The organism is Haemophilus sputorum HK 2154, assembly GCF_000287615.1.
GTDB lineage: Bacteria > Pseudomonadota > Gammaproteobacteria > Enterobacterales > Pasteurellaceae > Haemophilus_A > Haemophilus_A sputorum.
This window is the reverse complement of the sequence record NZ_ALJP01000015.1, coordinates 1-52,888: the sequence shown is the minus strand read 5'-3', so window position 1 is coordinate 52,888 and position 52,888 is coordinate 1. Positions and strand designations below refer to the sequence as shown.

At 39.8% G+C, this 52,888-nt stretch carries 50 protein-coding genes, 2 tRNA genes and 1 pseudogene; 37 read left to right on the top strand and 16 right to left on the bottom strand.

The window, feature by feature from the left end:
• Window positions 1–4: 4 nt before the first annotated feature.
• Window positions 5–379: pseudogene (locus tag HMPREF1128_RS10425) on the bottom strand (transposase).
• Between the two features lie 93 nt (window positions 380–472).
• Window positions 473–1,453, bottom strand: a complete 981-nt coding sequence (gene epmA, locus HMPREF1128_RS07785) for an elongation factor P--(R)-beta-lysine ligase (RefSeq protein WP_035530405.1) — start codon at window positions 1,451–1,453, stop codon at window positions 473–475.
• A gap of 148 nt (window positions 1,454–1,601) precedes the next feature.
• Between epmA and HMPREF1128_RS07780 the strand changes: the two genes are divergently transcribed.
• A complete protein-coding gene (locus HMPREF1128_RS07780) occupies window positions 1,602–2,552 on the top strand; it encodes a hypothetical protein (protein WP_007526024.1) in 951 nt (316 codons plus the stop codon).
• A 38-nt stretch (window positions 2,553–2,590) separates the two neighbouring features.
• Here the strand turns inward: HMPREF1128_RS07780 and selA are convergent, their stop codons facing one another.
• Window positions 2,591–3,985 carry an L-seryl-tRNA(Sec) selenium transferase gene (selA, locus tag HMPREF1128_RS07775; protein ID WP_007526062.1) on the bottom strand — a complete coding sequence of 465 codons (1,395 nt, stop codon included), beginning with the start codon at window positions 3,983–3,985 and terminating at the stop codon, window positions 2,591–2,593.
• A 67-nt stretch (window positions 3,986–4,052) separates the two neighbouring features.
• On the opposite strand from selA, the gene HMPREF1128_RS07770 reads away from it, so the two are divergent.
• Window positions 4,053–4,147: transfer RNA gene (locus tag HMPREF1128_RS07770), tRNA-Sec, on the top strand.
• Between the two features lie 63 nt (window positions 4,148–4,210).
• Window positions 4,211–4,657 carry an FMN-binding protein MioC gene (gene mioC, locus HMPREF1128_RS07765; protein ID WP_007526080.1) on the top strand — a complete coding sequence of 149 codons (447 nt, stop codon included), beginning with the start codon at window positions 4,211–4,213 and terminating at the stop codon, window positions 4,655–4,657.
• 34 nt (window positions 4,658–4,691) lie between these two features.
• Here the strand turns inward: mioC and HMPREF1128_RS07760 are convergent, their stop codons facing one another.
• Window positions 4,692–6,557, bottom strand: coding sequence for an SLC13 family permease (locus HMPREF1128_RS07760; protein ID WP_007526050.1), 1,866 nt, complete (start codon window positions 6,555–6,557; stop codon window positions 4,692–4,694).
• A gap of 116 nt (window positions 6,558–6,673) precedes the next feature.
• On the opposite strand from HMPREF1128_RS07760, the gene selB reads away from it, so the two are divergent.
• Genes selB through trkA form a run of 3 tightly spaced genes read left to right on the top strand, consistent with a single transcriptional unit; the run spans window position 6,674 to window position 11,223 of the window.
• A complete protein-coding gene (selB, locus tag HMPREF1128_RS07755) occupies window positions 6,674–8,533 on the top strand; it encodes a selenocysteine-specific translation elongation factor (RefSeq protein ID WP_007526084.1) in 1,860 nt (619 codons plus the stop codon).
• A 1-nt stretch (window position 8,534) separates the two neighbouring features.
• Window positions 8,535–9,836: a 16S rRNA (cytosine(967)-C(5))-methyltransferase RsmB gene (gene rsmB / locus HMPREF1128_RS07750; protein WP_007525998.1), complete on the top strand. Its 1,302-nt coding sequence runs from the start codon at window positions 8,535–8,537 to the stop codon at window positions 9,834–9,836.
• Window positions 9,837–9,846: 10 nt separating this feature from the next.
• Window positions 9,847–11,223 carry a Trk system potassium transporter TrkA gene (gene trkA, locus HMPREF1128_RS07745; RefSeq protein ID WP_007526011.1) on the top strand — a complete coding sequence of 459 codons (1,377 nt, stop codon included), beginning with the start codon at window positions 9,847–9,849 and terminating at the stop codon, window positions 11,221–11,223.
• Between the two features lie 73 nt (window positions 11,224–11,296).
• Here the strand turns inward: trkA and HMPREF1128_RS07740 are convergent, their stop codons facing one another.
• Window positions 11,297–12,790 carry a PTS transporter subunit EIIC gene (locus tag HMPREF1128_RS07740; RefSeq protein WP_007526077.1) on the bottom strand — a complete coding sequence of 498 codons (1,494 nt, stop codon included), beginning with the start codon at window positions 12,788–12,790 and terminating at the stop codon, window positions 11,297–11,299.
• A gap of 188 nt (window positions 12,791–12,978) precedes the next feature.
• Here HMPREF1128_RS07740 and hslV point away from each other — a divergent pair, with 188 nt between their 5' ends.
• The 3 genes from hslV to HMPREF1128_RS07725 all read left to right on the top strand — a co-directional run bounded on the left by hslV (window position 12,979) and on the right by HMPREF1128_RS07725 (window position 15,575).
• Complete coding sequence (gene hslV, locus HMPREF1128_RS07735) at window positions 12,979–13,500, top strand: ATP-dependent protease subunit HslV (protein WP_007526054.1); 522 nt, start codon at window positions 12,979–12,981, stop codon at window positions 13,498–13,500.
• Between the two features lie 142 nt (window positions 13,501–13,642).
• Complete coding sequence (gene hslU / locus HMPREF1128_RS07730) at window positions 13,643–14,968, top strand: HslU--HslV peptidase ATPase subunit (RefSeq protein WP_196794392.1); 1,326 nt, start codon at window positions 13,643–13,645, stop codon at window positions 14,966–14,968.
• Window positions 14,969–15,020: 52 nt separating this feature from the next.
• Window positions 15,021–15,575 carry a hypothetical protein gene (locus tag HMPREF1128_RS07725; protein ID WP_007526018.1) on the top strand — a complete coding sequence of 185 codons (555 nt, stop codon included), beginning with the start codon at window positions 15,021–15,023 and terminating at the stop codon, window positions 15,573–15,575.
• A 52-nt stretch (window positions 15,576–15,627) separates the two neighbouring features.
• On the opposite strand, the gene HMPREF1128_RS07720 is transcribed toward HMPREF1128_RS07725, so the two are convergent.
• Window positions 15,628–16,926, bottom strand: a complete 1,299-nt coding sequence (locus HMPREF1128_RS07720; RefSeq protein WP_007526066.1) for an L-cysteine desulfidase family protein — start codon at window positions 16,924–16,926, stop codon at window positions 15,628–15,630.
• 263 nt (window positions 16,927–17,189) lie between these two features.
• On the opposite strand from HMPREF1128_RS07720, the gene fumC reads away from it, so the two are divergent.
• Complete coding sequence (gene fumC / locus HMPREF1128_RS07715; protein WP_007526035.1) at window positions 17,190–18,584, top strand: class II fumarate hydratase; 1,395 nt, start codon at window positions 17,190–17,192, stop codon at window positions 18,582–18,584.
• A gap of 103 nt (window positions 18,585–18,687) precedes the next feature.
• On the opposite strand, the gene HMPREF1128_RS07710 is transcribed toward fumC, so the two are convergent.
• The 5 genes from HMPREF1128_RS07710 to HMPREF1128_RS07690 form a co-directional block, all read right to left on the bottom strand.
• Entirely contained in the window at window positions 18,688–19,908 is a 1,221-nt protein-coding gene (locus HMPREF1128_RS07710; protein WP_035530402.1) for a capsule biosynthesis protein, read from the bottom strand.
• A 50-nt stretch (window positions 19,909–19,958) separates the two neighbouring features.
• Complete coding sequence (locus HMPREF1128_RS07705; RefSeq protein WP_007526086.1) at window positions 19,959–22,001, bottom strand: capsular polysaccharide biosynthesis protein; 2,043 nt, start codon at window positions 21,999–22,001, stop codon at window positions 19,959–19,961.
• A gap of 84 nt (window positions 22,002–22,085) precedes the next feature.
• Window positions 22,086–22,706 carry an acyltransferase gene (locus HMPREF1128_RS07700; RefSeq protein ID WP_007526031.1) on the bottom strand — a complete coding sequence of 207 codons (621 nt, stop codon included), beginning with the start codon at window positions 22,704–22,706 and terminating at the stop codon, window positions 22,086–22,088.
• Window positions 22,696–25,323, bottom strand: a complete 2,628-nt coding sequence (locus HMPREF1128_RS07695; protein WP_007526022.1) for a CDP-glycerol glycerophosphotransferase family protein — start codon at window positions 25,321–25,323, stop codon at window positions 22,696–22,698. Before HMPREF1128_RS07695 ends, HMPREF1128_RS07700 begins: the two co-directional genes overlap by 11 nt.
• A gap of 8 nt (window positions 25,324–25,331) precedes the next feature.
• Window positions 25,332–26,432 (bottom strand): Stealth CR1 domain-containing protein, encoded by a 1,101-nt coding sequence (locus HMPREF1128_RS07690; RefSeq protein ID WP_007526087.1) that lies wholly within the window; start codon window positions 26,430–26,432, stop codon window positions 25,332–25,334.
• 311 nt (window positions 26,433–26,743) lie between these two features.
• Here HMPREF1128_RS07690 and HMPREF1128_RS07685 point away from each other — a divergent pair, with 311 nt between their 5' ends.
• From HMPREF1128_RS07685 to bexA, 4 genes are read left to right on the top strand one after another with little or no spacing between them, the layout of a single operon-like run.
• Complete coding sequence (locus tag HMPREF1128_RS07685) at window positions 26,744–27,928, top strand: polysaccharide biosynthesis/export family protein (protein ID WP_007526004.1); 1,185 nt, start codon at window positions 26,744–26,746, stop codon at window positions 27,926–27,928.
• A 13-nt stretch (window positions 27,929–27,941) separates the two neighbouring features.
• Window positions 27,942–29,075, top strand: a complete 1,134-nt coding sequence (locus tag HMPREF1128_RS07680; protein WP_007526014.1) for a capsule polysaccharide transporter — start codon at window positions 27,942–27,944, stop codon at window positions 29,073–29,075.
• Window positions 29,075–29,872: a capsule polysaccharide exporter permease BexB gene (gene bexB / locus HMPREF1128_RS07675; protein ID WP_007526026.1), complete on the top strand. Its 798-nt coding sequence runs from the start codon at window positions 29,075–29,077 to the stop codon at window positions 29,870–29,872. The genes HMPREF1128_RS07680 and bexB overlap by 1 nt, the downstream gene beginning before the upstream one ends.
• Window positions 29,869–30,522, top strand: coding sequence for a capsule polysaccharide exporter ATP-binding protein BexA (gene bexA, locus HMPREF1128_RS07670; RefSeq protein ID WP_007526058.1), 654 nt, complete (start codon window positions 29,869–29,871; stop codon window positions 30,520–30,522). The genes bexB and bexA overlap by 4 nt, the downstream gene beginning before the upstream one ends.
• An 86-nt stretch (window positions 30,523–30,608) precedes the next feature.
• Here the strand turns inward: bexA and HMPREF1128_RS07665 are convergent, their stop codons facing one another.
• A complete protein-coding gene (locus HMPREF1128_RS07665; protein ID WP_007526033.1) occupies window positions 30,609–30,839 on the bottom strand; it encodes a zinc ribbon domain-containing protein in 231 nt (76 codons plus the stop codon).
• A gap of 259 nt (window positions 30,840–31,098) precedes the next feature.
• Here HMPREF1128_RS07665 and dnaK point away from each other — a divergent pair, with 259 nt between their 5' ends.
• The 4 genes from dnaK (at window position 31,099) to mpl (ending at window position 36,438) form a co-directional block, all read left to right on the top strand.
• Window positions 31,099–33,000, top strand: coding sequence for a molecular chaperone DnaK (dnaK, locus tag HMPREF1128_RS07660; protein ID WP_007526092.1), 1,902 nt, complete (start codon window positions 31,099–31,101; stop codon window positions 32,998–33,000).
• Between the two features lie 233 nt (window positions 33,001–33,233).
• Complete coding sequence (locus HMPREF1128_RS07655) at window positions 33,234–33,638, top strand: GyrI-like domain-containing protein (RefSeq protein WP_007526046.1); 405 nt, start codon at window positions 33,234–33,236, stop codon at window positions 33,636–33,638.
• 62 nt (window positions 33,639–33,700) lie between these two features.
• On the top strand, window positions 33,701–34,843 hold the full coding sequence (gene dnaJ, locus HMPREF1128_RS07650; RefSeq protein ID WP_007526088.1) for a molecular chaperone DnaJ: 1,143 nt from the start codon (window positions 33,701–33,703) through the stop codon (window positions 34,841–34,843).
• A gap of 230 nt (window positions 34,844–35,073) precedes the next feature.
• Entirely contained in the window at window positions 35,074–36,438 is a 1,365-nt protein-coding gene (gene mpl / locus HMPREF1128_RS07645) for a UDP-N-acetylmuramate:L-alanyl-gamma-D-glutamyl-meso-diaminopimelate ligase (protein WP_007526006.1), read from the top strand.
• Window positions 36,439–36,493: 55 nt separating this feature from the next.
• On the opposite strand, the gene HMPREF1128_RS07640 is transcribed toward mpl, so the two are convergent.
• The 3 genes from HMPREF1128_RS07640 to HMPREF1128_RS07630 are packed head-to-tail and all read right to left on the bottom strand — an operon-like array spanning window position 36,494 to window position 37,701.
• Window positions 36,494–37,285, bottom strand: coding sequence for a DUF4198 domain-containing protein (locus tag HMPREF1128_RS07640; RefSeq protein ID WP_007526020.1), 792 nt, complete (start codon window positions 37,283–37,285; stop codon window positions 36,494–36,496).
• Window positions 37,286–37,297: 12 nt separating this feature from the next.
• Window positions 37,298–37,423, bottom strand: coding sequence for a type B 50S ribosomal protein L36 (gene ykgO, locus HMPREF1128_RS07635; RefSeq protein WP_007526060.1), 126 nt, complete (start codon window positions 37,421–37,423; stop codon window positions 37,298–37,300).
• A gap of 5 nt (window positions 37,424–37,428) precedes the next feature.
• Window positions 37,429–37,701, bottom strand: a complete 273-nt coding sequence (locus HMPREF1128_RS07630; protein ID WP_007526037.1) for a type B 50S ribosomal protein L31 — start codon at window positions 37,699–37,701, stop codon at window positions 37,429–37,431.
• Window positions 37,702–37,883: 182 nt separating this feature from the next.
• On the opposite strand from HMPREF1128_RS07630, the gene rpe reads away from it, so the two are divergent.
• The 14 genes from rpe (at window position 37,884) to valS (ending at window position 49,010) form a co-directional block, all read left to right on the top strand.
• Entirely contained in the window at window positions 37,884–38,558 is a 675-nt protein-coding gene (gene rpe, locus HMPREF1128_RS07625) for a ribulose-phosphate 3-epimerase (protein ID WP_007526083.1), read from the top strand.
• A gap of 246 nt (window positions 38,559–38,804) precedes the next feature.
• The gene (gene acpP, locus HMPREF1128_RS07620) at window positions 38,805–39,038 is read left to right on the top strand and encodes an acyl carrier protein (protein ID WP_007526009.1); all 234 of its coding nucleotides are present in this window, start codon (window positions 38,805–38,807) and stop codon (window positions 39,036–39,038) included.
• Between the two features lie 156 nt (window positions 39,039–39,194).
• Window positions 39,195–39,270 (top strand) — tRNA-Lys (locus HMPREF1128_RS07615).
• A gap of 114 nt (window positions 39,271–39,384) precedes the next feature.
• The gene (gene mltG / locus HMPREF1128_RS07610) at window positions 39,385–40,419 is read left to right on the top strand and encodes an endolytic transglycosylase MltG (RefSeq protein ID WP_007526068.1); all 1,035 of its coding nucleotides are present in this window, start codon (window positions 39,385–39,387) and stop codon (window positions 40,417–40,419) included.
• A gap of 10 nt (window positions 40,420–40,429) precedes the next feature.
• A complete protein-coding gene (tmk, locus tag HMPREF1128_RS07605) occupies window positions 40,430–41,059 on the top strand; it encodes a dTMP kinase (RefSeq protein ID WP_007526082.1) in 630 nt (209 codons plus the stop codon).
• 20 nt (window positions 41,060–41,079) lie between these two features.
• The gene (locus tag HMPREF1128_RS07600) at window positions 41,080–42,060 is read left to right on the top strand and encodes a DNA polymerase III subunit delta' (RefSeq protein ID WP_007526000.1); all 981 of its coding nucleotides are present in this window, start codon (window positions 41,080–41,082) and stop codon (window positions 42,058–42,060) included.
• Between the two features lie 14 nt (window positions 42,061–42,074).
• Window positions 42,075–42,866 (top strand): TatD family hydrolase, encoded by a 792-nt coding sequence (locus HMPREF1128_RS07595; protein WP_007526081.1) that lies wholly within the window; start codon window positions 42,075–42,077, stop codon window positions 42,864–42,866.
• Between the two features lie 9 nt (window positions 42,867–42,875).
• Window positions 42,876–43,397 (top strand): DUF1523 family protein, encoded by a 522-nt coding sequence (locus HMPREF1128_RS07590; protein ID WP_007526052.1) that lies wholly within the window; start codon window positions 42,876–42,878, stop codon window positions 43,395–43,397.
• Window positions 43,398–43,671: 274 nt separating this feature from the next.
• Entirely contained in the window at window positions 43,672–44,019 is a 348-nt protein-coding gene (locus tag HMPREF1128_RS07585) for a hypothetical protein (RefSeq protein ID WP_007526002.1), read from the top strand.
• A gap of 272 nt (window positions 44,020–44,291) precedes the next feature.
• Window positions 44,292–44,606 (top strand): N(4)-acetylcytidine aminohydrolase, encoded by a 315-nt coding sequence (gene yqfB, locus HMPREF1128_RS07580; protein ID WP_007526048.1) that lies wholly within the window; start codon window positions 44,292–44,294, stop codon window positions 44,604–44,606.
• Window positions 44,607–44,643: 37 nt separating this feature from the next.
• A complete protein-coding gene (locus tag HMPREF1128_RS07575) occupies window positions 44,644–44,970 on the top strand; it encodes a YceK/YidQ family lipoprotein (RefSeq protein ID WP_010128961.1) in 327 nt (108 codons plus the stop codon).
• A 178-nt stretch (window positions 44,971–45,148) separates the two neighbouring features.
• Window positions 45,149–45,463 carry a N(4)-acetylcytidine aminohydrolase gene (gene yqfB / locus HMPREF1128_RS07570; RefSeq protein ID WP_007526079.1) on the top strand — a complete coding sequence of 105 codons (315 nt, stop codon included), beginning with the start codon at window positions 45,149–45,151 and terminating at the stop codon, window positions 45,461–45,463.
• Window positions 45,464–45,475: 12 nt separating this feature from the next.
• Window positions 45,476–46,108, top strand: coding sequence for a hypothetical protein (locus tag HMPREF1128_RS07565; protein ID WP_007526089.1), 633 nt, complete (start codon window positions 45,476–45,478; stop codon window positions 46,106–46,108).
• A gap of 37 nt (window positions 46,109–46,145) precedes the next feature.
• Window positions 46,146–49,010 carry a valine--tRNA ligase gene (gene valS, locus HMPREF1128_RS07560; protein ID WP_007526070.1) on the top strand — a complete coding sequence of 955 codons (2,865 nt, stop codon included), beginning with the start codon at window positions 46,146–46,148 and terminating at the stop codon, window positions 49,008–49,010.
• A gap of 146 nt (window positions 49,011–49,156) precedes the next feature.
• Here the strand turns inward: valS and HMPREF1128_RS07555 are convergent, their stop codons facing one another.
• Entirely contained in the window at window positions 49,157–49,894 is a 738-nt protein-coding gene (locus tag HMPREF1128_RS07555) for a glutathione peroxidase (RefSeq protein WP_007526043.1), read from the bottom strand.
• Window positions 49,895–50,009: 115 nt separating this feature from the next.
• Here HMPREF1128_RS07555 and oxyR point away from each other — a divergent pair, with 115 nt between their 5' ends.
• From oxyR to HMPREF1128_RS07530, 5 genes are all read left to right on the top strand, one after another.
• Window positions 50,010–50,909 (top strand): DNA-binding transcriptional regulator OxyR, encoded by a 900-nt coding sequence (gene oxyR, locus HMPREF1128_RS07550; protein ID WP_007526056.1) that lies wholly within the window; start codon window positions 50,010–50,012, stop codon window positions 50,907–50,909.
• A complete protein-coding gene (gene fabR, locus HMPREF1128_RS07545; protein ID WP_007526064.1) occupies window positions 50,902–51,528 on the top strand; it encodes an HTH-type transcriptional repressor FabR in 627 nt (208 codons plus the stop codon). The genes oxyR and fabR overlap by 8 nt, the downstream gene beginning before the upstream one ends.
• Before the next feature lies 1 nt (window position 51,529).
• Entirely contained in the window at window positions 51,530–52,039 is a 510-nt protein-coding gene (locus HMPREF1128_RS07540) for a protein disulfide oxidoreductase (RefSeq protein WP_007526085.1), read from the top strand.
• 105 nt (window positions 52,040–52,144) lie between these two features.
• Window positions 52,145–52,534, top strand: a complete 390-nt coding sequence (locus tag HMPREF1128_RS07535) for a YbaN family protein (protein ID WP_007526074.1) — start codon at window positions 52,145–52,147, stop codon at window positions 52,532–52,534.
• Window positions 52,535–52,628: 94 nt separating this feature from the next.
• Window positions 52,629–52,888: helix-turn-helix domain-containing protein (locus HMPREF1128_RS07530; RefSeq protein WP_007526073.1), on the top strand; the 260-nt coding region annotated here is incomplete at its 3' end.

Genomic DNA, 52,888 nt, shown 5'->3' with positions numbered 1-52,888 from the left:
GGCTTCAATCTTTCAATGATTTTTCTTTTTTCTGTCGTTGTTTTTGACGGTCGAGCGCCTCCAACTCCTTTAGGTAAGCAATCTCCGCACGAGCTAAGGCGAGCTCTCGTTGTAACTTTTTAAACGCTTTAGGTGAAAAGTCTGTAGTTTATGGAATTTCAATGTCTTTCTTTTTCATTTTTGGCTTCGCTATTTTCGGTGTTTGAAGGTTTGTATGAGGCGATTTTACGCCATCAAGCCCTCTTTCCCGAAATGCTTTTAGCCAATAAATGACGAGAGCATGGGAAATTTGATGAAGTTTAGCCACCTCACGGATACCATAATCCTGTTCGGTGACGAGTTTGATAATTTTCAAACGAAATTGATAAGGGTAGGACATAATCTGCACCTCAAAGTAGGTGTCCAGATTTTGGGGTGCAGATTAGCAAGCGGTCTAATTTGTAAAAACTTTTGCAAATTAGACCGCTTGTGTTTATGCGTGATCGATACCAAATGAGATCACTTCTTCAATACTTTTTGCTCCAAGGGCTAACATAATCAAGCGATCCACACCTAGCGCGACGCCTGAGCAATTTGGCAAGCCTGCGTTTAATGCTGCCAGAAAACGGCTATCAAGTTGTTGTTGTGGCAAGCCCATTTTTTCCCGTTCTAAATTATCAGCATTAAATCGACGCATTTGTTCTTGCGCATCACTTAATTCATGGAAGCCGTTAGCCAGTTCTAATCCTTGATAATAGAACTCAAAGCGTTCGGCAACACGGTGATCTTCTGAACTCACTTGTGCCAATGCAGCTTGAGTGGAAGGGAAGTGATAAACGGCTATTGGGCAAGTTTTACCAATGTTTGGCTCTACGACCTCGCTAAAGAGAAATTGCAACAAGGTATCACGCATTTCATCATCTTCACATTGCAAGCCATGTTTACGTGCTTTTTCCACAAGCTGAGCTTTAGTGGCAGAGAGCGGGTCGATACCAACATGGGTTTGGAAGACAAATTGATAACTAAAAGATTCTGCTGGTGGGCAATCTAAAATTTGTTGCAGTAAGTCGTCCACTTCATTGATTAAACGATACATATCAAAATAAGGACGATACCACTCTAGCATCGTGAATTCAGGATTATGACGATGGCCAGCTTCTTCATTACGGAAGACTTTGCACAACTGAAAGATTGCCCCTGAACCTGCTGCTAATAACCGTTTCATATGATATTCTGGGCTAGTCATCAGATGTAGCGTTTTTGCTTCACTAGCGAAAGGCGCTAAAAATTGTGTGCTGAAGGTAGAAAGATGAATGTCAGTCACCGAAAATTCGCTTAAGACTGGTGTTTCAACTTCTAATACGCCACGATCGGTAAAAAATTGGCGAATTTGGCGCATAATTTCTGCGCGTTTAAGTAAATTTTCGATAGAAGCGGTTGGCTTCCAATCAATTTGTGTTAAATCTAGTTGCATAATGAGTCTAAATGAAAAATGATGCGCTATCATAGCGCAACTATGCCTTGTTCTCTATGTATCTCGGTAAAATTTGCAAATTCCTAATGAAATCTAACCGCTTTTTGCTTTATTATGATGGGAAAGTTGCGAATCAAAGGAATTGGCTATGAAAACATCTTCTCTTATTATCACCGCGCTTGGTGTGGCTGTTAGTGCTAATGCGCTAGCTGAAGATACCAACTGGGTGGATAAACAACATCAAAATGTACAAAATAAATTACATCATTGGTCAAATGGCATTAACGATTGGTTAGGCGAAACCGACCCAAATAAACCTGCAAAAGCATCATTACGTGTCATGGTGGACTCTGAGCGGGATAAACACAACGGATTTTCTGTGAAACCGCGTGTTCGGGGGAAAATTAAATTACCTGTGCTGAAAAAACGCCTTAGCGTGGTATTCGGGGATGAAGATATCGAGAACCGAGAAGGCGATAAAGGTCGTGTGGGTGGAAACTACCGAAATTTAGAGCGTGAGAAATATTACAATAGCAAAGAAGCTCGTAACGACAGCGCTTCTATCGGTTTACGTTGGTCTCGAGAAATTGCTAAATATGGGATTGAAAGCGATTTGGATGGCGGTATCCGTTCGCGAGGGGATATTTTTGGTCGTTTGCGTATCAGTAAACTTTGGGTATGGAACGATACGTACAGCACCCGTTTAGAGCAAATTTATCGTTACGGGCATAAAAGCCGGCACTACTTGCGCACCAATTTAGAAAATAAATTCATTGATGGTGAAACTACCTTCATCATGAATCATAGCTATTTTGAATACAAAAATCGTAAGAAAGATGAACGCCGTTATTGGGGGAATAGTCTTTATCGTCAACACGATTTTGGCAATATGAAAACCTTTAACTACGGATTATATGTTGGTGGGCGTTTAGACCGTAATCACTCTAAACTGAATAGCTGGGGGCCATTTGTGACTTATCGTCAGCCGATTTATAAAGATTGGCTCTTTATTAAACCAGAAATCAGTTTCTACAACGATAGAGATAACGATTATAGTCATTACATTCGTACCTTTGTTCGAATTGAAGCGATTTTCTAATTCAGCAAAAAATAGGGCGTGCATTGCACGCCCTTGTTTTATTTGAGTTCTGCGGTTTCTAACATTGCCAATAATGACTCAAATTGCGCAACGGATCTTAAATCTAACCAGAATTTTTGTTGAGCAAAGCGTCCAATTATTGGATTTGGTAGTTGCTTAAATTGATTTTCCAGTGCCAATAAATCTGCTTGAGAGTCTGCACTGATAGTCAGCGCCACAGAAGGTAATCTCTCGCTCGGTAACGCGCCGCTACCAATTTGGGCAAGGCTGGGTTCAATTTGCAATTTATAGCGCGAATCTAACCGCTTGCAAAGCACGGCATGCAACTGTTCCGCCTTTTGCGTGAGCGCTTCAACAGATTGAGTTAAGAGCGTTAAGGTTGGCAAGGTTCGCGTTAATTTTTCTGGAGTGAGATAGTTTTGCAAGGTAGCTTCCAGCGCTGAAAGAATCACTTTATCGCAGCGTAATACGCGTTTGAGCGGATGCGCTTGTAACTGGTCAATGAGTGCTTTTTTCCCCACAATAATGCCTGCTTGTGGGCCGCCTAAAAGTTTGTCGCCAGAAAAAGAAACTAAATCGACACCGGCTGCCACTTTCTCTTGAACCATTGGCTCTGCGGGTAAGCCAAGGGCTTGCATATCAGTGAGAGAGCCACTGCCTAAATCGCTGATAACAGGTAAGCCGAATTCTTTCCCTAGTTCAACTAATTCAGCCTCACTAACGCTGCTGGTAAAACCTTCAATATGATAATTACTGGTATGTACCTTCATCAAAAATGCAGTGTTTTCTGTGATCGCTTGGCGGTAATCTTTCAGATGGGTGCGATTAGTAGTGCCGACTTCTACCAAAGTACAACCCGCTTGTTTCATAATGTCTGGAATACGAAATGCCCCACCGATTTCTACCAGTTCCCCACGTGAAACAATCACTTCTTTACCAGCGGCAAAAGTCGCTAACATCAATAACACCGCAGCTGCATTGTTATTTACTACGCAAGTAGCTTCAACCCCGACTAAACGTTGCATTAAGGCACTAATATAATTATCGCGATGCGAACGGCTGCCTTGTGCTAAGTCGAACTCTAGCGCAACATTATGGCGCATGGCATCGCTTGCTGCTTCAATCGCTTTTTCAGACCATAAACTCCGCCCTAAATTTGTATGCAACACGGTGCCGGTGAGGTTAAACACGGGGCGCATATTGGGTTGATGCGTTTGGTTTAAACGTTCATGCAGCGCCGCAAACAGGGTGGATTCATTGGCTAAATAATCGGGCAGTTGGTGCTGTTGTTGAATGAAGCTGCGTGCTTCAGTTAATAACGTGCGCAAGGCATCGACTACTGCAGTATGTGCAAATTGTTGTAAAAATTCGACCGCTTGCGGATGGCGGAGGAGTTTATCAATAGAAGGAACTTGACGGAAAAGAGATTGCATATTCGACTCGTAAAAGAAATTTTGGATAATTTTAATAAATAAAGTACAATACTGCCACATTTTCCACGGAGGGGCGTCATCTCCGGTGAGGTGGCAGGACTTCAAATCCTGTTAAGGACGCCAGCGTTCTTGGGTGGGTTCGACTCCCATTCCCCTCCGCCAAATTCCAAGCCTCGCATTATGCGGGGTTTTTTATTTTCAAAATCGACCGATATAGGGGGAAACATGACCCAATCTATCTGTATTATTACTGGCAGCACCTTAGGCGGTGCCGAATATGTTGCTGACCATCTCGAACATTGTTTAACCGAACAAGGTTTTCAAGTTTCTCTGTTTAATCAAGCTACATTAGCCGATATTCAAAACCAATCTGCGTTAATTGTGGTCACGAGCACGCACGGTGCAGGCGAGTTACCAGAAAATATTCAACCCTTGTTTAATACCTTAGCGAATAGTGATGTCGATTTATCTGCGATGCGATTTGGTGTCGTTGGATTGGGCAGCAGTGATTATGATACTTTCTGTGGCGCAGTTGCAATTGCTGAAAATGGGCTAAAAGCAAAAGGCGCGCAGCAAGTGTGCGAATCAGAACGCATTGATGTGGTCAATAATTTTGACCATGATGCAACTGCAGAAGCTTGGTTGCCTAGTTTCTTAGCGGGATTGAAATAAAATTAAGGGGCGTGTTGTGTACGCCCCTTAATGTTTATAGCGGAAATAAGATAGGCACCAAGAACGTGGTAATGAGCATTGTCATAATTGTCATCGGTAAGCCCACTTTGAGGAAATCGCTGAAACGATAGTTACCAAGTGCGACCACCATCGTATTAACTGGCGAGAATGGGGTCATAAATGCAGCAGATGCCGCAATCGCCACCACCATCACAAATGCGCTTGGTGATTGTCCTAATTGGCGGGCAACTTCGATCGCAAATGGTGCCATTAACACTGCAGTTGCGCCGTTAGAGATGAATAATCCGACCATCGCGGTTGCAGCAAATAACCCCATCAATACCCAATAAATGCTGATGTTTGCGCCACCGGTTAAGGCGACAAACTCTTGCACCATCATGGCGACCCCGCCTGTTTTTTGTAGCGCAATTGAAAACGGCATCATCCCGATAATCAAAATAATGCTTGGAAAATGAATTGCATTGTAGGCGGTTTTCATATCAATACAACGGAAAGCCCCAAGCAGTAAACAGCCAATAAAACCTGCAATTACATTCGGTACGATTCCGCTCATCATCAATGCCACCATCACTGCAACGGAAAATAGTGCATAAGGCGCCTGGCTTGCGGCGGGCGCGGCTAATTTGCTCTCTTTAGGCATGTCGAGCAAAATCAGATCTTTCATATTTTGCGCCATCACAGTAATTTTTTGCCACACGCCCATCACAAGTAGCACATCACCCGATTTTACCGTTTCTTTGAGCAATTCTTGTTGCAGAATTTGAGCATCACGCTTAATGCCCACAACGCTCAAGCCGTAACGTGAGCGGAAATTGAGGCTATCAATCGTACGCCCGATAGTTTCCGTTTCAGGTTTTACGGCAAATTCTGCCATTCCCACAGATTTAGCGTGGGTAGAAAAATATTCGCCTTTTAATTCAATGATTTGCAGTTTGAATTCTTGGCAAAGTTCTGTGAAACGTGCTTCATCGACATCAATATCCATCAATAAAATATCTTTTTTGCGTAGTTGGTCGTTACCAAAAGCCGCTAGCGTGATGTTGCGGAAATTTTTATAACGCTGAATGGCAATAATGTTAAGGTGATAGGCTGAACGCAGTTTGAGCTGATCAATCGTTTTGCCGATAAAAGGCGAGAGTTCTGTAAGAATAACCATTTTCGCGCGTCCGTTTAGATGATATTCGGCAATCAAGTTCGACATCGTTTCTTCTTTGCTCGTTGACGTTGAGGCTTGTTCGCCGTTATCTAACCAGTTACGCGCAATTAGCATATACAGCATCGCTACAACCATCACAACAAAGCCGATTGGTGCGAAATCAAAGAATTCAAACCCCGCATAGCCTGCTTTGACCAGTTCGGCATGGGTCACAAGGTTTGGCACGGTTGCGATTAAAGTCGTCATCCCACTAATCAAGCCTGCCATACTTAACGACATCATTAAACGGCGTGGGGCAATGTTCATGCTGCTGCAAATTGCCACCACAACTGGAATGAAAATCGCCACAATCCCCGTGGAGCTCATAAATGAACCGATGGTGGTAATAGCAAACATTAGCAACATAATAATTTTCGCTTCATTAGCGCCAGCAATCTGCATCAGGTGTTCGCTGATTTGATAGGCAATACCCGTTCTAGAAAGCGCTTCTCCCACCACATACAACAGCGCTAATAACAACATATTTGGGTTACTAAAGCCGGCAAGCACTTCTTCAAGTGTCAAAATACCACTGAGGGCGAAACCCACGAGAATAATCAGAGCAATCACATCTAAGCGGAGTTTGTTTTGAAGAAAGAGAAAAATAGCGACAGCAAGCCAAGCTAGCACCCAGAACAAGGGTTGTAACATAAAGTTGGGAAGATAAGAGAGAAGAGATTCCATAAACGCCTCAATTTGCAAAAAATTGTGCAAATTATACCGCTTGTTGTCGTCGTTGGGGCAATAATTGGCGGGCTTTTTGTGGTATGATGCGACATTATTTTTGAAAGGGGAAATGTATGATTTTTGTCACCGCAGGCCATGTTGACCACGGCAAAACCGCATTATTAGAAGCGCTGACCGGCACCAATACCGCTCACTTACCGGAAGAGAAAAAGCGTGGGCTTACCATTGATTTAGGCTACGCTTACATGCCTTATACCGATGCGAATGGGCAAGCTGCTGTGCTAGGTTTTATTGATGTACCTGGGCACCAGAAATTTCTTTCTAATATGTTAGCTGGCTTAGGTGGTGTGGATCACGCTTTGTTGGTGGTGAGTGCCGAAGAAGGGGTAAAGCCACAAACAGTGGAGCATTTAACCTTATTAGGCTTGCTACATTTTCGTCAAATTACTTTGGTCATCACCAAAGCGGATCGTGTTGAACCTGCCAAAATTGAAACGCTGATTAGCCAAATTCATCAGAAGTTTCCGCAACTTGCGGACGCACCATATTTTGTCACTTCTGCTTATACGGGACAGGGCATCACTGAATTACGGGATTATTTAATTGCGCATGCAGCGGCTTCACAACTGACAGAAAAGCCATTCCGTTATGCGATTGACCGTGTCTTTAGCGTGAAAGGCGCGGGGGTTGTTGTCACAGGCACAGCAGTGAGTGGTACAGTTCATGTCGGCGATTCGCTTTATCTTTCTAATGGCGAGAAAGTGCGTATTAAAGCGATTCATGCACAAAATCAGCCATCAGAACAAGGCGTTGCGGGTGAGCGTTTAGCGTTGAATCTGGCAAATGTAGAGAAAGCCGAGATGACCCGTGGCGATTGGCTCACGGCACTTGCGCCAGACTTTGCAACGGATCGCATTACCGTACGTTTTCAAGCACAAGCGCCGTTGAAAGAAAGCAATGCGGTGCATTTGTATCATTTTGCCTCTCACACTACCGCTAAATTTAACCTATTAAGTGATAAACAAGCGGTCAAATTTTCGCAAGGATTTGCAGAAATTATTCTAGATACACCATTGCATATTGCCGTGGGTGATAAGCTCATTTTGCGTAGCGGAGACGACCAACAAACACTTGCAGGTGCGGTGGTAGTCGAAATTGATTCTCCAAAACGTCATAAACGTACAGAAGCCCGTTTAGCTGAAGTTGCTCAATTAGCGGCAGCACAAACGCCATCTGCCTATGCGGCGGTTTATTTAGCGCAAAAAGCAGTAGAAGCGGCAAAACTCCAATGGATGTTGCAATTAAGCGAAGCAGAACTTGCTGCGCTTGATTTAGGTAGCAGCCAAAAATGGCTGTATCAAGCAGGGTTTAAACAACAGTTACAAGCGCAAGTGTTAGAAAAAATGGCAGCGTACCATGCAGAACATCAAGACCAGTTAGGTGTAACTAAAGCGCGTTTGTATCGTATGGCATTGTTGGCGCAGCCTGAAGCGTTAGCGAATTTTTTAATTGATACCCTCATTGAAGAAAAACAGCTGTTGCAAACCCGTGGCTGGATTCATTTACCAGATCACCGCATTGAATTTGATGCAAAAGAATTGCCGATTTGGCAACAAATCCAACCGCTTTTTGCCGCAACCACCCAAGCGCTTTGGGTGCGCGAAGTGGCGCAAGCCTTGAGCTTAGATGAAACTTTTACGCGCAATTTATTATACAAAGCTGGCAAACTAGGATATTTGATTCCTATTGTGAAAGATAGATTTTTACTCAGCGAACAAATCGCTGCATTTGCCGACCTGATTCGAGCCTTTATTGCCGAGCATGGCGAGATTTCGGTCAATCAGCTGCGTGATGAAATTCAATATGGACGTAAGTTAACCGTACAACTGATCGAATACTTTGATCGTACTGGTTTTTTACGCCGCAAAGGCAACGTTCATTTACTTCGAGATCAAGAAACTTTTAAAGCCTAATATGAAACCTTATTCATCCCGTGCCGTTGCGGCACAAATTTTGTTACAAGTGCTTGACCAAGGCAAATCGCTTTCTAGCCTCTTACCGGAAGCTGCGAGCCAATTAAAAGAGAAAGATGTGCCTTTGGTGCAAGAAATCACTTTTGGCGTTTGTCGCGTGCTGCCTCGCCTTGAGCGTATTTTAAGCTTGTTGTTGGATAAACCGCTTAAAGGCAAAACCCGTTTGGTGCATTGCTTATTGTTGGTTGGGCTTTATCAGCTGCTTTATTTGCGTATTCCGCCACACGCGGCAGTTGATGAAGTGGTTGGTGCGACTAAACCGCTGAAACTAGATAATTTCCGCGCATTAACGAATGCCGTGCTGCGCCGTTTTCTACGTGAGCAAGAAGCTATTTTGGCGAAAGTGGATAAACATTGGCAAACCTTGCATCCAGAATGGCTGGTTAATCAACTGAAAAAAGCTTATCTAAATTGGCGAGATATTGTGGAAGCCAATAATGCGCGTCCGCCAATGTGGTTACGTGTGAATCAGCAGCAAAGTTCTCGTGAAAATTATCAGGCGTTATTGGGCGAATTAGTAAATCTTTCTCCAAATCCGACCGCTTGTGTACCAGATTGCGCAATTTTATTGAACCAGCCAACGGCGGTTAGTCGCTTACCGCATTTTGATGAAGGGCGTGTCACCGTGCAAGATGCGCATGCGCAGTGGTCAGCTGAATTACTAGATGCGCAAGATGGCGAATTGATTTTAGATGCTTGTGCAGCGCCTGGTGGCAAAACCACGCATATTTTGGAAAAAGCGCCTAAAGCAAAAGTGATAGCGCTGGATATTGAAGCGAGCCGTTTACAACGTGTCAAAGAGAATTTAGCGCGTTTAGGCCAGCAGGCGGAAGTCATTTGCGGTGATGCTAGCCGTCCTGAAACATGGTTGGCAGAGGGCGTGATGTTTGACCGTATTTTGTTGGATGCCCCTTGCTCCGCCACTGGAGTTATTCGCCGCCATCCAGATATAAAATGGCTCCGCCAAGAAAGTGATATTCCAGCATTAGCGGCATTACAAGCTCAAATTCTTTCCGCTTTATGGGCAAGACTGAAACCAAATGGTGTGTTGCTTTATGCAACTTGTTCGATTTTGCCAAGCGAAAACCGTGAACAGATTGAGCGTTTTGTGGCAGAAAATGCGAATGCACAGCTCACAGAGATGGATTTCCACACTGAAAAAACGGCAATGAAGCAATTCTTCCCACAAAACGAGGGCGGTGATGGCTTTTTCTATGCCAAATTAACCAAACAGGCGCGTTAAGCAAAAAGTTATGAAAATTATTATTTTAGGCGCAGGGCAGGTCGGTTCAACCTTAGCTGAATCGCTTGCCAGTGAAGAAAACGATATTACACTGATTGATGACAACCAAGACCGACTCGATAAACTGCAAGATAAGCACGATTTACGTGTACTTAAAGGGCATGGGGCTTCTCCGCGTATTCTGCGTGAAGCTGGCGCAAGCGATGCAGATATGTTGGTGGCAGTAACCGAAAGCGATGAAGTGAATATGGTGGCAAGTCAAGTGGCTTTTAGCTTATTTAATATTCCAACTAAAATCGCGCGGATTCGTAATGCGGACTATGTGCGTGAAAAAGACGAGCTGTTCAGTCGTGAAGCGTTGCCCGTCGATCACCTTATTGCGCCAGAAATTTTAGTGCGCAAGGATATTCTACGTTTAATTGATTATCCGGGCGCACTGCATATTGCCCATTTCGCCAATGAAATGGTGAGTCTGGTGAGTGTTCGCGCTTATTATGGTGGCCCGTTGGTGGGAAACCCTATTTCAGCGATTCGAGATCATCTGCCGCATATTGAAGCGCGATTTGTATCGATTTTCCGTCAAGAACGCCCAATTATTCCGCAAGGTTCAACGATTATTGAAGCGGGCGATGAAGTATTTTTTATCTGCGCGACCCATCACATTAAAGCAGTGATGAGCGAGCTACAACGCTTAGAACATCCGCACAAACGTGTGATGATTGTAGGTGGTGGCGCTATTGGCTTGGGGCTGGCAAAAGATTTAGAACAGCGTTGCAGCGTAAAAATTATTGAGCGCGACCAACGCAAAGCACAAAAATTAGCAGAGCAGTTAGAAAAAGCGTTAGTGTTGCAAGGAAATGCTTCTGATCAGGCACTTTTATTTGAAGAACATATCGAAAATATTGACCTCTTTTTAGCACTTACCAGCGATGATGAAGCGAACATTATGTCTGCCTTATTAGCTAAAAGATTGGGCGCGAAAAAGGCTATTGTGTTAGTGCAACAAATGGCGTATTTACACTTGGTGCAAGGCGGCACCATTGATATTGCGCTCTCTCCACAGCAATCAACCATTTCTGCACTTTCAAGCTATGTGCGTAAGGGCGATATTGTAAAAGTGGCTTCACTTAAACAAGGCTTAGTGGAAGGCGTCGAAATTGTCGCGCATGGTGATGAGGAATCTTCAAAAGTGGTAGGACGCACGATTAAAGAGCTAAAATTGCCACAAGGGGCAATTGTGGGGGCGATTGTCCGTAACCAAACCGTGATGATTGCGCATAAATCCACGCGCATAGAAGAGAACGATCATGTGATTATTTTCGTCAATGATAAAAAACAGGTATCGGATATTGAAAAACTCTTCCAAATTGGCGCATTCTTCTTATAACCGATTTGGTAAAACATTGAAAAAATCTGACCGCTTGTAAACAGAAAAATCCCCGCATTTGCGGGGATTTTTGCTAGTCTTCTTTGCCTAAAATCTGATTGATTTCACTCTTATAGAGTACGGCTTTTGCACCATAAATGGCTTGTACGCCACCGCCAACTTCTAGCACATCAATTGCACCAAGCGCTTTTAATGTTGGTTTATTGACTTTTTCTACTGCTTTAACAGAAACGCGTAAACGGGTAATGCAAGCATCAACATGTTCAATGTTTTCTGCACCGCCTAAGGCTTGAATAATCGCATGAGCATTTTCAGTGAGCGAGGTGGTTTGCGGGCTCAATTCCTCTTCTTGTTCATCACCTCTGCCCGGTGTCATTACATTAAATTTGGTAATGAGGATACGGAAGCTAAAGTAGTAGAGTGCCGCCCAGAAAATCCCTACAACAATGACGAGAATCCAATTCGTATTTTCATTGCCTTGTAAGATACCGAATAACAAGAAGTCAATGAAACCGCCAGAGAAGGTGTTACCAATCGAGATATTTAATATATCTGCAATGTAGAACGATACCCCATCTAAAAACGCGTGGAAGACATAAAGCCAAGGAGCAACGAATAAGAACATAAATTCGATTGGCTCGGTAATACCGGTAATAAATGAAGTTAGTGCGGCACCTAAGAATAACCCACCAATCGCTTTACGGCGCGCTTTTGGTACGCAGTGATACATGGCTAAACAAGCAGCAGGTAAACCGAACATCATGGTATCAAAACGGCCAGCAAAGAAACGTGTTCCTTCAGTAAATAAGCCTTGATGGTTTGGGTCTGCTAATTGTGCGAAGAAGATTTTTTGCGCACCAATAATGGTTTCACCATTAACCACTTCCGTACCGCCTAATTCACCATACCAGAAGAGCGGGTAAATCATATGATGCAAACCAACCGCGCCACTTAATCGCATTAAGAAACCGTAAAGGAAAGTACCGAATGCGCCGAGAGAAGCGATTTTCTGACCTGACGTGACTAACCAGCCTTGGAAGGTTGGCCAAATTAAAAAGAAGAAGACACCAACAAAAATAGCAGCAAAGGCGGTAACAATCGGCACAAAGCGAGATCCACCGAAGAAGCCTAGAATTTGCGGTAATTGAATGTTGTGGTAACGGTTATGTAAGCTGACAGTAATCAACCCCATCACTAACGCACCAATCACACCGGTATCAATGCTTTTAATTTCTGGATTAAATAACGGAATTAGTGCCGCAATTGTGCCGGTCATAATTAAGTAACCTACCACTGCGGCTAATGCTGCTACGCCTTTATCCCGTTTTGCCAAGCCAATGCCTAGCCCCATACAGAGTAATAATGCCAAATTGCCGAAAACGACACTACCTGCCGCCGACATAATTTGGAAAATGTTTTGTAATGTTGGATGGTCAAGCATTGGGTAGGCTTGAATGGTCGCTTTATTTGATAGCGCTCCGCCAATTCCTAATAACAAACCTGCTGCCGGTAAAATGGCAATCGGTAGCATAAAGGCTTTGCCAACCTGTTGAAGTTGTTTAAACATAATGTATCCCTCCATTGAGTTATGTTTGAAATATTACGCCATTTAAAGGGATAAAAATGTGATCGCATTCGCATTTTTGTATGCTAAAAATGAAATACTGGGCAAACTAATTTTAACGGCTCTCTTGAAAAACGGAAAAAATCCCCCAATCTAGAGGGCAGTTTTTATTTAAAACCAAGGATAAAAAAATGACAACGATCGTATGCGTTCGCAAAAATGGCAAAATTGCTATCGGTGGAGATGGCCAAGCAACTTTAGGTAATTGCGTAGAAAAAGGTACAGTGCGCAAAGTCCGCCGTTTATATAAAGATAAAGTCGTCACAGGCTTTGCAGGTTCAACAGCTGATGCATTTATTTTGCGTGATTTGTTTGAGAAAAAATTAGAATTGCATCAAGGGCATTTAGTGAAATCTGCCGTTGAATTAGCAAAAGAGTGGCGCACAGAACGCTCATTACGCAAGTTAGAAGCGATGATGATTGTTGCAAACCATGAAGACTTCTTATTAGTTTCAGGTTCTGGTGATGTGATTGAGCCGGAATTTGATGTATTAGCTATTGGTTCTGGCGGTAACTATGCCAAATCGGCAGCATTAGCCTTATTAAGAACAGAAAATAATCTGACTGCGAAAGAAATTGTGGCAGAAGCACTGAAAATTGCAGGTGATATTGATATTTACTCAAATCACAATCACGTTATCGAAGAAGTGTAAAAAAGTCCCCCTCTTTAGAAAAGAGGGGTTAGGGGAGATTTGAAACGATCTTCCCTTTGCAAATATTAGCGAAAAAATCACCGCTTGTAACAAATCTTCCCCAGCCCCTCATAAGTAAATAGGGGTGTTTTTCAAGGAATAAATTATGTCAATGACCCCTCGTGAAATCGTCTCTGAATTAGACGCACATATTATCGGACAAACAGAAGCTAAACGTGCAGTAGCCATCGCATTGCGTAATCGCTGGCGTCGTATGCAGTTACCAGAAGATCTTCGCCAAGAAGTAACACCAAAAAACATTTTAATGATCGGGCCAACTGGCGTGGGTAAAACTGAAATTGCTCGTCGTTTAGCAAAATTAGCCAATGCGCCATTTATTAAAGTCGAAGCCACTAAATTTACCGAAGTGGGTTATGTGGGTAAAGAAGTGGAGTCGATTATTAAAGACTTAACTGATGTTGCAGTCAAATTAGTGAAATCACAAGCGGTAGAGAAAAACCGTATGCGCGCGCAAGATGCGGCAGAAGATCGCATTTTAGACGTGCTGTTACCACCAGCGAAAGATCAGTGGGGTAACGTACAAGAATCTGATAACACTTCAACTCGCCAAGTTTTCCGTAAAAAATTACGTGAAGGTCAGCTTGATGACAAAGAGATCGAAATTGATGTAGCGGCACAAGTGAGCGTAGAAATTATGACACCGCCGGGAATGGAAGATATGACTTCTCAGCTGCAATCTCTATTTGAAGGGATGTCGCCAAACAAAACGAAAAAACGCAAAATGAAAATCAAAGATGCGTTAAAAGTGATGTTAGATGAAGAAGCAGCAAAATTAGTCAATCCTGAAGAGTTGAAACAACAAGCGATTGAAGCGGTTGAACAACACGGCATCGTATTTATTGATGAGATCGATAAAATCTGCAAAAAAGGTGAGCATTCTGGTGGTGATGTCTCTCGTGAAGGGGTTCAGCGTGATTTACTACCAATTATCGAAGGCTCAACGGTAAACACTAAGCATGGTATGGTGAAAACCGACCATATTCTCTTTATCTGTTCAGGTGCATTCCAAGTGGCTCGCCCATCAGATTTATTGCCAGAATTACAAGGTCGTTTACCAATTCGTGTAGAACTCAAATCACTTACCAAAGATGACTTTGAGCGCATTTTAACTGAGCCAAATGCTTCACTGACTCTCCAATATCGTGAGTTAATGAAAACCGAAGGGGTAGAAGTCGAATTTACCCAAGATGGTATTAGTAAAATTGCCGAATCTGCTTTCCGCGTAAATGAAAAAACCGAAAACATCGGCGCCCGCCGTTTACACACGGTATTAGAACGCTTAATGGACGGCATTTCATTTGACGCAAATGAACGCAGTGGCGAGAAAATTGTGATCGATGAAAATTATGTTTCAACTGCATTAAATGATGTGGTGGAGAATGAGGATTTGAGTAGATTTATTCTGTAATTGTTTAAAAGGGTCTTAATTTAAATTAAGCCCCTTTTTATAGGATTTTTATATGGACAACTTAATAAAAGAAATCTTATTAATTATTTTGGCTCCTGCTGCAGCAATTATAACTTCATGGCTTAACTCTCGCTCTACGTTAAAGTCTATAAAAATAAATAATGAATTTCAAATCAGTCGTGATGAAAGGCTATTCCAAAAAGAATTAGAGAAGATCAAACTAGAACAAACAAGACTAGATTTACTTCATGTATATAAAAATTTATGCTTGCTACAAAGAGAGTTTTCTCTTACTAGTATGAACATTGATTGGGAGGATAATCTTCATGAACAAGAATATAATAAGAAATATTTTAAATTATGTAATAGTTTTGATAATTCTAGAGCAATCATTGCTATATCATATCCAGAGTTATTATACGAATTTGATGATATTTATGGGAAAATGAATATATATTGGGGCAACTTTAATAACTTACTAAGGCAAAATAGGTTAGACAAAAGCATTGAATCACAATATTCTTGGCATCAAAAAACCTTTGAAGCATCACAAGAAATAGTAAGAAAAATACAAGAAGTAAAACACTTATTATCCCAAATAAAATAAAAACAAGCGGTCAAATTCGCAATTTATTTTGCAAATTTGCCCGCTTGTATTGTTAGCTTTTCGGCTTGCTCACCATTATTTCAATCACTTGGCGATCCGTATATTGCATACTTCGACTGGCAATCGCACAGAGGTTGTTGATTGAACGATCGATTTGGTGTTCGACAATCCCTTCGTTACCTGTAACTTGCGTATTATCTAATGCCATTAAAATCGATTTATAGCTGGAAGTTACACTGGTAGAAACCTTCATCGCACAGCTATTTGCTGCACCGTCGCAGATGATGCCACTGATATCACCGATCATACTGCTGATAGCCATACTAATCGCATCGAAACTTTCGGTCAGCAACCATGCCACACCTGCACAACTGCCCATTGCCGCAGTAGTTACCGCACAGAGAGCTGAGAGTTTAGGCAGTTTACTGTGAATATAAATCGCCATTAAATGCGAAAGGAATAAGGCGCGAATGAGCTGTTCTTCACTGGCGTTGATATGGCGAGCGACCACCACCACGGGCATCGTGGCGGTAATGCCTTGGTTGCCTGAACCTGAATTACTCATGGCTGGTAAATTGGCGCCGCCCATACGAGCATCACTCGCTGCTGTGGTTTCAATTACAATGCGGTTAAGCAAATCATCACTAATCAACCCTCGTCCAATTTGCTTTTGCAAGGTTCGTCCAATATGTAAGCCGTAATCGACTCGTAAGCCTTCTTGTGAAAGGGCAGAATTGAGTTCTGCGGCTCGTTGGATAAAACGAATTTTCTCTAAATCAACCCACAGTGAGAAATCATACATATCTTTGGCTGTGAGTTCTGAAAACGCAGAAGGCGCATTACCGTTATCGACTAAGCAAGGCACGGAAAACAGAACTTCTCCGTTTTTCTCAATATAAATAACGTTGGTGTGATGAGCTGCAATGCGAACCGTTACGCTATCATTGGCTGCAAAGAGCGTTGCTTCAGAATATAAAATATGTTTAGTATCAGAAATAGTAACGTTAACCAGATTTTGGTTGAGCATCGCTTTTGCAAGCGCGACTTGTTCTGCTGAGATCGCTTTTAATACCTCTAAACCTGCCTGATGATCGCCTCCAATAGCGCCTATGGCTGCTGCCATTGGAAGACCAACCGTGCCTGTATTTGGCACAGTAACGCCCATTCCATTTTTCATTAAGTTTGAGGACACTTTCGCTTCAATACGTTCAGGTAATTTACCTAAATAATGGCGAGCGGTTGCAGAGGCGAGCGCTAAAGAAATGGGTTCAGTACAACCCAATGCGGGTACAACTTCTTCTTGTACAATGCGTAAAATATTTTGTTCAATGGTCGGGTCAAAGGTTCTCATTACTTTTTTCTAATCTAAAAATAAACGGTATTTTATAAAATGGGGCATATTGTACCGTTTTTTATCATTAGGATTAACTACTACGCCTAATTGGCGCATGAAAAAACGTGCTGAGAACGGATAGGCTTCTGGAAAGATTTTGTGATCTACATCATAAAACCAATAGAAAAGCATGGCTAGAATAGACCTAAATAGGTACTATAAAACCCGATCGAAACATCAAACATTGTTGTTTTTCTTGTTCACCACTAACGGAGTATTTTATGGAATTTCGTATTGAAAAAGACACCATGGGCGAAGTAAAAGTACCAGCAGATAAATACTGGGCAGCACAAACTGAACGTTCGCGCAATAACTTCAAAATCGGGCCGGCAGCATCTATGCCACATGAAATTATTGAGGCTTTCGGTTATTTGAAAAAAGCTGCTGCGTTTGCTAACCATGATTTAGGTGTGTTATCGGCAGAAAAACGCGATCTGATTGCGCAAGCTTGTGATGAAATTCTTGCCAATAAACTTGATGATCAATTCCCGTTAGTGATTTGGCAAACTGGTTCAGGCACACAATCAAACATGAATGTGAATGAAGTGGTTGCGAATCGTGCACATGTACTACACGGTGGAAAATTAGGTGAAAAATCTATTATTCACCCGAATGATGATGTGAATAAATCACAGTCTTCTAACGATACTTTCCCAACAGCAATGCATATTGCTGCATACAAAAAAGTGGTTGAAACCACTATTCCTGCAATTGAGCGCTTACAAAAAACCTTTGCAGCAAAATCTGAAGCTTTTAAAGATGTCGTAAAAATTGGTCGTACGCACTTAATGGATGCAACACCATTAACATTAGGTCAAGAGTTCTCAGCTTATGCAGCACAATTACACTTTGGTTTAATTGCATTGAAAAACACGTTACCGCACTTACGTCAATTAGCATTAGGTGGTACAGCCGTTGGTACAGGCTTGAATACGCCAAAAGGCTATGATGTGAAAGTGGCAGAATACATTGCCCAATTCACTAAGCTACCATTTGTGACTGCAGATAATAAATTCGAAGCGCTTGCAGCCCATGATGCGATTGTGGAAACGCACGGTGCGTTAAAACAATTAGCCGTTAGCCTATACAAAATTGCTAACGACATTCGCCTATTGGCTTCAGGCCCTCGTTCAGGTATTGGTGAGATTTTAATCCCAGAAAATGAGCCTGGTTCATCAATTATGCCGGGTAAAGTTAACCCAACGCAATGTGAAGCGATGACCATGGTTTGCTCACAAGTGTTAGGTAACGATACTACAATTTCATTTGTAGGCTCACAAGGTCATTTCCAATTAAACGTATATAACCCAGTGATGATTGCGAACTTCTTACAATCTGCACAATTATTAGCAGATGCCGCAATTTCATTTGACGAGCACTGTGCAGTAGGTATTGAGCCGAATTACCCACGTATTAAACAACAGTTAGAAAACTCATTGATGTTAGTGACTGCGTTAAATACCCACATCGGCTATGAAAATGCAGCGAAAATCGCGAAAACTGCGCATAAAAATGGCACAACCTTAAAAGAAGAAGCGATTAACTTAGGATTATTAACCGCTGAACAATTTGATGAATGGGTTCGTCCAGAAGATATGGTAGGCAGCTTGAAATAATTGCCTCATAATAAAAAACCGCCGAAAGGCGGTTTTTTATGGCTTAATACAAGCGGTTAAATTTCTCGAAAAATTTGCAAAGTCTCAGCAAAATTAGACCGCTTTAGTATGGGTTGTATGGGGATCTCAATATCACTCGATTATAAAAACTACCATTAATCATGGTTTTATTGAGATGATATTTGCGGTAAGCCTCAAACAGTTGCATATCTGGCTCGGTTGGATTTTGCCAAAATGAAGCTAAATCCCCTTGGTGTGTGAGACCTTCAAAATGATAATTGGCACGGCCAAGAGTGATCACTGGCATACCATGTAATAATGCTGAAATACCACTTGTGCTGTTCAGCGTTACCATGCCTTTACCGCGACGAAGCAGAACAGGCAATGGCACATCATGCACATAGAATAGTCGCCCTTTTAAGTGCGGATAGCGGCTTTCAAATTCTTGAATAACGGGATCATAATGAATAAAACCTCTATCCATTGGGTGATGCTTAATGACTAGATTGAGATTGCTTGGTGCTGATTCTGCAAAAGATTGCAATACTTCACGCAAGAATGCGCCGACACTGTTGAAATCACAATGTACTTTCACTTGGCTGTCATCATAAACTTGCAATGGTACAACAAAGAAATCACCTAATTTCCCTCGGTTGACTTTTCTTGCAAAGGTACGATCACGCAAGTAATAACAAGCGCGCTTGATGCCTGATGTCACCCAGAGTTTTATATAGTATTTCAGATTCAGAATGCGGTGATGTTGATATTTCGGATAATTATCTCGCCCAAAGTAAGCTTTGGTGTAATAAGCGATTGCCACTTTTGCCATCGGTAAAAAACCTTTGGCTAATTTAAGTGGTACAGCTGGCTCAGGTAAATTTTCGGCTTGTTCAAGATAGAAATCAGCTTGGCGAGGAAGAGGAGAGAACGCATTTACCCCTTGTTTTTCTAGTGTCACGTAATCAGGACGGAAATAGCCCTCTTCAAACACCCAAAATGGAATCTGTTCATCTTGTGAGATTTTTTTTGCGATTTTGTGGTATTTACGGTTGTCACCAAAGCAAACCATCGCATCAATATTGTGTTGCTTGCAAAATAGTTGCAGGTAAGGGTAGAACTCACTCACTGAGCCACGATAAACAATCGTGTTTTCAATCGATGACGGATAAAAATGCTCATCGCCACCGTTAAAATTGATTTTATAAACGGTTTTTCCTTGTCCCACTAACCAAGCAGAAAGATCGGCAAAAAAATGGCCGATCGGCCCTTGCAAAAGCAAGATCCGCTGGGAAGTTTGGGCTAATTCATCTAAATAATGTTTCATTCTAAAACCGTTATTCATTATGTAATCAAAGGGTATTTTACCCTGATTTTTTAAGTACGCAATGCGCGCACTAAATGCTGTAATTTGCCATATTGTTTAGCTAGCCAATGGCGATGAATACCACTGTGATTAAGCGCTAAACGCTGTGCTTTTAAAATTTCAATCGCTGTTTGAGCATTGGTTAGCTCACCCGTATTCGGATTGACATATTGTGGATAATAGACCAATGTGCCAGCGATAAGTTCTAACAATGAAAGTTTTCGATTGCGGCGGTTAAAAGAGCAGTGATCAATGGTCAATCCCCAGTGGCTATAAAACGGTAAACCATAGCAATGTACAGTTTTGTTTCTTAGCAAAGCTTCAAAGCCAGCAAGAGATGTCATGGTGTGCAATTCATCCACAGCATTGATGCAGTCAAGCACGTTTTCTGTTTTTGCAATTTGATCCGCTAATTTGACCGCTTGCGATTCTGCAATATGACCAATGCGGTTACTACTTACAACATCTGGGTGTGGCTTATAAACGATATAAGCTTCTGGGTTTGCTGCGCGTACTGTTTTTAATAAATCTAAATTAGTACGAATATTCGGGGAGCCGGTTCGAATAGACGCATCGTCTTCGACCTGTCCCACCACTAAAATTTTCTTTTTGTCTGTATTAGGTAAAGAAAAAGTACCTTCGCCGACATTATATTTACCGATATGTTGCGATACCAATGCTTGTTGTAGCTGGCTGGCTTCGATTAAATCTGCTTCGGTAAATTGTTGATGCTGCAAAATCTCTTCTAAGCGAGAAGGGCTTTCTGCATTGAAATAAATGCCCAAATCGTCACACACTAAAGAAAGTGGCGCAACCAAGTTTGAACCAAGCCCAACTGAACGAATAAAGCCATCTTCCATTCTGAGTACGTTAATATTATGCGCTTTAGCATAATTTAGCGCGGCTTCTTTCCCCGTTCCCCATAGCAACAAGCGGTCATTTTTTGTGAATGTTTTACCGCTGAGTTTGCTCACATCTTTAACAAAATGTAGCTTGCAGCTTGGTAAACGGAAAAACGGTTTAATAACCGTACGTTTCCACAACGACATTCCAACGCAATAGAGATTGCCTTGTAATCGCAAGTTAAGTGCTTTGGTGTGAATGATGTGGTTAATGACATCAAAAATCGTTCCAGCCTTGCCGGTATTCGGATTCAAATAACGGGTATATTGAAAATATGCCGCATAAAACAGTTGTAAAACTGACCGCACTTTACGGCGCTCACTTTGTGCTAGCGCTTTAGCATTCGGATGACGATCATCCGTCACGCCCCAGCCAGCAAACCATGGTACGCCAAAAGTTACCACCGGTTTACCCACCAGTAATGCTTCAAACCCCATTTGAGAGGTAACACAATAAACTTTCTCTACGGCTTTAATCAGCGAAATCGGATTGACGGGATCACTAAAAAAATGCACGTTGCTTGGATAGTTTTCATTTGGCGAAAAATAGCCCTGCTTTTTACCACTTAATACATCAGGATGGGTCTTCACTAAAATTTTAGCGTTTGGATTTTCTGCAATGGCAGCTTGCAACATTTGCGCAAAATGCTCTGCATCGGCTTGACCATATTTCACCGCCATATCGCTAAAGGTTTGATCGATGACAAGCACTAACTGCTCATCACCTTCTTTCTCATAATCCACCAATGTTTGGTTATATTTTGAAAGTTGATGCGTCACAATTTGTAAACGAGCTTTTTCCGCTAAAACCTCATCACATTCACTCGCTAGAACAAGCTGTTCCAATGTTGAGGGACGAGTCGTGTCGTAATAAATACCTAATTTATCTACGACCATAGAAAGTGGTGGATAACCATCAACCCCCAGACCTAAAGAACGTAAAAAGCCGTCTTCTAAGGCGATAAATGGTAAGTTATGCTTTTGTGCATATGCACGTGATTTTTTCGTAGAAGGACGCAGCCCCCAACCCAATACAGAATCAGCCTTCGGCACAGAAAAAATGCGCGCGAAAGCCAATTCCTCATTAGGAAAAAATGAGGCTAAATGGGGAATTTTTTTGATTCCGTGCGAGAAAATCAGTGCAGTTGGCATGGTTTTATTTTCTCTATTAGCTTTAATAAAAAAGTAAGGCTAATAGCCCTATTTTTTTCAAAAATGATTTATACATTAAAATAATCATTTGTTTATATAATCGAAGGGGCTTTTTCTAGACCAGTTTACATTTTCGCGAATAATTTGAGCAGGTACTCCTGTTAGTAAGGTATTTTCTTTATTAAATGGACGATTTATGTGTGCACCTAAGTCTATAATTGAATTCGAAGCAATTACACTACCTTTCATAATTTTCACAGATCTACCGCACCAGACATGATTTCCAATGACAATAGGTTTAGCAATATTAAGTACCTCTTTAGTTGTGATATCATATATCGTATGGCAGTCTGTAGGATAAATAAGAATTTCTTCAGAAAACATGCAATCATTTCCAATTGTAACCAAACATTTTGGCTCGTGACATCTTATTTCTACTCCCCAACAGGAAAAATCAGTGCCTATTTCTATTCTGCTTTGGTTTGCAAATAAATAGAGTTTATTTATTAGATATTGTGAAGCACCAATTTCAATATATGAGTCTTTGATTAATGACATTGAGCAGTCAGAAAAAGTTGTTCCCTCATGAATCACGATATGGTTATTTTCACCTAGAAAGTTAAATCTAAGACCTTTTATGTCATTTGGTCCAATAGATCTTCGACTTCCATCTTTAGTAACAAATTCAATTAGATTATTGTTCATTTTGAGTTCCTTTAAAAATAGTATTGAAAATAATTTCTGATGATTGACCATCAGTATGTAGATATATGGATTTATATCTATTTGAGAAATTCTTGAATCTCTTACTTCCTTGAGACAAATATTCTCTTATGTATTTAATTACTTGCTCTTGTTCTACTAATACTGGGCCAAATCCGTGTTCATTAAAATCAAATATTCCTTTTTGATATGAATGGCTTACTCCATAGAAACTGTCTTTATCAAATTGATAATATATTACAGGTTTATTGAGTGATGCAAAATCAAAATGCAAGGAAGAAAAATCAGTGATTAAAACATCATTGTTAAGAAATAATTCTTGATAGTTTATTTCTCTAGGATTAATAATAGTAATGTTTTTATTTTCAATAAGGTTAATAAATCTTTGTTCTAATTCATTTTGTTCTAATAGTGAAAATAATTCCTGGTGCATACAAAATGTTATTTTTATCTTCTGTTTATTTATTAATTCAGAAAGGTGTTTGTTATTTAACAATGTTACCCATTTTTGAATGTATTCAGAATTAAAAAAATCATTAACATTTTGTTCTAGCGAAAGATTTAATAAACTTAGTGAGGTCCTCCAAGTTGGGCAAATAAGAATATGTTTCGCTCCTTTTTTATGAATCTTAATATTCTTAGATTTACTAAATAAATTATCTAATCTAGGTATTCCAGAATAGATGAGATCATTTTCATGAAATATATAATTAAATTTATCGGTGAGAATTTCTTCCTTTTCAAAGGTTGTTGAAATAACCATTTTGCTTATTTGAGAATAAGATGCGTTAAATGGTTTAGATAAATTTGATGTAACCACTCCATGTTGTAGAAATATAAATTTCTGAAACTTAAAAGAATGATTTTTAACCCATTGATTTAAATGGCCTGGTAGATAGGAAGAAAATATATATTTTGCTTCTTTTAAGATTTTGATACATCTCAATGAGTTTATATCTACTAAGTTAAAACCTTCCAAAAGCAATTTATTCCAATGAGAACTATTCCTATCTAATAGGTAATACGCTTCTTTATTTTTTAAATAGCCATTTTTATACCAGTTTCTATAAAGGTGCTCTGCATTATCATCTGCTTTATACCCAGAATCTACAAAGATAAGAATATCTTTGAAACTATTAAGTTTTTTATGATATCCCTCATAAATATTAGTGTCATTAGGCAACATGACTTTAAAGTCGGTATATATTTTTGTAGGGCGATCATTTATCTTAAACATTATTTTTTGGAGCGTATTTTCCTCTATTTTATAGCATGAGTTAAATTCAGTTATTAACTCTTTTTCAAATAAATTATATGATATTTTTCTTTCTGATACAGCCTCTAGCTTTTGATTATCAATATACAATTCATTTTTCGAGTTTTTCTTGCCGTAACTTCTAAAGTAAATAAGATTATTCTCTATATCAACTTTATTAATGTAAACTCGTATTTCATTAGGTTGTTCATTTCTAAAGTAATTTAGAATAGCCGAAATCCAGAAGAAATTGCCAGGGGAATTATAGAATTCTTCAATAGTTTTATTTTCAACAAAGCTTAAAGACTCAGTAATATATTCTAACAGTAATTCCTTCTCTTTTTCATTGAGAACATTTTCTATTCTGTTTCTATTAATCATTCCAACCTGTAAATAAGGTATTATAGAAAAAAGTACTAGTCGTTGAATGAAGTTAGGTATTTTATTGTTGTGATCTTTAAAAAGATTTACAGTTTCTAATAAACCATTTTTAAAGAATTCAATATATTTTGCTTTCTTTTTCCATTGGTTATTAGATGATGAATTTTCACTTGCTCTTAATCTATAATAGTATAATGCATCTTTAACATAAATAACTTTACTTTCAGGAAGATGGTATAGATATTCATAAAAATATTTAGTATCTTCAAAAGAAGCTGTAAGTTTATGATCAAATCTTATATTGTTCTTTTGAATTATATCTGTTCTATAAACAGATGAGCTAGAAGAAAACTGTACACAATCTTCCAAATTCTTGCTATTTAATATTCTAATTGGTTTTGTAAAACAGAAGTCTGTTTGGAAACCATCATGAAATGTTCCAAATTTTTCTTTGAATAGTTTAAATTTAGTAATAACAGCTCCAACATTTTCTTCTGATTCAATATTTTTGTTGATTAGATAAAAATAATTAACATCTAGGAAGTCATCTGGATCAATAAATGTAACCCATTCTGTTTTTATATATTCTAGTCCTAGATTTCTAGCAGAAGCCTGCCCACCATTTTCTTTGTAGATATAGAAAATATTTGATGGATATTTCTTAATCCATTTGTTAATTATTTCTTTAGAGTTATCTTTAGAACCATCGTCCACAAATATGATATTTATATTTGTTCTAAAGTCTAATCTCTGATTTTCTAGAGATATGATAAATTCATCTAGGTAATCTCCTACATTATAAACTGCGCTGATAATAGTAAATTTCTTGTTTTTACTATATTTCTTAGGTGCAATTTTATAAAAGTTATTTATTAACTTTGTTTTTTTATTTTTTAAGAAGTCTTTGAAAAATAATTTTGGGTTATTTTTTAGTTTTCTGATTTTTCTATTTATAGGTTTCATAGTTTTCCTTATTTGTAATATTCTTTTAGGGTTTCAGTCAATTTGTTTTTATAGCTAGATATCTTTGTTTTGCTATTAAAATCATTAGCACAAAAAGAGTGTGGTTGCTTTGCCATATATTTTTTCTTTAGTAGTTTTTTATATTGCGCTTTGGCATTTGCTGAGCGAATATTAAAGTAATAGCAAATTTCTGGTGTGAGAACGCTCTTTCCTTCTAGATACATCGCATAAGGGACGAAAAAAGTAGCTAAATTAAGGTCATTTTTCCCTCTAAATCTATTTGATAAGAATTCTTCTATTTCGTTTCTAAATACACCCCATATTTTTTCAAAAATACTTTTCTTGAGTGGAATATAAGAATGGATTAATGGAGTTTGTGCGTTTAATTCTCGTCCATATAATTTTCTCAATAATCTTCTAGAGTTCATTGAGGCAAGTAATGTTGGAGTACTTGTACCTTTTGCATACATTTTATCTAGGTTTTTAATAGATAAAAAAATAGAGGCTAGCCCATTAGGTTTGAAAAAATGGCTTTTTTGTAAAGGTTTAGCGACAAATACATCATCATTAAAATAAATAAAATGCTCACTCAGGTTTGGAATTTTATGTAGATTAGCTTCAATTACATGAGAATTAAATGTAGGAAGATAATTTTTATCAATAATTTCACGATGATCAATAATTTTAATTTGCTGTTCTTCTTTGTTAAGCCAATCTGGTATTTGATTATCTGTTACAATAAAAATATATCTTACCCAAGGTAAGAATTTTTGCACGCTTTTAACCGAGTAAAATAACTCGTTATGCTCTTCAAATCTGGCATTATCTTTCGCATAAAGCGCACAGTTGTTTGCTAGTGTTGAATAGTATTGTTTCTTTTCTTGCCATTTTTGATCTTTATCATTAACCCACGTAAAAACGACATCAACTGGTATTGATGTATTCATTAGTGAGTTTTCTAATTTTTCTAATTTTTCTTGATGGTCAATAACGGCATTTTCATCAAATTCACTAATTCCTTGTTCATTATTTATAACTGGATATTTATTATTTAGTGCATCACGAAAAAATATATGTGGTTTAGTGATAAATTTTTTAAGTTTTTTCATATTTAATATAACCTTAAGATAATTATATTGAATATTATTTTGTATGTTTTCATAGCAAAGCCAAATTTTGATTATACCTTATTCCATAAGGGTTGTCAGTAAAGATGAATTTATTTACTTTTATAAGAAAAAGTCATTAGAAGCGCCAAATGAATGTCAAATTTGTCAATGGGGGAAGTGTAATACCATTTTTTTCCTTCTTGAATAAATGTTATACTCTTAAGATTATTTTCACGAATATAGGCGTAGTAGTTTGCAAAATAATTGGCAAATTTGACCGCTTGTCTTCCTTATTATGAGATGATACATCAATGAAAAATTATCGATTAAAAGCAGTCTGTGCAGGGTTAATGTTAGGGCTGTCAGCTTGTTCTTCGCTACCCACTTCAGGACCGAGTCATTCGGCGGTATTAGAGATGAACCAAGGTGCTGATGCTTCTGAATTAGCAGCAAAAGTGAATGTAATTGAATTAAATGAGTCGTTAGTGCAGCAAATGTATGCAGCTCAACAAAGCCAGCGTTTTTCAGGTTTTGCAGATGTGCGTGGTAATGGTGGCTATGCTGGTGCTGTTAATGTTGGTGATGTGTTAGAGATTTCGATTTGGGAAGCACCACCTGCGGTTTTATTTGGTTCAACATTTAGTAGCGAAGGACAAGGAAGTGGGCATGTAACCCAACTGCCAGCACAAATGGTAAATAAAAATGGAACAGTCACAGTGCCATTCGTTGGCAATATTCGTGTTGCGGGTAAAACACCAGAAGCTATTCAATCACAAATTGTAGCCAGCCTTAGCCGTAAAGCGAATCAGCCACAAGCTGTAGTAAAAATTGCTAACAATAATTCATCAGATGTGACTGTTATTCGCCAAGGCAGTACAGTACGTATGCCATTAAGTGCTAATAATGAACGTGTGTTAGATGCGGTGGCCGCTGTAGGTGGTGCAATGGAAAACATTGAAGATGTGACCGTTCAACTGACCCGTGGTAATCAAGTTAAAACATTAGCATTTGAAACCTTAATCGCAGATCCTGCACAAAATATTGTATTGCGTGCGGGTGATGTTGTTTCACTTTTAAACACACCGTATAAATTTACTGGTTTAGGTGCCGTAGGCAATAACCAACAACTGCGTTTTTCAAGCAGTGGTATCACACTTGCAGAAGCTATTGGGAAAATGGGTGGTTTGATTGATACGCGTTCTGACCCGCGCGGGGTGTTTGTCTTCCGTTATACACCATTTACACAGTTAGATACTCACGCACAGCAAGAATGGGCAGAAAAAGGTTATGGTAACGGGATGGAAGTACCAACCGTTTATCGTGCGAATTTATTAGCGCCGGAAACGATGTTCTTATTACAACGTTTCCCGATTCAAGATAAAGATATTGTGTATGTGTCGAATGCACCACTTTCAGAATTCCAAAAATTCTTGAGAATGATTTTCTCGATTACCTCTCCGGTAACCAGCACGACCAACACTATCAGAAGTTACTAATTAAGGGGATGACATGACTATCGAAAATTCGGCGATGCCGACGAAAAAGAAAAAATCACTCTGGAAAAAACTGAATCCACTTTTTTGGTTAACAGTATTGTTCCCAACCGCCTTTGCTGGCGTTTATTTTGGAATGTTTGCTTCTGATATTTATGTTTCAGAATCAAGTTTCGTTGTGCGCTCACCTGGTAGCCAATCTTCTTTAACTGGCGTTGGCGCATTATTACAAAGCACAGGTTTTTCTCGCTCACAAGATGATACTTATTCTGTGCAAGAATATATGCGTTCACGCACCGCATTAGCAGAGTTAGAACAAAATTTACCACTTCGTGCTTTCTATACCGAAAAAGGTGATGTATTAAGTCGTTTTAATGGATTTGGATTAAACGATACTCAAGAGGCATTCTATCGTTATTTTAAAGAGCGTTTGAGTGTTGATGTAGATTCTATTTCTGGTATTGCAACCCTTCGTGTGCGAGCATTTAATGCAGAAGAAGGTCAGCAAATTAACGAACGTTTGTTAAAAGAAGGTGAGTCGTTAATCAATCGCTTAAATGAACGAGCAAGAAAAGATACTATCGAATTTGCTGAGCAAGCAGTCGCAGATGCAGAGAAAAATGTGAAGGAAACTGCACAGGCTTTGAGTCAATATCGTATCAAAAATAAGATTTTCGATTTACCGGCGCAATCTGGCGTACAAATTTCGTTAATTTCAAGTTTGAAAAGTGAGTTGATTCGTGTTGAAACGCAATTAGCACAATTAGTTTCAATTACACCAGATAACCCGCAAGTGCCAGCGTTACAAATGCGCCAAAAAAGCTTGAAAAAAGAGATTGATGAACAAACTCGCCAATTATCAGGCAATGGAAACTCGGCTGCGACACAAACTGCGGATTACCAACGTTTAATGTTAGCAAATGAGTTAGCGCAACAACAACTGACAGCCGCAATGACTTCATTACAAAATACGCGTGGAGAAGCAGATCGCCAACAACTTTATTTGGAAGTGATTAGCCAACCAAGCAAACCGGACTGGGCGTTAGAACCAAACCGAATTTACAATATCATTGCGACCTTTATTATTGGCTTAATGTTATATGGCGTATTGAGCTTACTCATCGCCAGCGTAAGAGAGCATAAAAACTAATGCAATATGGTGACGAAACAACGTTTAAACAGTCATTAGCGATTCAAGGACGGGTGATTAACGCATTGCTTATGCGTGAAATTATCACCCGTTATGGGCGTCAAAATGTCGGCTTTTTATGGCTATTTATTGAGCCTTTGCTCATGACTTTTTTTATTGTAATGATGTGGAAATTTATCCGTGCTGATAAATTCTCTACTTTAAATATGATTGCCTTTGTGATGACGGGGTATCCAATGGCAATGATGTGGCGAAATGCTTCAAACCGCGCGATTGGTTCGATTTCGGCAAACTTGAGTTTGCTTTATCACCGTAACGTGCGTGTACTTGATACCATCTTCACACGTGTGCTACTCGAAGTTGCTGGCGCTTCAATTGCCCAAATTCTTTTTATGGCAATCTTAGTCATGATTGATTGGATTGATGCACCGCATGATGTGTTTTATATGCTTATTGCATGGTTCCTCATGGCAATGTTTGCTTTTGGTTTGGGGTTAATCATTTGTGCGATTGCGCAACAATTTGATGTGTTTGGTAAAATTTGGGGAACACTGAGTTTCGTTTTATTACCAATTTCTGGCGCATTTTTCTTCGTTCATAACCTTCCAGCACAGGCACAATCTATTGCACTTTGGTTTCCGATGATTCATGGTACAGAAATGTTCCGCCATGGCTATTTTGGCGATACCGTGGTTACTTATGAAAGTGTCGGTTTTTTAGTTGTGAGTGATCTTGCCTTGTTGTTAATGGGCTTAGTGATGGTTAAAAACTTCAGTAAAGGAGTTGAGCCACAATGATTCGCGTAAATAATGTGTGTAAGAAGTATCACACAAATAACGGTTGGAAAACCGTGTTAAAGGATATCAATTTTGAGCTACAAAAAGGCGAAAAAATCGGGATTTTAGGGCGAAATGGTGCGGGTAAATCTACGCTCATTCGTTTGATGAGCGGAGTTGAGCCCCCAACAAGTGGCACGATTGAACGTTCTATGAGCATCTCTTGGCCGTTAGCTTTTAGTGGGGCATTCCAAGGTAGTTTAACAGGGATGGATAATCTACGTTTTATTTGTCGTTTGTATGATGTTGATCCAGATTATGTGACTCGTTTTACAAAAGAGTTTTCGGAATTAGGCGATTATCTTTATGAGCCAGTGAAGAAGTACTCATCAGGGATGAAAGCTCGACTTGCATTTGCTCTCTCACTTTCGGTTGAGTTTGATTGCTACTTAATCGATGAGGTAATTGCAGTAGGGGATTCTCGCTTTGCAGAAAAATGTAAGTATGAGTTGTTTGAAAAACGCAAAGACCGTTCTATCATTTTAGTTTCACATAGCCCGAGTGCGATGAAGTCTTATTGTGATAATGCGGTGGTGTTAGAAAATGGCATCATGCACCATTTTGAAGATATGGACAAAGCGTATCAATATTACAACGAGACGCAAAAATAAGACTAAAAATGACCGCTTGTAATGTTTGTACAAGCGGTCATTTTTTATTGCTTTTTTACAAGTATAAAAGCTGATGATTGAGTGGGCTAGTTTTTCCACCAAGCAGCAAATCCGATCACCAATGCAAATACGGCTAACCAAAATAGCTGAATTTTCACATTTTGCCGAGTTAATTGCTGATTATGCAAACGGCGCTCTTCTAATTTTTGTTTATAAATTTCTAAATTTGCGGCATCAAACGAGAAGCCACAATGCGGGCAAAGTATTGCGCTTTCGCTAATTTTTCGGCGACACTCAGGGCAGCGATGTAATGCCATAATTTTCCTCAACACATAATATTTCCTGACAAGCGGGCAGATTTTAGCAAAAATTTGCAAATTTTTTTAATTTTGCCCTTGAAGCGTGTTTTTTTGTCCTTATTTATTGCTCCGTCTGAATGAGCGAATTCAAACGCTCCATTCTTTTGAATCACAGCTGATAAGAATTTTCTACGCTGGGCTTGAAAAGCGTTAAACGAACCTTATCTTTTCGGCAACAAAAACTAATTCAAACGAATTTATCTAGAGGGAAAAAATTATGGGAAAAATCATTGGTATTGACTTAGGTACAACAAACTCTTGTGTAGCAGTAATGGATGGCGACAAAGCGCGCGTGATTGAAAATGCAGAAGGTGCGCGTACCACTCCTTCAATCATTGCTTATACCGATAACGAAACTTTAGTTGGTCAACCAGCAAAACGCCAAGCAATTACTAACCCGAAAAATACATTATTCGCAATCAAACGTTTAATTGGTCGTCGTTTTGACAGTGAAGAAGTACAACGCGATATTAAAATTATGCCTTTTGAAATCGTGCGTGCAGATAACGGCGATGCGTGGGTAAATGTTAAAGGCGATAAATTAGCACCACCACAAATCTCTGCTGAAGTATTGAAAAAAATGAAAAAAACAGCAGAAGATTTCTTGGGTGAGCCAGTAACAGAAGCAGTAATTACTGTGCCTGCGTACTTCAACGATGCACAACGTCAAGCAACTATCGATGCAGGTAAAATTGCAGGCTTAGATGTAAAACGTATCATCAATGAACCAACAGCTGCAGCATTAGCATTCGGTTTAGGTTCAACTAAAGAAAACCAAGTGATTGCAGTTTACGACTTAGGTGGTGGTACATTCGATATTTCAATCATCGAAATTGATAACTTCGACGGCGAACAAACTTTTGAAGTATTAGCAACAGGTGGTAACACTCACTTAGGTGGTGAAGACTTCGATAACCGTGTAATCGACTACATCATTGATGAGTTCAAAAAAGAGCAAGGTGTTGATTTACGTAATGACCCAATGGCATTACAACGTGTGAAAGAAGCGGCTGAAAAAGCGAAAATTGAACTTTCATCAGCGCAATCTACAGAAGTGAACCTTCCGTATATCACAGCAGATGCAACAGGTCCTAAACACTTAGCAATCAGCGTAACGCGTGCGAAATTAGAAGCTTTAGTTGAAGATTTAGTAGCAAGCTCAATTGACTCATTAAAAGCAGTATTAAAAGATGCAGGTAAGAGCGTAAACGAAATCCACGATATCATTCTTGTGGGTGGTCAAACTCGTATGCCATTAGTACAACAAAAAGTAGCTGAATTCTTCGGTAAAGAAGCACGTAAAGACGTAAACCCAGACGAAGCGGTGGCAATTGGTGCTGCGGTTCAAGGTGGCGTATTAAAAGGTGATGTGAAAGACGTTCTATTATTAGACGTAACCCCATTATCACTTGGTATCGAAACCATGGGTGGCGTGATGACTACCTTAATTGAGAAAAACACCACGATCCCAACTAAAAAATCGCAAGTGTTCTCAACTGCGGAAGATAACCAAGCAGCGGTAACTATCCACGTGTTACAAGGTGAGCGTAAACGTGCGGCAGACAACAAATCTTTAGGTCAATTCAACCTAGAAGGTATCAACCCTGCACCGCGTGGTATGCCACAAATTGAAGTTACTTTCGACATCGATGCGAACGGCGTAATCAACGTATCGGCAAAAGATAAAAACACAGGTAAAGAGCAACAAATCCGCATTCAAGCGTCTTCTGGTTTATCTGATGAAGAAATTCAACAAATGGTTCGTGATGCAGAAGCGAATGCAGATGCAGACCGTAAATTTGAAGAGTTAGTTCAAGCGCGTAACCAAGCAGACGGTATCGCACACGCAACTCGTAAACAAATTACCGAAGCAGGTGATGCGTTAGCGGCTTCAGACAAAGAGAAAATTGAAGCAGCGGTGAACGAACTTGAAACTGCAGCAAAAGGCGAAGACAAAGCAGAGATTGAAGCGAAAATTGAAGCATTAATCAAAGCGTCTGAACCACTCATGCAAGCAGCGCAAGCAAAAGCACAAGCTGGCGAACAACCACAACAATCATCAGCAAAAGATGATGGTGTGGTAGATGCTGAATTTGAAGAAGTGAAAGACAACAAATAATTTCACAGCTCTTCGAGCATAAATAAAGGGCGTGGAAACACGCCCTTTTGGTGTATATAAATGATCCCCCTCTTTAGAAAAGAGGGGTTAGGGGAGATTTGATAGCGATATCAAATTCTCTTATGAGCTAAATTTACTTCTGCCAAATCTCCCCCCACCCCTCTTTGCTAAAGAGGGGAGTCTGTTACAAGCGGTCAAATTTACCCAGAATTTTGTAAATTTAAGGAATAGTTATGCCACTTACACTTTATCCATTTGCTACAATTCGTACGCATAACATAAAGGAAAATACCGCGGAAAAGATTGGACAGCTTTGGCAGAATAATTTTGCAAAATTGACTAAAAATGAGCCTTATTATGGTGTTTATCTGAATTACGAATCAGATTTTACGGGCTATTATGATGTTGCTGTTGCTCAAGAAAGTAAACCAGAAGGCAGTTTCTCAACCATTGAAATTGAAGATCTGACTTGGTATGAAATCTTCCCTACGAATTGTGAATCAGTAGTTCAAACGTGGCAACATATTTGGAATAAGGAAAAGCAAGGCTTATTAAAACGTGCTTATAAAGTAGATTTTGAAAAATATTATCCAAATGGCAAAGTAGATATTTACATTTCAATTCGCCCACATTGCTAAAAATAGCGAATGCAAGCGGTCAGAAATAACAAAATACTTGCAAATAAAAATACGGAAATACTATGGCAAAAAAAGATTATTACGAAGTCCTTGGCTTACAAAAAGGGGCGAGTGAGAGCGATATCAAACGTGCGTATAAACGTTTAGCGTCTAAACATCACCCGGATAAAAACCAAGGCAGCAAAGATGCAGAAGAAAAATTTAAAGAGATCAACGAAGCTTATGAAGTGCTAGGCGATGCTGAAAAACGTGCAGCTTACGACCAATATGGTCATGCAGCCTTTGAACAAGGCAGTGGCGGTGCTGGCGGCGGTTTTGGTGGCTTCGGTGGTGGTTTCGGCGGCTTTGAAGACATCTTCAGCGAAATGTTTGGTGGTGGTTTTGGCGGAGGTGGTCGCCGTCAACGTGTGGTACGTGGCGATGACTTACGTTACGACATCGAAATCACCTTAGAAGAAGCGGTAAAAGGCTGTAAAAAAGATATTCGCCTTTCTACATTAGCAGAGTGTGATACTTGCCACGGTACTGGTGCAGAAAAAGATTCTAAAGTGGAAACTTGTCCGCATTGTCACGGTTCTGGTCGAATTCGTCGCCAACAAGGTTTCTTTGTGAGTGAATCTGTTTGCCCAAGCTGTCACGGTTCAGGTAAAAAAATCGAGAAACCATGTAAATCTTGCCACGGTGATGGACGTGTTCAAAAAGCGAAAAACCTATCGGTCACTATTCCAGCAGGGGTAGATACGGGTAACCAATTACGCTTATCTGGCGAAGGTGCTGCAGGGGAAAATGGTGCACCAGCGGGCGATTTATATGTAGTGATTCACGTTCGTGACCATGAGATTTTTGAACGTGATGGTTCAAACCTTTACTGCGAAGTGCCAATTAGCTTCACTCAAGCTGCATTAGGCGGGGAGATTGAAGTGCCGACTTTAGAAGGCAAGTTGAAACTCAAAATCCCAGCCGAAACACAAACGGGTAAACTCTTCCGTGTACGTGGTAAAGGGGTGGCAAGCCCGAGAGGCGGTTACGCAGGCGACTTAATTTGCAAAGTGATTGTCGAAACACCAGTAAAATTAAGCGAAGAACAAAAAGATCTTCTGCGCAAATTGGAAGAAAGTTTTGATGGAAAAGGGAAGCATCGCCCTCAGCAAGAAGGCTTTTTAGATAGCGTGAAGAACTTCTTTAGCAATTTAGGTAAACACTAATCGCGCAAAAGGCTTAGCATAAAATGCTAAGCCTTTTTTCTTTTCGTGAGTCTGAATACTAGCTTACAAGCGGTTTGTTTTTCCCGAAGTTTTGCAAATTTTATCGTAAATCAGACCGCTTGTAAGGTGAGGAAAACATAGATGTGATAGAATATCGCAACTTTTTATCGCGCTAAGCGGTCGAAATTTTACGGGTTTTTGCAAAAATAGATGTGAAAGAAGGCAAGATAATGACAAAAAAACATATTCATATTTTAGGTATCTGCGGCACCTTTATGGGCGGTGTTGCGATGATCGCGCGCGAGTTGGGCTACCATGTTACTGGTTCGGATACTAACGTTTATCCGCCGATGAGTACTTTTTTAGAAAATCACGGCATTGAAATTATTCCGAATTATGATGTTGCGCAATTACAACCTGCGCCAGATTTAGTGGTGATTGGTAATGCGATGAGCCGTGGCAATCCGTGCGTGGAATATGTGTTAGATAACCAATTGAATTACATGTCTGGCCCGCAATGGTTGCATGATAATTTGCTAAAAGATCGTTGGGTATTAGCCGTTTCTGGTACACATGGCAAAACGACTACAACGGGAATGTTGGCGTGGATTTTGGAGAAAAACGGCATCGATGCGGGTTTCTTAATCGGTGGGGTTGCGGGTAATTTTGGGATTTCTGCGCGTGCAGGTTCAAGCAAATTCTTTGTGATTGAAGCCGATGAATATGATTCCGCCTTTTTCGATAAGCGTTCAAAATTCGTACATTACACGCCGAGAACGTTAATTATCAATAACATTGAATTTGACCATGCTGATATTTTTGATGACTTAAAAGCGATTCAACGTCAGTTCCATCATCTTGTGCGTACCATGCCACAAAGTGGCTGCATTTTGTCAGCAGTTTCCGATCAAAACGTACAAGATACGCTGAAAATGGGTGCATATAGCCAATTACAATTTATTGGTGCAGGAAAAGAGTGGTTTGCTAAACCATTAGTGGCAGATTGCTCAGCATTTGAAGTGTATCACTTTGGCGAAAAAGCCGGTGTGGTGCAATGGCAAATTATCGGCGCACACAATATGCACAATGCGTTAATGGCGATTGCTGCCAGCCATCATGCAGGTGTTTCTGTGGCGGGAGCATGTGAGGCGTTAGGTTCATTTATTAATGCGAATCGTCGTTTAGAAGTCAAAGGCGAAGTGCGCGGAGTCACTGTTTATGATGATTTTGCCCACCATCCAACTGCGATTGAAGCCACCATTGGTGCATTGCGTAGCAAAGTGGGGAAAGAGGCACGAATTCTTGCGGTGCTTGAGCCACGTTCTAACACGATGAAAATGGGCGTGCATAAGGAAGAGATTGCACCAAGTTTGAAAGATGCAGATGCGGTATTTGTGTATCAGCCGGAGACTATTCCATGGCAAGTGAGTGTAATTACTGATGCGTTAACTCAACCAGCAAAATGGTCTGCAAATTTAGATGAGCTAGTTGATGCGGTAAGGCGTGAAGCGAAAAGCGGTGATCACATCCTTGTGATGAGTAATGGTGCCTTCGGTGGCATTCACGCAAAACTTTTAGAAAAATTGACCGCTTGATAATAAACCCCCAACCTGATTTTCAGGTTGGGGGTTATGATTTAAGGCGGAAAAATTATTTCGCGATATCAAATGTCATACTTGCGTAGTGTTTAGATTTTTGACATTGCGCAGGATCACTAAATGGCACTTCATGCACCACAGCAGCTTTCCAGAAACCATCTTTTAATGGGATGATGTTAACTGTACCGTCTTCGCCAGTTGTATCAGAGAATGCTTGTGCTTCCACTTTGTGTGAATGGCTGTGGTCTTGAATATCAAATCCTTTGAACGTTGCAGTAAGCGTTGCATTTGGTAATGGCTCACCTTCGTATAATACAACAACTTTAAATGGTTCACCCACTTTCACTGATGCAGGGTTAACCATTGGCACAATTTCCAATTTGTGCCCTACTTTATCAGCAACCACATTCACACCGCTATCTTTACCTACATTGATAATCTGTTTCCCATACATAGAGGTTTGTTCGCAGTAAGTTGCATTCGGCGTATTTTTCATATCTGCTTGCTTCCAACCTTCGGCATTTTGCGACCAGAAAGTTGGCTTATAGGTTGCAGAGATAACATAACTACCTTCTGCTAAAGGTGCTTGGCTAACAAAATGATAGTTTTTATCGCCTGATTGTTTTAATGCTTCGCTGCCTTTAGCGCTTAATAAGTGCATTCCTTGCTCAAAAAAAGAAAGGCGTTTTTCTGGAATGGTTTCTAGCGTTGGGAATTCTCCATAACCTAAATCGGCTTGTAATACTTCACCAGCTTTTAATGGTGTGCTTTCGACCCAAACGCGGTGTGCGTGAGAAGAAGCTGCAAAAATACATAAAGAAGTAGCTAATAATAGTTTCTTCATTGAAGATCCTTGTTAACGTTGACGAGCTTTGAATCTCGGGTTGCTTTTACAAATGACATAAAGTTTGCCTTTGCGACGTACGATTTTGCAATCTTGGTGGCGAGTTTTCGCGCTTTTTAATGAGTTTAAAATTTGCATTTTGCTTATCCTTTGCGTTGAATGAGGCTTGCCATGCCTTTGAATTTATCGCTAAAGCGGCTTGCACGACCTTCAGTGTTCGCTTCACGGCGTTTACCTGTATAAACAGGGTGAGAAGCTGATGAAGTATCTAATGGGTAGAACGGATACTCTTTACCATCTGTCCAAGTCATTGTTTTTGAGGTTGCTGCGCATGAGCGAATAATCCAACCTTGTTGAGCTGAAGCATCATAAAATAATACCTCACGGTAGTTTTCTGGGTGGATGCCTTGTTTCATTTTATTTGTCTCCTAAACTAAATAATATCCATTATTAAATTATGGGAAAGCATGATACAACAAAATTTTTACATTTCAATAAATTTTTTATGGATTTTAAATTTTTTTTGTTTTATGACTTGTTTCTCTGTATTTTGCTTAAATCTGTGGTACTTTAAGCATAACTTTTAAGGAGGAGATTTATGGCTCGACAACCTTTTCTAATTGCCCCTTCTATTCTTTCTGCTGACTTAGCCCGACTAGGCGAGGATGTGAATGCAGTATTAGCTGCGGGTGGCGATATTATTCATTTTGATGTGATGGATAATCACTTCGTACCAAATTTAACTTTTGGCCCAGCCATTTGCCAAGCGTTACGTAACTACGGCATTACGGCTGAAATCGACGTGCATTTAATGGTTAAACCGGTAGAGCGCCTGATTCCAGAATTTGCTAAAGCGGGCGCAAACTACATTACGTTCCATCCAGAAGCAACCGATCATATCGATCGCAACTTACAGCTTATTCGTGAATTAGGCTGTAAAGCTGGCTTAGTGTTTAACCCAGCAACACCTTTACATTATTTAGATTATGTCATGGATAAAATCGATATGATTTTATTGATGGGGGTAAATCCGGGATTTGGCGGACAAAAATTTATTCCAAGCACATTAAACAAATTGCGTGAAGTACGTCATCGTATTGATGCTTCAGGCAGAAGCATTCGTTTAGAAGTGGATGGCGGTGTAAAAATCGAAAATATTGCTGAAATTGCTGAAGCGGGTGCAGATACTTTTGTTGCCGGTTCAGCGATTTTTGATCAGCCAGATTATAAGGCTGTGATTGACCAAATGAGAGCAAATCTTGCTGGTCTTTAAGAAATAAGCGGTCGTTTTTTGCAATTTTTTTGCAAATTTCACGGCTTTTAATGGATAAACCCTAGTCTTAATGTTAAAATGAAACAGCTTTTTCGCTTGCACTATGTTTAGCGAACCTTTTTAGTTCGAGTGTATCGAAAAGCTTATCTGGTTCGACCTTGCTATGCTAAGGTTGAATTTAGTGAATTTTTGACTACACTAACTAACTCTCGCATTTTGCGAATTTACTATAATAGGAAACACAAAATGAGCATTGAAGAACGCGTAAAAAAAATCATCGTTGATCAATTAGGCGCAGACGCTGCAGCAGTTAAACCTGAAGCTTCATTCATCGAAGATTTAGGCGCAGACTCTTTAGATACTGTTGAATTAGTAATGGCTTTAGAAGAAGAATTCGATATCGAAATTCCTGATGAAGAAGCTGAAAAAATTACAACAGTTCAATCAGCGATTGACTATGTAACAAAAGCAAACGCATAATTCAGTGAGGCGGTTTTTAAACCGCCTTATTTTTTATCTGACGGTTTGTTTAAAAATAACCAGATTGTGTTGAATTTATTCAGATAAAGCAAAAAACATAAAAAGGGCTTGCATTCGGTCTGAAAATCCGTATTATACACGCCTGTTACACATTAAGGGTCGTTAGCTCAGTCGGTAGAGCAGCGGACTTTTAATCCGTTGGTCGAAGGTTCGAATCCTTCACGACCCACCATGATTTCTTTATTTTCTCTTTAAATCATTTCTGAAATAGCATCAAAATTTGCCCGCTTATTCGCTTTTATAGTGTAAAATCCTTTCTCGAATTATTTTAGAAAATGTAAAACAGATGTTTAAGAAAATATTGATCGCATTAGGCTTGCTTGGCACGATGATTGGTGGTGCAGCATTTTATGCCTATCAAAAACTCAATGAGCTTGCCGAGCATCCATTAACTGCAAAAGCAGATCAGTTTTTTATTGTTGAAAAAGGCACCTCAAGCCAAAAATTAGCACAACTGCTTGAAGAACAGGGGATTGTTCAACATGATGATGTTCAATATTTGCCTTATTTGATTCGATTTAACCCGCAATTAAGCAAATTTAAAGCAGGAACTTATTCGCTTAATGGTTTAAAAACGGTTGAAGATTTACTTAAACACTTAAATTCAGGCAAAGAAGTGCAATTAAATGTGCAATTTATTGAAGGAAAAACCTTCAAAATTTGGCGTGAACAACTCTCAAAAGCCAGCTATTTGCAACATACTTTAAGTGAGAAATCTGAAGCAGAAATTGCGAATTTACTTGGTCTTCCACATGAGAAATTAGAAGGTTGGATTGCACCAGATACTTATAGCTATGTGCCAGGATCAACAGATTTAGACATTTTAAAGCGCGCTTATCAAAAGCAGCAAAAAGCTTTAGATGCAGCTTGGCAAAATAGAGCGGAAAATCTACCGCTTGCAAATCCTTATGAAATGTTGATTCTTGCTTCTATTGTGGAAAAAGAAACGGGGATTACGCAGGAACGCCCACAAGTTGCTTCAGTGTTTATCAATCGTTTACGAGCGAAAATGAAGCTACAAACCGACCCAACAGTGATTTATGGCATGGGTGATCGTTACACAGGCAATATTCGTAAAAAAGATTTAGAAGAAGCAACGCCTTATAATACTTATGTAATTGAGGGCTTGCCACCTACACCAATTGCGATGCCGAGTGAAGCGGCGTTAAAAGCAGTTTCTCAACCTGATAGTACGCCGTATTTTTATTTTGTGGCAGACGGTAGCGGTGGGCATAAATTTAGCCGCACTTTAGATGAACATAATAAAGCGGTGCGCGAATGGATGAAAATTGAGCATGAACGAAAAGTAGCTAAACCATAAGGAAAAAATCATGAAAGGTAAATTCATCGTATTAGAAGGTTTAGAAGGTGCAGGAAAAAGCACCGCGCATCAGGCGGTGTTAGCACAACTGAAAAAATCAGGCATTACGGATATCGTCATGACTCGAGAGCCGGGTGGCACACCATTAGCTGAAAAATTACGCCACTTAATCAAGCATGAATTGGAAGAGCCCGTATGCGATAAAGCAGAATTATTGATGTTATACGCTGCGCGTGTGCAGTTGGTAGAGAATGTGATTAAACCTGCACTTGCTGAAGGCAAATGGGTGTTAGGGGATCGACATGATATGTCTACGCAAGCTTATCAAGGTGGCGGTCGCCAGATTGATAGCCATTTATTAGACACACTTAAGAAAACGATTTTGGGTAAATTTGAGCCAGATTTCACAATTTATCTCGATATTGATCCGGTTATCGGCTTAGAACGGGCTCGTGGTCGGGGCGAATTAGATCGCATTGAACAGCAAAGCTTGGATTTCTTCTATCGCACTCGTCAGCGTTATTTGGCTTTAACGCAAAATAATGAAAAAGCGGTGATTATCAATGCTGAACAGCCACTAGAAAAAGTGGTGGCAGATATTCAACAAGCGGTTGAAAAATTCTTGTCATTTGCAAAATAGTTGGAAAAGAGATGGATAAGATGACACTTTATCCTTGGTTGGTGCCGATTTATCAGCAACTGACGCACACTTTTTTACAAGGGCGTGGCCACCATGCGTTGCTATTTAAAACAGAAGTTGGGCTAGGCACTGAGCAACTTATTAGCCAATTTGCAGATTGGTTGCTTTGCCAGATGCCACAAGGCGAAAAGCCTTGTCACCAATGTAAAAGTTGTTTGTTACGCCAAAGTGGTAACCATCCGGATTTTCACTTACTTGCGCCACAAGAAAGTAAGGAAATTTTGATCGACCAAGTGCGTGAGCTGAACCAACAGCTACAAACATTTGCGCAGCAAGGTGGCAATATTGTGGTGTACATTCAAGGGGCAGATAAACTGAATGAAGCCAGTAGTAATGCCTTATTGAAAACCTTAGAAGAACCGCATGCAGGCGTTTATTTTCTGTTAGAAGCACCGATTCAAGATGCCATTTTACCGACTATCCAAAGCCGTTGCCAAACCTATTTAATCACTGCGCCGAAGGCAGATAGTGCGATGCAATGGCTTGCAGAAGTTTGCCCGAATACATCGTTTGAAACACGACAAATTGCCTTGAACATTTGCCATCATCGCCCACTGATTTGCAAAAGTTTTCTTGAAAATGACCGCTTGCCAGTGCGCAAAGCATTTTTACAAACCTTTTGGCAATTTCTGAAAACGCGCGATGTATTCTTGCTCTATTCCGCTTTTGATAAAGAGAGGCTTTTTGAACAGCTGGAATGGTTAGAGAGCTTTTTTATCGACAGCCTTAAGGCAAAAATGGGCATTCAGCATGGCTGGATAAATACCGATTTGGGGAATGCAATTCCGATTTTTAGTCAACGTTTTGATGCACCGTTATTGCTTGAAGGACATCGAATTGTGCAACAAACTCAATGCGATTTGCGCGAAATTAATGCCGTAAATCAAGAGTTAATGTTGCTTGATGGCATTACAAAATTAGTGATAACCTTATTTGGATAATTATTTAAAAATTTATGTTAAAAGATTTATTTATTATTGACTCCCACTGTCATTTAGATTCATTAGATTATGAAACACGCCATAAAAATGTGGATGAAGTGATTGAAAATGCAAAAGCGCGCGGGGTAAATCATTTTATTTCGATTTGTACTACCGTTGGTCGCTTTGAAGCGATGAAAAATTTAACGGCACATCGCCCAGAAGTCTCACTTTCTTGCGGTGTGCATCCGCTCAATGTTGAAGAAGAGCCTTTTGATTACGATAAATTGCTGAGTTTTGCCCAAGATCCACGCGTGGTCGCTGTGGGCGAAACAGGCTTAGATTACCACTATGCGTTGGAATCTAAACCGCTACAAATTGCTAGTTTTGAACAGCAAATTGAGATTGCGAATAAAGTGAATAAACCACTGATTATTCACACTAGAAGTGCGCGCCAAGATACGATGGATATGTTAATTCAAGGTGGGGCAGAAAAATGTGGCGGCGTGCTACACTGTTTTACCGAAGATTATGAAATGGCAAAACGTGCCCTTGATATTGGCTTTTATATCTCCATTTCAGGTATTATTACCTTTAAAAATGCTGAAGAATTGCGAGATGTTGTGCGAAAATTACCGCTTGATCGATTATTAGTGGAAACGGATTCGCCTTATTTAGCGCCAATTCCTTATCGTGGTAAACCAAATCAGCCAGCCTATGTGCGCGAAACGTGCGAATATGTGGCAACATTAAAAGGGGTTTCGACAGAAGAATTTGCTCGCATTACTACCGAAAATGTACAAAAATTATTTAAAATTCAATTATAAGGAGCTGCCATGAAACAGATCATCAAATACTTTTTGATTTTAGTTTCTCTCTCATTCTTTATTGTTATTGGCGGGGTCGTGAATTATGCAATGCCAAGTTACGATGAAACTTATGTAACCGGCATGGAAGTGCGTCGCATGGACAAAGATGGCGTAATTAGCAAGTCAAATCCAGCAGATGGCGAAGTGCGCGATGTTTATTTCTTGTTTACCGAAAGTGAACCAAACAAAGTCATGGTATATCGCAATGAAGATACAGGTTGGGGCTTACCACCGTATTTCAAATTTGGCTCTGCAGATATTCAAGCAAAAGCGCAAGCCTATGCAAATGAAAAACAGCGCGTTCAAATTAAATACTACGGCTGGCGGATTAACTGGATGAATGAGTTCCGCAACATTGTCTCAATTAAACCATTGTTAGAAGGGGAAACGGTAGCAAAACCGATTGTAAGCTATGTGCTTTATGGTGTTATCGTGTTGCTATTCTTCCTTTCTGTACAGCTCATTCGCGGAATTTTCCGCAAAGAATAAATGATAGCGGGTAACCGCCACTATTATTCAAATCAACAAGCAGTGAGATTTCAACGATTTTTTGCAAAATATGATTGGAATCTTACCGCTTGTTTGCATTTAATCGATAAGAATCCCGCCCCTTATAGAAGATTTTTTGAGGATTTTCTGTTAAAATTTCGCACTTAATTTGAAAAAAACTATTAAAGGATACGCCTTGATCTTTCTTGAGATAGGTCGGCTATTTTAGGTTGGAAACAAACTTTTATACTATGGTATTTAATAGGTAATCAAGATGAAAAAATATCTTAAATGGCTTCCTTTAATTCTGTTATTAGCGAGCAAGACAACCTTTGCTGATGAAGGATATTCTATTCTTCAAGTCTCTGAATTAACTGCTGAAGAAAAGGAATTTGTCCAAGAAGCTTCTGATAATGGCGAATTGGACGGCTTTGTAGTGAAAACGACACAAGGGTTATTTGCGTTTCACTCTAGCACAAATTTAAAAGCGGCTGGCGTGCTTATCAATGCTAAGCCTAACCAGTGCGTGAAAGTGACGCCAAATCTTGATCTCTATGAGAAAGATGCGCTTATTTATGGCGTGACTTCAGCGAAAATTGTGAATTGTAAAACCAAGCGTTGAATAGATTAGGGGAAGAGAAAAACGGCTTTCTTCGTGATTGCTACTGCCAAATCTCCCCTAACCCCTCTTTGCTAAAGAGGGGGATTCCTTTATCAACTCAATATTATTGAACGAATTTCTTTTAATGTTAAAACATTAAACAGATAGATAAACTTTCTAATTCATTCCCCTCTTTAGTAAAGAGGGGTTAGGGGAGATTTGGCAGAATCAAACCTGAGCTAGTAAGTGATTTTGCAAAAATTGCTCAAATTTAACCGCTTGTAAGGAATAAAATGCAATCAAACGACATAACTTTTTATCAGCGTTTCGAAGCCGATATTCTCGCGGGGCGTAAAACAATCACTATTAGAGATAAATCCGAAAGCCATTTCAAATCAGGCGATATTTTACGTGTTGGTCGATTTGAAGATAACCAATATTTCTGTACGATTGAAGTGTTAAGTATGTCGCCGATCATGCTTGATAATCTTACAGAACAGCATGCAGCACAGGAAAATATGAGTTTGGCTGAATTGCGAGAAGTGATTAAAACAATTTATCCCAATGAAAGTGAGTTTTGGGTAATTCATTTTAAACTGATTAAATAATGCTAAGGTTTGATAACAGTTAAAAAAGGAAATCAAAATGAAAAAGCTTGTTCTAATCTTATCAAGTCTATCTCTTTATGGTTGTGGCACCTTAACGACACTGAAAGATCCTTGTCCTTATATTGGAACTCGATACGATTACAATATGGTGGCTGGTAATTTTTATGATGGTGTTGGCTTTAAGCATATGACCAGACCATTATATTTTATCGATTGGCCTTTATCTGTTGTGGCTGATACAGCATTGTTACCGATCAATATTCCTCGTTACTATCTATCAGATGATGAAGCAAGAAAATCGTGTGGGCAATACGGTGACCCAAATAATAAACATCCTTGGATAAAAGATAAAAAAGCAAATTAATATAACGGTGTGTTTATACTCACCCTACTAAGCAAGAGAAAAATAAATGACACAAAAATTTGAAATCCATTCCCCTCTTTAGCAAAGAGGGGTTAGGGGAGATTTGGCAGAATCAAATATTAGCCAGTAAGTGATTTTGCAAAAAAATGCTCAAATTTAACCGCTTGTAAGGAATAAAATGCAACCAAACGACATCACTTTTTACCAACGTTTCGAAGCTGATATTCTCGCAGGGCGTAAAACCATCACCATTCGGGATAAATCCGAAAGCCATTTTAAAGCAGGTGATATTTTACGTGTTGGACGATTTGAAGATAACCAATATTTCCGCACGATTGAAGTGTTAAGTGTGTCGCCGATTACTCTTGACGAGCTGACGGAACAACATGCAAAACAGGAAAATATGGGATTGGAGGAGTTGAAAGAAGTGATTCGGAGTATTTACCTGAATGAAGATAAGTTTATATTAATAAATTTTAGATTGAAAAATTAGAGGGAATTTGTTTTGAGAAAATATATTAAATCAATTTTATTATTTTCAATTTCACAGTTCTTAATTTCATGTACGAATTTAGATGTTGTTTCTTCAAGGTATGAAGATTATACAGGTGAAGATCATGCTATATTAAGTGTTAATAATTTTGCGACGCATATGATTTCTATTTATAAAAAAGATGAAGCTAGACAGTGTCTGGTTCAGGATGGTTTTTCTCAAGTATTAACTTTAAAAGAACCACTGATACCTAATTTTACTAGAGGTGTTTTTAGTAACTCACCGTTTAAGCATTTAGAAAAGTATTTATCTGAAAGTAAGGTAAAAGCTGACACTTATGTTAAATTGGTTGAACGTTCCAATAATGCATTGATTGAAGATCAAGTTTTTAAATTTATAGTTCAAGATAAGGGATATTATTATCTTAAACAAGTAGCTAATAAACCTATTTATAATTTAGATAGAGATACAATTATTGATGAAGTGTTCTATCTTTTACCAAATGAAAAGGGACTTTATAATACTGAAATTTATTTCAAAGAAATAAAAAAATATCATTTTAAATTTAGTCCAGCTAAAACAGATAGCGTTATTCATTATAAGGGTGGAATTCCAGCAAAAAAATGGGATCTGCCTGAATGCTAAATAATTAAATTTCACGCTAGGTAAAGAGAAAAAATAAATGACACAAAAATTCGAAATGGCAGACCGTTTTAATCCGTCTGCGGTAGAACAAGCCCTTTATCAACATTGGGAAGAGAGCGGTTATTTTAAACCGTCTGAAAATGAAAACGCGCCGAGCTATTGCATTGCAATTCCTCCACCGAATGTAACGGGTTCCCTACACATGGGGCACGCTTTCCAACAAACCTTAATGGATACTTTAATCCGTTTTAACCGTATGGAAGGGCATAATACCTTATGGCAAGCGGGGACAGACCATGCGGGTATTGCAACCCAAATGGTGGTGGAACGTAAAATTGCCGCTGAAGAAGGCAAAACCCGCCACGATTATGGTCGTGAAGCGTTCATCAACAAAATCTGGGATTGGAAAGCTTATTCAGGCGGCACAATTAGCCAACAAATGCGTCGTTTAGGTAACTCAATCGACTGGGAACGCGAGCGTTTCACTATGGACGATGGTTTATCGAATGCGGTAAAAGAAGTGTTTGTTCGCTTGCATGAAGAAGGGTTGATTTACCGTGGCAAACGCTTAGTAAACTGGGATCCAAAACTTCACACCGCGATTTCTGATTTAGAAGTAGAAAACAAAGAGAGCAAAGGTTCTCTTTGGCATTTCCGTTATCCGTTAGCTAACGGTGCAAAAACGGCAGATGGTAAAGATTATTTAGTCGTCGCAACTACGCGTCCAGAAACCATGTTGGGCGATACAGCGGTGGCGGTGCATCCTGAAGATGAACGTTATCAATCTTTAATCGGTAAAACCGTGGTTCTTCCGCTGGCAAATCGTGAAATTCCGATTATTGCCGATGAATATGTCGATCGTGAATTCGGTACTGGTGTGGTAAAAATCACCCCTGCTCATGACTTCAACGACTATGAAGTGGGTAAACGTCACAGCTTACCGATGGTTAACGTGTTAACTTTAAATGCGGATATTCGTGATGAAGCAGAAATTATCGGCACCGATGGCAAACCACTTGCTGGCTATGAAGCGACTATTCCGGCGGATTACCGTGGCTTAGAGCGTTTTGTTGCACGTAAGAAAATCGTGGCAGATTTTGAAGCACTAGGTTTATTAGACGAAATTAAACCACACGATCTCAAAGTGCCTTATGGCGACCGTGGTGGAGTGCCAATCGAGCCGATGCTAACCGACCAATGGTATGTGAGCGTAAAACCGCTTGCTGATGTGGCGATTAAAGCGGTGGAAGACGGCGAAATCCAATTCGTGCCAAAACAATACGAAAACCTTTACTTCTCTTGGATGCGCGATATTCAAGATTGGTGTATCTCTCGCCAACTTTGGTGGGGACACCGTATTCCTGCGTGGTATGACTCAGAAGGCAACGTGTATGTGGCACGCAACGAAGAAGAAGTGCGGTCAAAATACAACTTAGATTCTGTGGTTGAACTTAAACAAGATGAAGATGTGTTAGACACGTGGTTCTCATCAGGTTTGTGGACGTTCTCTACCTTAGGTTGGCCAGAGCAAACTAAAGAGCTCAAAATGTTCCATCCAACGGATGTGTTAATCACAGGCTTTGACATCATCTTCTTCTGGGTTGCGCGTATGATTATGTTTACGATGCACTTCGTGAAAGATGAAAACGGCAAACCGCAAGTACCATTTAAAACGGTATATGTAACTGGCTTAATCCGTGATGAGCAAGGTCAAAAAATGTCGAAATCAAAAGGTAACGTACTTGACCCAATCGATATGATTGACGGTATTAGCCTTGACGATTTACTTGAAAAACGCACTGGCAACATGATGCAGCCGCAATTAGCGGAGAAAATTGCCAAAGCGACTCGCAAAGAATTTGCTGAAGGTATTGCAGCTCACGGTACAGACGCATTACGTTTTACATTAGCCGCATTGGCTTCAAACGGTCGCGATATCAACTGGGATATGAAACGTTTAGAAGGCTACCGTAACTTCTGTAATAAATTGTGGAATGCAAGCCGTTTCGTCTTAACAAATGAAAAATTGGATTTAAGTGAAGGTGAGATCGAATTCTCATTAGCCGATCGTTGGATTCAATCAGAATTCAATCGTACCGTGGAAACTTTCCGTAACTCATTAAGCCAATATCGTTTCGATCTTTGTGCCAATGTGATTTATGAGTTTACTTGGAACCAATTCTGTGACTGGTATTTAGAATTGACTAAACCAGTATTTGCCAACGGCAACGCAGCACAAATCCGTGCAGCAAGCCAAACTTTGGTTCACGTGTTAGAGAAATTATTACGTTTAGCACATCCGCTCATTCCATTTATTACCGAAGAAATTTGGCAAAAAGTGAAAGGTTTTGTCGGCATTACGGCTGACAGCATTATGTTACAACCTTTCCCACAAGTGGAAGAAAACGGCTTTGATCCAGAAGCAGAAGCTGAAATTGAGTGGTTAAAAGAAGTGATCGTTGCGGTACGTAACATCCGTGCAGAAAGCAACATCGCACCAAGCAAAGGATTAGATCTGTTATTCCGTAATTTAAGTGCAGAAAATGCAAAAATTCTCGAAAAACAGACCGCTCTTTTGAAAGCGATGGCGAAATTAGACAACGTTCAAGCATTAGCCGCAAACGAAACCGCACCACTTGCGGTAGCGAAACTCGTGGGCAATGCTGAATTGCTCGTACCAATGGCTGGCTTTATCAATAAAGAAGCAGAGCTTGCCCGTTTAACCAAAGAGATTGAAAAATATCAAAATGAGGTTAAACGTATCGAAAACAAACTCAGCAATGAAGCTTTCGTGGCTAAAGCACCAGAAGCGGTGATTGCGAAAGAACGCGAAAAACAAGCGGAATACCAATCTGGATTAGAAAAAATCCAAGAGCAGTATAAAGCGATTGAAGCGTTGTAGTTTTAAAACGAAGTAAACAAGCGGTCGGATTTTGAAGATGTTTTGCAGATTTGAAATTTGACCGTTTTTTTATTTACTTCCTATAAAAGGAAAAATAAAAAAAGCTAAACCAGAAGGTTTAGCTTTTTTCGTATTTTTAACTACGATTATTTTACATCAAAATGTGCTTGTAAATCGTCGCTACCACCGATGTGTTTACCACCGATAAATACTTGTGGAACGGTTGTACGGCCAGTGATTGCGCGTAATGATGTAGTTGATGCATCTTTACCTAATACGATTTCTTCAAACGGTAAGCCTTTGGTTTCTAACAATGCTTTCGCTTTTGCACAGAATGGGCAACCTGGTTTAGTGATGATAGACACAGATGGTTTTGGTGCCCATGTTGGGCTTAAGAATTTGATCATAGTGTCTGCATCAGAAACTTTGAACGGGTCACCTGGTTCTTGTGGTTCGATGAACATTTTTTCAACTACGCCGTTTACCACGTACATAGAATAGCGCCATGAACGATCGCCGAAACCTAAGTCATCTTTGCTCACTAACATGCCCATACCTTTAGTGAATTCGCCGTTACCATCTGGAATAACGGTTACGTTTTCACATTCTTGGTCTGCTTTCCATGCGTTCATAACAAAAGTATCGTTTACAGAAATACAAACGATTTCATCTACGCCTAAAGCGAAGAATTCTTTTGCTAATTCGTTGTAACGTGGTAAGTGAGTTGATGAACAAGTTGGAGTGAATGCGCCCGGTAATGAGAACACAACCACTTTTTTGTTGTTGAATAATTGATCAGTTGTAACGTCAACCCATGCATCGCCTTGGCGAGTGTGGAAAGTTACTGAAGGTACTTTTTTACCTGTCATATCAGTTAATGCCATGATTTTCTCCCAGTTTTGGTCTGATGATTTGAAAAACTGGGGGCATTCTACACATAAATGTGCCATAATTCAGCTTATTTGATTGATAGGTAAGACTGATAAAGAAGGAGTCTGCGTGAACATTAGAGACTTAGAATATTTAATTGCATTGGCAGAGCATAAACATTTCCGACGCGCGGCAGAAGCATGTAATGTAAGCCAGCCCACACTAAGCGGTCAGATTCGTAAATTAGAAGATGAATTAGGTACAATTTTACTAGAGCGCACTAGCCGTAAAGTGCTGTTTACTCAAGCAGGCCTTACATTAGTTGATCAAGCCAAAGTTGTTTTGCGTGAAGTAAAAGTATTGCGTGAGATGGCAAGCAACCAAGGCAAAGAGATGTCTGGCCCGCTTCATGTTGGAATTATTCCAACGCTTGCGCCATATATTACGCCAATTATTATTCCAGCGCTGAAAGAACACTTCCCAGCGCTTGAACTTTATATTTATGAACTACGTAGCTCACAGGTGATTGATCAGCTTGAATCGGGTCAGCTGGATTGCGCAATTTTAGCGTTAATGAAAGAAACTGAACCATTTATTGAAGTTCGTCTATTTAATGAAGAAATGCGTTTAGCGGTATCAGATAAGCACGCTTGGGCAAAACAGCAGCATGTGCCACTATCAGATTTGCGTGAAAAAGAGCTTCTTTTCTTAGATGAAGGCAACTGCTTACGCACGCAAACATTAGATTATTGTCTTTCAATGGGTGCAAAAGAAAGTGAACATTTCAAAGCGACTAACTTAGAAACGCTACGGAATATGGTAGCGGCAGATGTCGGTATTTCATTGATTCCGAAATTGGCAACCAAGCCAACGGAAGGGGTGAATTATTTAACCTTTGACGAGCCACAACCTTACCGCGCGATTGGTTTAATCTATCGTCCAGGTTCACCACTTCGTCTGCGCTATGAACGACTTGCACAAGCGGTAAGTGAGATTATGCGCAACGAAATTGAGGCAAAACATGAGTAATATTGGTGTTCGTGCGCAGCAAAAAGAGAAAACACGCCGCGCTTTGATTGATGCAGCGTTTAACCAACTCAGCGCAGAGAAAAGTTTTAGCAATTTAAGCCTTCGAGAAGTTGCTCGTGAGGCAGAAATTGCACCAACTTCGTTTTATCGCCATTTTAAAGATATGGATGAGCTTGGGCTTGCGATGGTGGATGAAGCAGGTCTTGTACTGCGCCAGTTGATGCGTCAAGCCCGCAAGCGTATTGAAAATGGTGGGAGTGTGGTTGCGCTATCGGTAGATACCTTCTTTGAATTGATTGCAGATCGTCCCAATGTTTTTCGCTTATTATTGCGTGAAAGTTCGGGGACTTCATTAGTCTTCCGTACCGCAGTTGCGCGCGAGATTAAGCATTTTGTGGCAGAGTTGACCGAATATATTACTGCTAAATATTCTAGTCGCGATAGCGACATTGCTTATATTCAAGCAGAAGGGTTGGTTACACTGGTGTTTACGGCTGGCTTACACGCATTAGATATGAATATGAGCGAGCGCGAAAAGCTTAAAAAACGGGTGATTACTCAACTGAGAATGTTGGCACATGGTGCTGCGGCATATACACATCATCAGCAAGGAAAATAAGATGCAAACTAAAACCGCATTACTAAAAACCTGGTTGAAAAATATTGTGATTTACGGTGCGCTGTTTATTGTAATCAGTGTGGCAGTGGATTGGTATCGTAAGCCAAGTTCGCCCGTGCAATTTGCTAGCCAAGTGCTGACAGACACCCAAAATCAGCCGCAAATTATTGCGCAATTAAGCCATGAAAAAACGATGTTGCTTTATTTCTGGGGCAGCTGGTGTCATTTTTGCCAAATTACTTCGCCGGCTGTTGATCGATTGGCGCAAGAAGGTGTACCGGTTTTAGGCGTGGCGTTGAAATCAGGTAGTCCTGAGTCGGTCAATGCTTACCTTGCCGAAAACGGCTACCATTTCCCGACCCTGAATGATCCCAATGGGGAGTTTTCTAAACTGTGGGATATTCAAGCAACGCCCACCATTCTAATAATAAAAAATGGCGAAATTAAGCAATACACCACGGGGCTGACAACCTATTGGGGGTTAAAAGCCAGAATGGCGTTAGCTTACTAATTTTACAAGCGGTCAAATTTTTAAAATGATTTGCAACAGCATAAGATGTTGCAAATCATTTTTATTTGTAGATAATGGCACTCATTATTTTTTATCAAGACGATTATGAAACCGATTTACGCAATTTTAGGCTTTATTTTTTTGGGCATTGGTATTACCGGCATTATTATCCCTGGCATGCCCGGTACGGTATTTCTTTTGATTGCGCTTTTTTGTTTCGGTAAAAGCTCAGAGCGTTTGCATGACTGGTTCTTACAAACCCAGATATATCAAGATCACCTTAAGTCCTACCATGAAACGCGCGCATTAAGCCGCAAAGCGAAGTGGCGGATTTTACTGATTTCCACCATTGGAATGGGGATTGGTTTTGTGATGAGCGGTGCTGTTTGGGCACGCGTGATTATTGCGCTTTCATTATTGGTTCAATACGCAGTTTTCTTTTGGGTTATCCCAACTTTAGAAGAAACACCCCCAGCTGAGGCAATGGCACGTTAAATACAAGCGGTCGAATTTCGCAAAATTTTTGCAAAATCTGACCGCTTGTTGATCTGCACTCCAAAATCTGGACACCTAATTTGAGGTGCAGATTATGTCCTACTCTTATCAATTTCGTTTGAAAATTATCAAACTCGTCACCGAACAAGATTATGGTATCCGTGAGGTGGCTAAACTTCATAAAATTTCCCATGCTCTCGTTATTTATTGGCTAAAAGCATTTCGGGAAAGAGGGCTTGATGGCGTAAAATCGCCTTATACGAACCTTCAAACACCGAAAATAGTGAAGCCAAAGATGAAAAAGAAAGACATTGAAATTCCAGAAACTACAGACTTTTCACCTAAAGCGTTTAA

Coding starts and splice junctions, on each gene's coding strand:
- epmA (WP_035530405.1), bottom strand. CDS start 1,453: ATGCAACTAGATTTAACACAAATTGATTGGAAGCCAACCGCTTCTATC.
- HMPREF1128_RS07780 (WP_007526024.1), top strand. CDS start 1,602: ATGAAAACATCTTCTCTTATTATCACCGCGCTTGGTGTGGCTGTTAGT.
- selA (WP_007526062.1), bottom strand. CDS start 3,985: ATGCAATCTCTTTTCCGTCAAGTTCCTTCTATTGATAAACTCCTCCGC.
- mioC (WP_007526080.1), top strand. CDS start 4,211: ATGACCCAATCTATCTGTATTATTACTGGCAGCACCTTAGGCGGTGCC.
- HMPREF1128_RS07760 (WP_007526050.1), bottom strand. CDS start 6,557: ATGGAATCTCTTCTCTCTTATCTTCCCAACTTTATGTTACAACCCTTG.
- selB (WP_007526084.1), top strand. CDS start 6,674: ATGATTTTTGTCACCGCAGGCCATGTTGACCACGGCAAAACCGCATTA.
- rsmB (WP_007525998.1), top strand. CDS start 8,535: ATGAAACCTTATTCATCCCGTGCCGTTGCGGCACAAATTTTGTTACAA.
- trkA (WP_007526011.1), top strand. CDS start 9,847: ATGAAAATTATTATTTTAGGCGCAGGGCAGGTCGGTTCAACCTTAGCT.
- HMPREF1128_RS07740 (WP_007526077.1), bottom strand. CDS start 12,790: ATGTTTAAACAACTTCAACAGGTTGGCAAAGCCTTTATGCTACCGATT.
- hslV (WP_007526054.1), top strand. CDS start 12,979: ATGACAACGATCGTATGCGTTCGCAAAAATGGCAAAATTGCTATCGGT.
- HMPREF1128_RS07725 (WP_007526018.1), top strand. CDS start 15,021: ATGGACAACTTAATAAAAGAAATCTTATTAATTATTTTGGCTCCTGCT.
- HMPREF1128_RS07720 (WP_007526066.1), bottom strand. CDS start 16,926: ATGAGAACCTTTGACCCGACCATTGAACAAAATATTTTACGCATTGTA.
- fumC (WP_007526035.1), top strand. CDS start 17,190: ATGGAATTTCGTATTGAAAAAGACACCATGGGCGAAGTAAAAGTACCA.
- HMPREF1128_RS07710 (WP_035530402.1), bottom strand. CDS start 19,908: ATGAAACATTATTTAGATGAATTAGCCCAAACTTCCCAGCGGATCTTG.
- HMPREF1128_RS07705 (WP_007526086.1), bottom strand. CDS start 22,001: ATGCCAACTGCACTGATTTTCTCGCACGGAATCAAAAAAATTCCCCAT.
- HMPREF1128_RS07700 (WP_007526031.1), bottom strand. CDS start 22,706: ATGAACAATAATCTAATTGAATTTGTTACTAAAGATGGAAGTCGAAGA.
- HMPREF1128_RS07695 (WP_007526022.1), bottom strand. CDS start 25,323: ATGAAACCTATAAATAGAAAAATCAGAAAACTAAAAAATAACCCAAAA.
- HMPREF1128_RS07690 (WP_007526087.1), bottom strand. CDS start 26,432: ATGAAAAAACTTAAAAAATTTATCACTAAACCACATATATTTTTTCGT.
- HMPREF1128_RS07685 (WP_007526004.1), top strand. CDS start 26,744: ATGAAAAATTATCGATTAAAAGCAGTCTGTGCAGGGTTAATGTTAGGG.
- HMPREF1128_RS07680 (WP_007526014.1), top strand. CDS start 27,942: ATGACTATCGAAAATTCGGCGATGCCGACGAAAAAGAAAAAATCACTC.
- bexB (WP_007526026.1), top strand. CDS start 29,075: ATGCAATATGGTGACGAAACAACGTTTAAACAGTCATTAGCGATTCAA.
- bexA (WP_007526058.1), top strand. CDS start 29,869: ATGATTCGCGTAAATAATGTGTGTAAGAAGTATCACACAAATAACGGT.
- HMPREF1128_RS07665 (WP_007526033.1), bottom strand. CDS start 30,839: ATGGCATTACATCGCTGCCCTGAGTGTCGCCGAAAAATTAGCGAAAGC.
- dnaK (WP_007526092.1), top strand. CDS start 31,099: ATGGGAAAAATCATTGGTATTGACTTAGGTACAACAAACTCTTGTGTA.
- HMPREF1128_RS07655 (WP_007526046.1), top strand. CDS start 33,234: ATGCCACTTACACTTTATCCATTTGCTACAATTCGTACGCATAACATA.
- dnaJ (WP_007526088.1), top strand. CDS start 33,701: ATGGCAAAAAAAGATTATTACGAAGTCCTTGGCTTACAAAAAGGGGCG.
- mpl (WP_007526006.1), top strand. CDS start 35,074: ATGACAAAAAAACATATTCATATTTTAGGTATCTGCGGCACCTTTATG.
- HMPREF1128_RS07640 (WP_007526020.1), bottom strand. CDS start 37,285: ATGAAGAAACTATTATTAGCTACTTCTTTATGTATTTTTGCAGCTTCT.
- ykgO (WP_007526060.1), bottom strand. CDS start 37,423: ATGCAAATTTTAAACTCATTAAAAAGCGCGAAAACTCGCCACCAAGAT.
- HMPREF1128_RS07630 (WP_007526037.1), bottom strand. CDS start 37,701: ATGAAACAAGGCATCCACCCAGAAAACTACCGTGAGGTATTATTTTAT.
- rpe (WP_007526083.1), top strand. CDS start 37,884: ATGGCTCGACAACCTTTTCTAATTGCCCCTTCTATTCTTTCTGCTGAC.
- acpP (WP_007526009.1), top strand. CDS start 38,805: ATGAGCATTGAAGAACGCGTAAAAAAAATCATCGTTGATCAATTAGGC.
- mltG (WP_007526068.1), top strand. CDS start 39,385: ATGTTTAAGAAAATATTGATCGCATTAGGCTTGCTTGGCACGATGATT.
- tmk (WP_007526082.1), top strand. CDS start 40,430: ATGAAAGGTAAATTCATCGTATTAGAAGGTTTAGAAGGTGCAGGAAAA.
- HMPREF1128_RS07600 (WP_007526000.1), top strand. CDS start 41,080: ATGACACTTTATCCTTGGTTGGTGCCGATTTATCAGCAACTGACGCAC.
- HMPREF1128_RS07595 (WP_007526081.1), top strand. CDS start 42,075: ATGTTAAAAGATTTATTTATTATTGACTCCCACTGTCATTTAGATTCA.
- HMPREF1128_RS07590 (WP_007526052.1), top strand. CDS start 42,876: ATGAAACAGATCATCAAATACTTTTTGATTTTAGTTTCTCTCTCATTC.
- HMPREF1128_RS07585 (WP_007526002.1), top strand. CDS start 43,672: ATGAAAAAATATCTTAAATGGCTTCCTTTAATTCTGTTATTAGCGAGC.
- yqfB (WP_007526048.1), top strand. CDS start 44,292: ATGCAATCAAACGACATAACTTTTTATCAGCGTTTCGAAGCCGATATT.
- HMPREF1128_RS07575 (WP_010128961.1), top strand. CDS start 44,644: ATGAAAAAGCTTGTTCTAATCTTATCAAGTCTATCTCTTTATGGTTGT.
- yqfB (WP_007526079.1), top strand. CDS start 45,149: ATGCAACCAAACGACATCACTTTTTACCAACGTTTCGAAGCTGATATT.
- valS (WP_007526070.1), top strand. CDS start 46,146: ATGACACAAAAATTCGAAATGGCAGACCGTTTTAATCCGTCTGCGGTA.
- HMPREF1128_RS07555 (WP_007526043.1), bottom strand. CDS start 49,894: ATGGCATTAACTGATATGACAGGTAAAAAAGTACCTTCAGTAACTTTC.
- fabR (WP_007526064.1), top strand. CDS start 50,902: ATGAGTAATATTGGTGTTCGTGCGCAGCAAAAAGAGAAAACACGCCGC.
- HMPREF1128_RS07540 (WP_007526085.1), top strand. CDS start 51,530: ATGCAAACTAAAACCGCATTACTAAAAACCTGGTTGAAAAATATTGTG.
- HMPREF1128_RS07535 (WP_007526074.1), top strand. CDS start 52,145: ATGAAACCGATTTACGCAATTTTAGGCTTTATTTTTTTGGGCATTGGT.